This is a genomic window from Rouxiella sp. S1S-2 (assembly GCF_009208105.1).
GTDB lineage: Bacteria > Pseudomonadota > Gammaproteobacteria > Enterobacterales > Enterobacteriaceae > Rouxiella.
Map to the genome: position 1 here is coordinate 114895 of NZ_WFKL01000002.1, position 57415 is coordinate 172309.

General features: G+C 49.3%; 54 protein-coding genes and 2 pseudogenes (1 of these 56 cut by a window edge). 27 read left to right on the forward strand and 29 right to left on the reverse strand.

The window, feature by feature from the left end; translation table 11 throughout:
• Positions 1-8: 8 nt before the first annotated feature.
• From GA565_RS24270 to GA565_RS24305, 8 genes are all read right to left on the reverse strand, one after another.
• A complete protein-coding gene (locus GA565_RS24270) occupies positions 9-614 on the reverse strand; it encodes a TetR/AcrR family transcriptional regulator (RefSeq protein ID WP_152201901.1) in 606 nt (201 codons plus the stop codon).
• Positions 615-684: 70 nt separating this feature from the next.
• Positions 685-945, reverse strand: coding sequence for a DUF1471 domain-containing protein (locus GA565_RS24275; protein ID WP_152201902.1), 261 nt, complete (start codon positions 943-945; stop codon positions 685-687).
• Between the two features lie 144 nt (positions 946-1089).
• Positions 1090-1911 (reverse strand): alpha/beta fold hydrolase, encoded by an 822-nt coding sequence (locus GA565_RS24280; RefSeq protein WP_152201904.1) that lies wholly within the window; start codon positions 1909-1911, stop codon positions 1090-1092.
• Between the two features lie 125 nt (positions 1912-2036).
• Positions 2037-2792: an alpha/beta fold hydrolase gene (locus GA565_RS24285; protein ID WP_152201906.1), complete on the reverse strand. Its 756-nt coding sequence runs from the start codon at positions 2790-2792 to the stop codon at positions 2037-2039.
• 130 nt (positions 2793-2922) lie between these two features.
• The gene (locus GA565_RS24290) at positions 2923-3606 is read right to left on the reverse strand and encodes a type 1 glutamine amidotransferase domain-containing protein (RefSeq protein ID WP_055778346.1); all 684 of its coding nucleotides are present in this window, start codon (positions 3604-3606) and stop codon (positions 2923-2925) included.
• 285 nt (positions 3607-3891) lie between these two features.
• A complete protein-coding gene (locus tag GA565_RS24295) occupies positions 3892-5307 on the reverse strand; it encodes an NAD-dependent succinate-semialdehyde dehydrogenase (protein WP_152201908.1) in 1416 nt (471 codons plus the stop codon).
• Between the two features lie 100 nt (positions 5308-5407).
• Positions 5408-6217: a helix-turn-helix transcriptional regulator gene (locus tag GA565_RS24300; RefSeq protein ID WP_152201909.1), complete on the reverse strand. Its 810-nt coding sequence runs from the start codon at positions 6215-6217 to the stop codon at positions 5408-5410.
• Between the two features lie 405 nt (positions 6218-6622).
• Positions 6623-9079 carry a S8 family serine peptidase gene (locus GA565_RS24305; protein WP_152201911.1) on the reverse strand — a complete coding sequence of 819 codons (2457 nt, stop codon included), beginning with the start codon at positions 9077-9079 and terminating at the stop codon, positions 6623-6625.
• A gap of 653 nt (positions 9080-9732) precedes the next feature.
• Between GA565_RS24305 and GA565_RS24310 the strand changes: the two genes are divergently transcribed.
• The gene (locus tag GA565_RS24310) at positions 9733-10263 is read left to right on the forward strand and encodes a GNAT family N-acetyltransferase (protein WP_152201913.1); all 531 of its coding nucleotides are present in this window, start codon (positions 9733-9735) and stop codon (positions 10261-10263) included.
• A 210-nt stretch (positions 10264-10473) separates the two neighbouring features.
• Here GA565_RS24310 and GA565_RS24315 read toward each other — a convergent pair whose 3' ends face one another.
• From GA565_RS24315 to GA565_RS24325, 3 genes are all read right to left on the reverse strand, one after another.
• A complete protein-coding gene (locus GA565_RS24315) occupies positions 10474-10800 on the reverse strand; it encodes a type II toxin-antitoxin system RelE/ParE family toxin (protein WP_152201914.1) in 327 nt (108 codons plus the stop codon).
• 1 nt (position 10801) lies between these two features.
• A complete protein-coding gene (locus tag GA565_RS24320) occupies positions 10802-11029 on the reverse strand; it encodes a type II toxin-antitoxin system Phd/YefM family antitoxin (RefSeq protein ID WP_152201916.1) in 228 nt (75 codons plus the stop codon).
• 417 nt (positions 11030-11446) lie between these two features.
• Positions 11447-12337 (reverse strand): AraC family transcriptional regulator, encoded by an 891-nt coding sequence (locus GA565_RS24325; RefSeq protein WP_152201917.1) that lies wholly within the window; start codon positions 12335-12337, stop codon positions 11447-11449.
• Between the two features lie 131 nt (positions 12338-12468).
• Here GA565_RS24325 and GA565_RS24330 point away from each other — a divergent pair, with 131 nt between their 5' ends.
• From GA565_RS24330 to GA565_RS24345, 4 genes are all read left to right on the forward strand, one after another.
• Positions 12469-13212, forward strand: a complete 744-nt coding sequence (locus GA565_RS24330) for an SDR family NAD(P)-dependent oxidoreductase (protein ID WP_152201919.1) — start codon at positions 12469-12471, stop codon at positions 13210-13212.
• A gap of 18 nt (positions 13213-13230) precedes the next feature.
• Positions 13231-13629, forward strand: a complete 399-nt coding sequence (locus GA565_RS24335; protein ID WP_152201921.1) for a VOC family protein — start codon at positions 13231-13233, stop codon at positions 13627-13629.
• A 691-nt stretch (positions 13630-14320) separates the two neighbouring features.
• The gene (locus GA565_RS24340; RefSeq protein ID WP_152201922.1) at positions 14321-15670 is read left to right on the forward strand and encodes a type II toxin-antitoxin system HipA family toxin; all 1350 of its coding nucleotides are present in this window, start codon (positions 14321-14323) and stop codon (positions 15668-15670) included.
• Complete coding sequence (locus GA565_RS24345) at positions 15667-16143, forward strand: helix-turn-helix transcriptional regulator (protein ID WP_152201924.1); 477 nt, start codon at positions 15667-15669, stop codon at positions 16141-16143. The genes GA565_RS24340 and GA565_RS24345 overlap by 4 nt, the downstream gene beginning before the upstream one ends.
• 487 nt (positions 16144-16630) lie before the next feature.
• Here the strand turns inward: GA565_RS24345 and GA565_RS24350 are convergent, their stop codons facing one another.
• Positions 16631-17539, reverse strand: a complete 909-nt coding sequence (locus GA565_RS24350; RefSeq protein WP_193312018.1) for a LysR family transcriptional regulator — start codon at positions 17537-17539, stop codon at positions 16631-16633.
• Between the two features lie 100 nt (positions 17540-17639).
• Between GA565_RS24350 and GA565_RS24355 the strand changes: the two genes are divergently transcribed.
• Positions 17640-18767, forward strand: a complete 1128-nt coding sequence (locus GA565_RS24355) for an FAD-dependent monooxygenase (protein WP_226951068.1) — start codon at positions 17640-17642, stop codon at positions 18765-18767.
• Positions 18768-18893: 126 nt separating this feature from the next.
• Here the strand turns inward: GA565_RS24355 and GA565_RS24360 are convergent.
• The 3 genes and pseudogenes from GA565_RS24360 to GA565_RS24370 form a co-directional block, all read right to left on the reverse strand.
• Positions 18894-19497: pseudogene (locus GA565_RS24360) on the reverse strand (tyrosine-type recombinase/integrase).
• Between the two features lie 259 nt (positions 19498-19756).
• Positions 19757-20515 carry a GntR family transcriptional regulator gene (locus tag GA565_RS24365; RefSeq protein WP_226951069.1) on the reverse strand — a complete coding sequence of 253 codons (759 nt, stop codon included), beginning with the start codon at positions 20513-20515 and terminating at the stop codon, positions 19757-19759.
• Between the two features lie 174 nt (positions 20516-20689).
• Positions 20690-21793, reverse strand: a complete 1104-nt coding sequence (locus GA565_RS24370; protein ID WP_084983830.1) for a sugar phosphate isomerase/epimerase family protein — start codon at positions 21791-21793, stop codon at positions 20690-20692.
• A gap of 626 nt (positions 21794-22419) precedes the next feature.
• Here GA565_RS24370 and GA565_RS24375 point away from each other — a divergent pair.
• From GA565_RS24375 to GA565_RS24405, 7 genes are all read left to right on the forward strand, one after another.
• The gene (locus GA565_RS24375; protein ID WP_152201925.1) at positions 22420-23532 is read left to right on the forward strand and encodes an ABC transporter ATP-binding protein; all 1113 of its coding nucleotides are present in this window, start codon (positions 22420-22422) and stop codon (positions 23530-23532) included.
• Positions 23533-23557: 25 nt separating this feature from the next.
• A complete protein-coding gene (locus GA565_RS24380; protein ID WP_152201927.1) occupies positions 23558-24607 on the forward strand; it encodes a PotD/PotF family extracellular solute-binding protein in 1050 nt (349 codons plus the stop codon).
• Between the two features lie 10 nt (positions 24608-24617).
• Positions 24618-25445 carry an ABC transporter permease gene (locus tag GA565_RS24385; RefSeq protein WP_084983833.1) on the forward strand — a complete coding sequence of 276 codons (828 nt, stop codon included), beginning with the start codon at positions 24618-24620 and terminating at the stop codon, positions 25443-25445.
• Positions 25438-26262, forward strand: a complete 825-nt coding sequence (locus GA565_RS24390) for an ABC transporter permease (protein ID WP_084983834.1) — start codon at positions 25438-25440, stop codon at positions 26260-26262. Before GA565_RS24385 ends, GA565_RS24390 begins: the two co-directional genes overlap by 8 nt.
• 46 nt (positions 26263-26308) lie before the next feature.
• Positions 26309-27733: a M24 family metallopeptidase gene (locus GA565_RS24395; RefSeq protein WP_152201928.1), complete on the forward strand. Its 1425-nt coding sequence runs from the start codon at positions 26309-26311 to the stop codon at positions 27731-27733.
• 1 nt (position 27734) lies between these two features.
• The gene (locus GA565_RS24400; RefSeq protein ID WP_152201930.1) at positions 27735-28409 is read left to right on the forward strand and encodes a flavin reductase family protein; all 675 of its coding nucleotides are present in this window, start codon (positions 27735-27737) and stop codon (positions 28407-28409) included.
• Positions 28410-28525: 116 nt separating this feature from the next.
• Positions 28526-29599 carry a porin gene (locus GA565_RS24405; RefSeq protein ID WP_304621439.1) on the forward strand — a complete coding sequence of 358 codons (1074 nt, stop codon included), beginning with the start codon at positions 28526-28528 and terminating at the stop codon, positions 29597-29599.
• 256 nt (positions 29600-29855) lie between these two features.
• Here the strand turns inward: GA565_RS24405 and GA565_RS24870 are convergent.
• Positions 29856-30062: pseudogene (locus tag GA565_RS24870) on the reverse strand (PLP-dependent aminotransferase family protein); the annotation flags it as partial.
• Positions 30063-30086: 24 nt separating this feature from the next.
• Positions 30087-30674: a TetR/AcrR family transcriptional regulator gene (locus tag GA565_RS24415; RefSeq protein ID WP_152201932.1), complete on the reverse strand. Its 588-nt coding sequence runs from the start codon at positions 30672-30674 to the stop codon at positions 30087-30089.
• A 110-nt stretch (positions 30675-30784) separates the two neighbouring features.
• Here GA565_RS24415 and GA565_RS24420 point away from each other — a divergent pair, with 110 nt between their 5' ends.
• From GA565_RS24420 to GA565_RS24455, 8 genes are all read left to right on the forward strand, one after another.
• Complete coding sequence (locus GA565_RS24420) at positions 30785-31534, forward strand: SDR family NAD(P)-dependent oxidoreductase (RefSeq protein WP_152201934.1); 750 nt, start codon at positions 30785-30787, stop codon at positions 31532-31534.
• 33 nt (positions 31535-31567) lie between these two features.
• On the forward strand, positions 31568-33058 hold the full coding sequence (locus tag GA565_RS24425) for an MDR family MFS transporter (protein ID WP_226951070.1): 1491 nt from the start codon (positions 31568-31570) through the stop codon (positions 33056-33058).
• Positions 33059-33460: 402 nt separating this feature from the next.
• Complete coding sequence (locus GA565_RS24430; protein WP_226951071.1) at positions 33461-33835, forward strand: AAA family ATPase; 375 nt, start codon at positions 33461-33463, stop codon at positions 33833-33835.
• A gap of 302 nt (positions 33836-34137) precedes the next feature.
• Positions 34138-34614, forward strand: coding sequence for a glutathione peroxidase (locus GA565_RS24435; RefSeq protein WP_152201935.1), 477 nt, complete (start codon positions 34138-34140; stop codon positions 34612-34614).
• 41 nt (positions 34615-34655) lie between these two features.
• Positions 34656-35549, forward strand: a complete 894-nt coding sequence (locus GA565_RS24440) for a LysR family transcriptional regulator (protein ID WP_152201937.1) — start codon at positions 34656-34658, stop codon at positions 35547-35549.
• Between the two features lie 97 nt (positions 35550-35646).
• Entirely contained in the window at positions 35647-37188 is a 1542-nt protein-coding gene (locus GA565_RS24445; protein ID WP_152201938.1) for an MFS transporter, read from the forward strand.
• 11 nt (positions 37189-37199) lie between these two features.
• Positions 37200-38243, forward strand: coding sequence for an HlyD family secretion protein (locus tag GA565_RS24450; RefSeq protein WP_152201940.1), 1044 nt, complete (start codon positions 37200-37202; stop codon positions 38241-38243).
• On the forward strand, positions 38240-39673 hold the full coding sequence (locus tag GA565_RS24455; protein ID WP_152201942.1) for an efflux transporter outer membrane subunit: 1434 nt from the start codon (positions 38240-38242) through the stop codon (positions 39671-39673). Before GA565_RS24450 ends, GA565_RS24455 begins: the two co-directional genes overlap by 4 nt.
• A 589-nt stretch (positions 39674-40262) precedes the next feature.
• Here the strand turns inward: GA565_RS24455 and GA565_RS24465 are convergent.
• Together GA565_RS24465 and GA565_RS24470 are read right to left on the reverse strand one after the other, a co-directional pair.
• Positions 40263-40691 carry a 3-methyl-2-oxobutanoate hydroxymethyltransferase gene (locus tag GA565_RS24465; protein ID WP_152201944.1) on the reverse strand — a complete coding sequence of 143 codons (429 nt, stop codon included), beginning with the start codon at positions 40689-40691 and terminating at the stop codon, positions 40263-40265.
• Between the two features lie 178 nt (positions 40692-40869).
• Positions 40870-41484: a LysE family translocator gene (locus GA565_RS24470; RefSeq protein WP_152201946.1), complete on the reverse strand. Its 615-nt coding sequence runs from the start codon at positions 41482-41484 to the stop codon at positions 40870-40872.
• A 178-nt stretch (positions 41485-41662) separates the two neighbouring features.
• On the opposite strand from GA565_RS24470, the gene GA565_RS24475 reads away from it, so the two are divergent.
• Entirely contained in the window at positions 41663-42115 is a 453-nt protein-coding gene (locus tag GA565_RS24475) for an Lrp/AsnC family transcriptional regulator (protein ID WP_152201947.1), read from the forward strand.
• Positions 42116-42247: 132 nt separating this feature from the next.
• Here the strand turns inward: GA565_RS24475 and GA565_RS24480 are convergent, their stop codons facing one another.
• Together GA565_RS24480 and GA565_RS24485 are read right to left on the reverse strand one after the other, a co-directional pair.
• Positions 42248-42850, reverse strand: a complete 603-nt coding sequence (locus tag GA565_RS24480; protein ID WP_152201949.1) for a site-specific integrase — start codon at positions 42848-42850, stop codon at positions 42248-42250.
• A 126-nt stretch (positions 42851-42976) separates the two neighbouring features.
• Positions 42977-43888, reverse strand: coding sequence for a LysR family transcriptional regulator (locus GA565_RS24485; protein WP_152201997.1), 912 nt, complete (start codon positions 43886-43888; stop codon positions 42977-42979).
• A gap of 191 nt (positions 43889-44079) precedes the next feature.
• On the opposite strand from GA565_RS24485, the gene GA565_RS24490 reads away from it, so the two are divergent.
• Entirely contained in the window at positions 44080-45111 is a 1032-nt protein-coding gene (locus GA565_RS24490; RefSeq protein ID WP_226951072.1) for an alcohol dehydrogenase catalytic domain-containing protein, read from the forward strand.
• A 218-nt stretch (positions 45112-45329) separates the two neighbouring features.
• On the opposite strand, the gene GA565_RS24495 is transcribed toward GA565_RS24490, so the two are convergent.
• Positions 45330-46532: an MFS transporter gene (locus tag GA565_RS24495; protein WP_152201951.1), complete on the reverse strand. Its 1203-nt coding sequence runs from the start codon at positions 46530-46532 to the stop codon at positions 45330-45332.
• 62 nt (positions 46533-46594) lie between these two features.
• On the opposite strand from GA565_RS24495, the gene GA565_RS24500 reads away from it, so the two are divergent.
• Positions 46595-47617, forward strand: coding sequence for an AraC family transcriptional regulator (locus GA565_RS24500; protein ID WP_152201952.1), 1023 nt, complete (start codon positions 46595-46597; stop codon positions 47615-47617).
• Positions 47618-47766: 149 nt separating this feature from the next.
• Here the strand turns inward: GA565_RS24500 and GA565_RS24505 are convergent, their stop codons facing one another.
• Positions 47767-48735 (reverse strand): LysR family transcriptional regulator, encoded by a 969-nt coding sequence (locus GA565_RS24505; protein WP_152201954.1) that lies wholly within the window; start codon positions 48733-48735, stop codon positions 47767-47769.
• A 148-nt stretch (positions 48736-48883) separates the two neighbouring features.
• Between GA565_RS24505 and GA565_RS24510 the strand changes: the two genes are divergently transcribed.
• Positions 48884-49771 carry an SDR family oxidoreductase gene (locus GA565_RS24510; protein ID WP_152201955.1) on the forward strand — a complete coding sequence of 296 codons (888 nt, stop codon included), beginning with the start codon at positions 48884-48886 and terminating at the stop codon, positions 49769-49771.
• Positions 49772-49851: 80 nt separating this feature from the next.
• Positions 49852-49998: a hypothetical protein gene (locus GA565_RS24715; RefSeq protein WP_193312019.1), complete on the forward strand. Its 147-nt coding sequence runs from the start codon at positions 49852-49854 to the stop codon at positions 49996-49998.
• A gap of 122 nt (positions 49999-50120) precedes the next feature.
• Here the strand turns inward: GA565_RS24715 and GA565_RS24515 are convergent, their stop codons facing one another.
• Positions 50121-51320, reverse strand: coding sequence for an MFS transporter (locus GA565_RS24515; RefSeq protein WP_152201957.1), 1200 nt, complete (start codon positions 51318-51320; stop codon positions 50121-50123).
• A 359-nt stretch (positions 51321-51679) separates the two neighbouring features.
• On the opposite strand from GA565_RS24515, the gene GA565_RS24520 reads away from it, so the two are divergent.
• A complete protein-coding gene (locus tag GA565_RS24520; protein ID WP_152201959.1) occupies positions 51680-52573 on the forward strand; it encodes a LysR family transcriptional regulator in 894 nt (297 codons plus the stop codon).
• A 130-nt stretch (positions 52574-52703) separates the two neighbouring features.
• On the opposite strand, the gene GA565_RS24525 is transcribed toward GA565_RS24520, so the two are convergent.
• From GA565_RS24525 to GA565_RS24545, 5 genes are all read right to left on the reverse strand, one after another.
• Entirely contained in the window at positions 52704-53213 is a 510-nt protein-coding gene (locus GA565_RS24525; RefSeq protein ID WP_152201960.1) for a GNAT family N-acetyltransferase, read from the reverse strand.
• 237 nt (positions 53214-53450) lie between these two features.
• Positions 53451-53996, reverse strand: a complete 546-nt coding sequence (locus tag GA565_RS24530) for a hypothetical protein (protein ID WP_152201962.1) — start codon at positions 53994-53996, stop codon at positions 53451-53453.
• Between the two features lie 574 nt (positions 53997-54570).
• Complete coding sequence (locus tag GA565_RS24535) at positions 54571-55926, reverse strand: GntP family transporter (protein WP_152201964.1); 1356 nt, start codon at positions 55924-55926, stop codon at positions 54571-54573.
• A gap of 139 nt (positions 55927-56065) precedes the next feature.
• A complete protein-coding gene (locus GA565_RS24540; protein WP_152201966.1) occupies positions 56066-56842 on the reverse strand; it encodes an HPr family phosphocarrier protein in 777 nt (258 codons plus the stop codon).
• A gap of 1 nt (position 56843) precedes the next feature.
• A protein-coding gene (locus tag GA565_RS24545; protein WP_152201967.1) for an aldolase crosses the window boundary here: on the reverse strand, positions 56844-57415 show its 3' portion. Its footprint extends 52 nt past the window's final position; 572 of the gene's 624 nt are visible here — the last part of the coding sequence; the start codon falls outside the window, past its right edge; its stop codon occupies positions 56844-56846.

Here is a 57415-nt window from a genome sequence, read left to right on the forward strand (position 1 = left end):
CCCCCCTGTCAGGGGGTGATATGAATAATCGTCTGCGTCATGCTCAGTGCTGAATCAAAGGGTCCGGTGTTTCGAACAATTTTGACCATCACGCTAGCACCTACCCAAAGTTGATAGAGACTTTCTGCCACTTTGCCCGGCTTATCGTCAATGGAAAGAGAACCTTCCGCGACGCCAGATTCTAACGCCTCCGCCAGCCGTGATATTATTCCTGAGGTACCGGCTTCCAGCGTTAAGCGCATATTTTCCGAAAGGTCAGCAACTTCAGCGCCAAGCTTAACGGCAAGGCACTTGCCCTGACATTCGGAGAAGGACTGCGATTCCTTCCAAATCTGCCAGTAATTCATCAGCCGCTGCGACATATTAAGACCTGGCTGGCTAAGCGTTGCATCGAGTTCAGCCAGATAATCATCAAAATAGCGCGCCAGCAAATCAACACCAAAAGCTTCTTTGGAGTCAAAATAATGGTAAAAAGACCCCTTCGGGACGCCTGCGTCCTTGAGTATTTCATTCAAACCGACGGCAGAAAATCCCTTTCCAGCCATGATGCGCTGGCCCGTCGCAAGAATGTGATCGCGGACTTCATTGTTATGTAGTTGAGTTGTAGTATTCATATGTTTAATTTACCAATAACTAGACCAGTCGTCTATAGGTAAGTTAAAAGCTTTTTCGTTTTGCTAAAGCTTATTTGTAGATCTCAGCAGTACCGTACAGATAGTTATCGCCACCGGCTGAAATAATACGGTAAGACGTTGCGCCATGTTCATTCGCTTTCGCCGCCAGTTTGTCCTGCAGGTCGCTCAAATTGCTTCCAACAGCGGAAGCGTTGATCACGCCAATACTTTGCCCCTTCACAGGTACAGCGTTGACTTCGGTCGCGGCAAAAGTGGCAAAAGAAGCCGCAGTGAGTACGATTACGGCAAAGGCTTTAGTGATGTTTTTCATGATTATATCCTAATTAAATTATTTTTAAGCACACGTTAAGCGTGGGCGAGTGGGTCTAATTTTAGGCACTGAATTCATTTTAAAAATTCATTCAATGCCTGGAAAGACGGGTATAAATGGGGACCTTGTATGTCCCTTAACGTATTATTCTTCAATGAATCGCAGCAGGTCTTCATTAATCGTCGCGGCTTGGGTGATCGTCATCCCGTGACCAAATCCTGCATAGACCTTGAGCTGTGCGTCTTTGACCAGTTGCGCGGACAAAACGGCGGAGTCATCCAATGGCACTATCTGGTCGTCATCGCCATGCATAATCAGCGTCGGCACATCGATTTTCTTAAGGTCATCGGTGAAATCAACCTCAGAGAACTGTTTGATACAGTCATATTGACCTTTGATCCCACCCTGCATGCCCTGAAGCCAGAAACTTTCCCTCACTCCCTCAGAAGGTGTCTCCGAAGAGCGGTTGTAATTGAAAAACGGCGTGGTCAAATCCTTATAGAACTGAGAACGGTCTTTTTCGACCGCAGCACGGATGCCATCAAACACTTCCATAGGCAGACCGCCGGGGTTTTTCTCACTTTGCAGCATTACTGGCGGTACTGCGCCGATAAGTACGGCTTTGCTGACGCGGGCTGAACCGTAGGTACCGATATAGCGTGCGACTTCACCGCCACCGGTCGAATGCCCAACCAGAACAACGTCTTTGAGATCTAACTGCTCAATGAGCGATGACAAATCTTCCGCGTAAGTATCCATATCGTTGCCGTCCCACGTCTGGCTCGAGTGGCCATGACTGCGGCGATCGTGGGCGATGACACGGAACCCCTGCTGCCCGAAGAACAACATTTGGGCATCCCACGCATCGCTTGATAGTGGCCAGCCGTGGGAGAAAATAATGGTTTGTCCTTTTCCAAAGTCTTTATAGGCAATTTTTGAGCCGTCTTTTACCTGAATAGTTTTCATGTGTTAATTCTCTTTTCTATTGAACACGCCCACTGGGGAGAGTGTTTGATTTAATGAAATTATTTTACGTAAATATCGCTATAAACAGCGTCGTCATCTCAAGCGCGGCAGACCCCGCGGGAAGGTTACTGAGACAAACTCTGCGCCGCTTTTTCAATCACGGCCGCAATTTTCTCTGGCTGTGAGGCGTAAATGGCATGGTTGCCCTTCAGCTCCGTGACGGTGCTGTGTGCGCGTTTCGCCATGAAGCGCTCGAGTTCAGGATTGATAGCACGATCCTGCGTGGCGACGACTGCCCAGCTTGGTTTCGTTTTCCAGGCAGGGACGCCGGCCGGAGCGGTGAAGGCTGCCTCTGCGGGCATAACCTGAGAGCGCGCCAACAGGTTTGTCTCTTTGACTGGCAAATCTGCTGCAAAATCAGCGTGGAAATTTTCCGGCTTGATGTAAAGGAAATGGTCGGCCGTTTGTGTAATTGAGGTGGCAGCAGGCGGATATTTCTTGGCCAGGCTCAGTAATGACTCCCCTTGTTCCGGCTGAAATGCTGCGATATAAACCAGGCCTGCAACGGAAGGGTCATTACCCGCATCGCTGATAATCATCCCACCGTAGCTGTGACCGACTAACAGCGATTTACCCTTTTGTAATGCCAAAATACGTCGAGTCGCTGCTGCATCATCGGCAAGAGAGGTTTGCGGTTCTTGAACAATCGACACTTTATAACCGGCCTTATCCAGGATGCGAGCCACCGGGTTCCAGCCGGAGCCATCGACAAACGCACCGTGCACCAGAACAATATTTTTTACTGGCTCTGCCATTGAAGACTGAGCATAAACTGACAGAACCAGGCTCAAGGCCAGTGTAGTAAATGATTTTTTAAACATGATTAATTTCTCTCAACGGTTATTTTTGAATAATGTCCCGACACCGCGCAACTCTGCCTCACAGGCAGAAAGTCGAGCGTTCAGATTATTGTGGGACGTCTTATGACGCCCCTTACGTCAGTCACGGTTATTAATTATTTTTAAGCTGTTTAATCAGTTCTTCTGCCGCTTCGGTCGAGGATGTTGGGTTTTGCCCAGTGATCAGCAGGCCGTCAGTAACCACATAGGAACTCCAGTCCGCGCCTTTTGAATAAATCCCGCCTTTCGCAATCAGCTCGTCTTCAACCAGGAAAGGAACGATATGGGTCAGGCCCACCGCTTCCTCTTCGCTGTTGGTAAAGCCGGTAACCTGACGACCTTCAACCAACGGCTTACCTGCCGGTGTTTTAACGTGGCGCAACACGCCTGGAGCATGACAGACAAGCGCAACGTGTTTATTCGCTGCCAGGAATGACTCAATCAAGTCGATTGAGTTTTTATCCTCTGCCAGATCCCAGAGAGGACCATGACCGCCTGGATAAAAGACGGCGTCATAATCGTCTTGTGAAACGCTATCAAGGCGAAGGGTCGAGGCAAGTTGCGCGATGGCGTCTGCATCGGCCTCGAAGCGGTGGGTCTGTTCAGTCTGGAAGTTGGGTTCATTACTTTTTGGGTCTAAAGGTGGGTTACCGCCCTTAGGGGAGACCAGCGTAATTTCTGCACCAGCATCTTTAAATACGTAGTAAGGGGCGGCGAGCTCTTCAAGCCAGAAACCTGTTTGACGGCCGGTATCACCCAGTTTGTCGTGTGAGGTTAAAACCATAAGTATCTTCATCGTAATTCTCCTGCGATAGGGGTAAAATAATTTATTAGACCGGTCGTATATTTATTACTTAAAAAAATAGACCGGTCGTATATTGGTAATGCGTACTTCAGTATGCTGTATTCCCCGCAAGGGGATTTATTAATACGTTCTGTCTGACTCATGTATCGTGTTGTGTTATGCAATCAGAGTGGAAAGCTTTGCTACACCGCTCGACTGCTGTAACCATGAATCTAAACTATCATCGAATAGACCAGTCGTCTATAGTTATTTTATAAACTTTTCTACTTTTTCTACTTAATCAACTTTTTTTGCCCATACTGCCTGGGCATTGGTGAACTCACGTAAGCCAAAATGCGAAAGTTCGCGGCCATAACCACTCTTCTTCACACCGCCAACCGGGATACGGGCGTTAGTGGCTGAAAATCCGTTGATAAATACGCCACCCGTTTCTAACCGGCGTGCAATGCGCTGGGCACGAGAGATATCAGCAGTCCACAGGTTGCCACCCAAGCCGTAATCACTGGTGTTCGCCAGCTCAATAGCATGTTCAATATTATCTGCGAGGGTGATAGCGGCAACGGGTCCGAATGTTTCCTCATCGAATGCAGCCATCCCCGGACTGACCTCTCCCAGAATGGTTGGCTCATAGAAATTACCTCGGCCTTCCACTTTTTTACCCCCAAGAAGGAGCGTAGCGCCTGCTGCAAGGGTGCGTTCTACTTGATTATGTAATTCGTCACGCAAATCTTTTCTCGCCATAGGCCCTACGCTATTTTGTGGGTCCAACGGATCGCCAACCTTCAGGTTTTTTACTGCAGCGATGAACTTCTGTGTGAACTCCTCGGCGATGGGTTTTTCTAAAATAAATCGCTTAGCGGCAAGACATACCTGACCTGCGTTTTGGAACCGTGCTTCAACGCCGGCTTTTACGGCCAAATCAATATTTGCGTCAGCCAGCACGATGAACGCGTCTGAACCACCGAGTTCTAATAGGGTCTTTTTAAGAGCTTTACCCGCAATCGCCGATACTGCTGAACCTGCCCGCATACTTCCCGTCAGTGTTACTGCGGCAACGCGGTCATCTTCAATAACGGTTGCAACGGTTTCGTTATCCGCTAACAGATTAACGAATAATCCTTTAGGGAAGCCCGCGCTCTCATAGGCGTCCTGCAAGGCATAGGCCGACCCCATAACATTGGGCGCATGCTTGAGGATAAAACCGTTACCTGAAAGCATAATGGGTCCTGAGGCACGAATAACCTGCCACAAAGGAAAATTCCAGGGCATGACCGCCAAAATGGAGCCAATCGGTAAATAAGAGACGTGCACCTGGTCGTCATTTTCAGTCGCTACCGGTTCATCGGCGAGGATGGCTGGACCATTACTGGCAATCCAGTCAATGGTGGTTGCACACTTCTCAACTTCTGCACGCGCAGCGGCAAGGGTTTTCCCCATTTCTGCTGTGATGACCGCCGCCAAACTTTCTGAGCGTTCACGCAGAATGGCAGACAAACGACGGTAGGCTTCTACGCGTCCCGACATTGGAGTCGCACGCCACAGACGAAAAGCTGCGTTATTTTCTGACAACAAGCTTTCAACTTCGTCGGGCTTCTGGAATGCATAAGTCTCAAGCAACTGGTCAGTTGCAGGATCACGAGATACCGCAACGTTCAGGACGGGAGTATTTGATGTAAGAGTTTGAGATGACATAGTTATTGCCCCTAATGGTTTGTGAGAAGCACGTTGTGTGCTGCTATGAAATCCAGTTTAGGCAGGTTTAATCATCTCAGGAAGGCGTCTTGTTATCCTATTACTGGGAGTCATAGGCAACGTGTCGTGGAATATACGTCACCAGGGAAAGGTCGGGTCTTCCCTCTGGTGTGAGAGCCACGTAGGTAAATTCAATGTGCCCGGAGGTGGGATGTAATAGGCGCTTGCTTCCCTCCCCCATGCCTTTAACCCCTGTATCCTGCCACCACTCCTTGAATTCAGAACTTTTTTCGGAAAGCTCATCGATCAGTTGGTCGAAAGGCTTTTTGTCCTGAGCATGGGCGCGTGACGCACGAAAAACGGAAATCATCCCACGCGCCATCTGCTCCCAATCAAGGATCTGAGTGCGGTAAGGCCGATAAAGAAACAGAAGGCGCAGCGTATTACGCTCATGAGGTTGCAGCGAACTGTAATCGATAAATAAATCAGCGATGGCATCATTCCAGGTGAGAATATCAAGTCGGGCATTTCTCACATAGGCAGGAATAGGGTCGATAGCCCGAACGAGGCTTTCCAGGCCGACGCTTACTCCATCATCAAGCTGACGAGGTACAGGCTCCTCGCGCGGTGAAAGGGCAAAAAGGTGGGAGGATTCAACGCGATTGAGTTTAAGCACTTTAGCTATGCGTTGGAGTGCGTCTGCCGAGGGTTTGATCTCTCTTCCCTGCTCAAGCCAGGTATACCAACTCACACTGACACCAGCCAATACAGCAACCTCCTCACGACGTAACCCAGGGGTTCGGCGCGCCCCTTTGAGCATACCGAACTCCTGTGGGTCCAGGCGTGCGCGCCGGCTTACGAGGAAGGCACCCAGTTCTCGACGTTGCTCCGGTGAGGTTTTTTTTACCATAAAACATTAATCCCCTGATTTGGACATTCACATGGACTGTATGCGAGCTAATTATCTGAGAGTATTTTATAACAGCAAAATTCTGGTTAAACGAAGGTCATAACGATAGAAATCTGTAAAAAATCACCGAAGCATTCTGGGGTTGGCCACTCCACTTCGCTAGACATTCCACGTAATCAGATATCCTTCTATAAGTATCCCGCTTAACGGGCCGGAACTGATATCACTGGCTCTGACACAATGAGCTGAGGACAATGGTGTAATCGGGGAGGCGACGTGATGTGCGGCCTTTATTCTCCCAGAAGCGTAGCCATTTGAAGATGACATTGTCATGAATTAATCATTCTGGATAGCCCAGTGATGTGCTGTTTAATACATTCCAGACACTCACTGGGCATTCGTCGTTTACTTACATTTATCGTGCATGTTGCTAGCCCCTAAAGGGCGCCAGACTCCCGAGAGACCATCTGAACCCGGTTCAGTTCCCTGTATCCACCATCCATTGAGCCATTCTTTCCCTTGCCAGGAGACTTTTTCACAGGCGACGGTATACTTTTTCGTGCTGCTCCACTCTGGCGCTCCGCCAGTTGGCTTAACCTTTTGTAATATGGTGGTTTCCTGGCTGCTCTGCGCACCGTGTGTATCGGTCACCGTCAGTTTGAAGCGGTAACTGGTTTGATTTTTCACATCCTGCAGACTCACAGAGGCAGTCAGGGTACCAGGATTTTTAAGTATCGCCGCTGGGCCTGCAGTCTGCTGCCAGTGATAGCTCAAAGCATCTTTATCCGGGTCATAGCTTCCTGCACCGGACAGGGTCACTGTTCCAGCACCGGTGAGCTCGGCAGGCGAGGCACTGGCTTTTGCGACGGGTAGAAGATTGTTCGGTGGTACGGGAATATCGCGCTCACCAAGCGTTAATTCAAAATCATCAAAATGAACATCAGAAGTACTCCCGGCTTTCTTCATGGCCTGAACCAGAATTTCTAACACACTGGCTTTAGCAGGTAAAGTTAAGCTTACCTTGTTATCCAGCCATTTTTTTGCTAAGCCCGGTGTATCAATGCTGGCAGTTTTAATCGCATTGCCTTTGTTGTCTCTCGCCAGAAGTTTCACTGTGCCATAATCGCCATCACCCCAGCCGTTGCTCTTAAATCTTAGCGTTGCCGAGGCTTTTCCTGAACTAATCAGATCCTGATCGAGCTTAATTTTTTGACTGATTTGATCGGTAGATTCATGGTCGGCGGCACTATCATTAATATGCCCAGTGAAGAAATAATTTCCTGACGCAGGTTTGATGCCATCCTGTGTTTTTATTACCCGGAACTGGCCTTGAACCCGCCGCCAGCCATTAAGATTGCCCGCTTCTGCGTTGCCATTTTGTAGAGTAGCATTAACAATATCTTCCTCTTCACCGTAATCTTTAAGCAATTTATTGATAGCTTTTCTAAGATCGGGTTGAGTACCGATTTTTGAAGAATCATCATTGATAAGTTGAGTACCTGTTTCGGTTAACAATTGACGCAATGCTTTAGGTGATATTTTGATGCCATTAGCTTTTGCTACACCGGAAAGACTTGCTGCTGCTCCGGCAACGATCGGATTAGCTGAAGAGGTACCTCTAAAACCGTTGGTGTACTCGGCATCAGGTTCATTCCATAAATTACCGCCGTCATGGGTCGTACTCACCACATCCTCTCCCCAACTGGCACTATCAACCCTTGACCCATAGGTACTAAAACCCGCTTTCCCGCCTGATTGTGGCGAAAGCGCCCCCACAATGATAGAGCCGGAATCCCTAATCTTTCGGTCAAATTTACCTTTAAAAGCGGGGTCATCAAGATTCACATTACCATTTCCTGCCGCCTGAATAACATGGATGCCTTTATCTGTAGCTGCTTTGATATCAGCAAAAAAATGATCCTTTACTTCTATAGGTACCAAACAGTTGCTCGCGCAATTGCCAATAGGACCTATGTTGGTCTGCTGCCCAATTTGTACAACATCCCCCGCTTCTAATTTATCGAGGACATCATAAAGTAATGAATTACCGTCCAAATAACCAAACTTGGATTTATTTGCAATCCCCGTAATACCGAAACCATTATCTTTTCCACCCATAATACCCACGGAAGAGGTATCGTGATAATTAATATCTGGACCGGTACCGTTTTTAACAACCTTAAAAGCATAATCATGCAGATCTACATGTTTATTGTTCCAGGCCCCCCCTTCTTGAGAAACAACTGTCAATCCTTCACCTTCACCACCGTAGACACCTTTAGCATAATCGTAATTAATACCACCAATTTTATAACCAACTCCTCGGTCCTCAGGAGCCCTGAGATAATATTGTAGGGAGGTGAAATCTGGAACACTACTTTTCTTAGGTGTTACGTTATAAACAGAACCGCCCTTTATTACATTATATCGAGTAACTACTTTAGAGTCGGGATAAGCTATTTCGATGTTTTTTTCTTTTTCTATCTGTGCAAGGAGTGCATTGATATAGTTAATGTCTTGGGTTTTACTTGCCGGTAAATCAATTTTATAATAAAGATCGAACCCATATTTGTCATCCAGTGCATCCGTCACGCTTTGATTTTTTGAACGTTTATCTTCAGTATTATAAAGTGGAGAAACATCGATAGCACCACTTTCAAGCATCAGTTTGTTTGATTGTATAACAGACTGGTTTAAAACACTTCTTTGCGATACCTTCTCTTTTTTTAATTTTACAATAATTGAACTGTATTCAATACCCTCTACAGCCCAATAATCAATAACACCAGAAGCAGCCGTCGCCAGATTTGCAGAAAAAGCCCCTATAATAAGAGTGGCGCCAACAGATAGTCGAAATTTCATTTATTACTCTTAACATATTTAATATTTTGAATTATTCTATTGGAGTTATAAGGATAGGTATATAAGTACATTGTTCTATTAATGGAGAAACTTCTTTTTGCGAGTGAAATTTTTTAACCCTCGACGATATTTTCGGCAGCCAGCGGGAGAGCTCTGTCGCATTAAGGAGTCCGCTCAGAGTATCATGGAGAAAACTCAGAATGGAATTCGCTATGATAGATATGCAGAGCCAGAAAAAGGAGTAAACAACGCTTCTAAGCGGGTAGAAGTGCCTAAGTTTACCCGCTTATTTCCCAAGCCATTCTGGCTCTTAATGATGCCGCCCGAGTTTTGTTATAATAATAAGCCCTCGCAATGAGATGCCAGACGATATTACGATTTTTTAAAGTGAATGTAAGCACAGGCAAAGCAAAACGAGTCAAGGCACTGATTGATTTATTAATGAAGAAGACCCAAAAATAGCGACTAACATAGCCTGTTAAACGTCCACATCAGTTTGCAGGAGGATCTCTAAAAGTGGATTGAACGATTGTGCGGGATTCATATAGAAGCTTTTCATCATTTATTACTATGTGGTAAAATGTGAAAATTCCTCTTGCAAGCTTAGGAATTAATTATATAACCGTGCTATTGCCATTATTGAGGAATGTCCTGTGGAACTGAGAACTGAACGTCTGCATCTGTGCCCGGTAAGAGAACAAGATCTCGAAGATTTATTCCGGATTTACGGCGATCCAGCGACTAATACCTTCAATCCAGCAGGACCTTATCCTGACATCGGTCACGCTAAAAATGTTCTGATGAGATGGGTACAGCACTGGAGTCAGCATGAATTTGGTTGCTGGGCAATAACTGAAAAGGATGCTCCTGCAAGGGTAATAGGTTTTGGTGGCATCAGCATTCGAAACTTTGGAGAAGTAGTTGTGAATAATCTGGGCTATCGGTTGGCAACAGAAGCCTGGGGAAAGGGATATGCAACAGAGTTTGCCCGGTTTTCAGTGGAACATGGCTTCAATAATCTCGATCTCCAGGAAATATCAGCAACTGTCAGAGCAGATCATCAGGCTTCACAAAATGTCCTCAAAAAATCAGGTCTCCGGTTCATTAGGGAAATTCATGATGTCGAAAATGCCGCTCCAAGTCTGCTTTTTTCTCTCACCAAAAAAGAATGGCTAAAGGCATAATGCAATATGACTTCTCACCAGCGCTCTTGCAAACCCGTTGTAGTTTTAAGTACCTGTATGGATTATCCATTCTGACTCATTAATTGCTACCGCCTTCACAGGGGGCGCTCATCTCATTACCCGTAGTTTTAGCTCCCTCACTTCCGCTATTTATTGATGCAAGGGTAATTTGAACGTTCAGGAAGCGCTTGATGCGTTGGCCCATTATTATTATGTACTGATCAGGCGCTTGAATAATAGCTGCTGAATATCCTGACTATGCGACAAGATAGCATGAGCAGTTATTGTATTCCCTTCGACAGAATACAATATTCTGTAACCTTCACGGGTGTTACATTCCCGATATTTAGCACAGCCAATTTTAAGTAACTCGGGGCAAATTTGACAACCAAGAGGGAAATCCGTTACGCGTGTTTCAAAATCCCCGAGAATTTCAGTGACCACTGTCTTGGGTTCAACATTGATACGCCGCAAATAGTGGGCGATGTCCTCAATACAAATCTTTACCGTATGCGTGTATTCAATCACAACAGGCATATTAGAGGCCTGCTAAAAGCTGGTTTTTGGAATAGACCTTACCGTCCAATTTATCTTTCTCTGAAAGTGTTAGCAGCTTAAGCAGAGCGATAGCATTCTCGCGCTCCTGTTGCGCCTCATAAGATTCTATGACATAGGCGGGGATGCCATTTTGCGTGACCAAGATTGGCTCGGCCAGGTCGAGCGTGGCCGCATTTTTTTTCACATAACTGATTGTTTCATGTTTCATAGTAAATCTCGCTTTGTGACGAGGTTTAAATTTAGTCCTAATTTAGACTCGTTGCAAGATTTGCTACGTTTTACGTCTAACGGCGAATGACTAACCTAAATCTTAGTTATTTGAATCAATTGGTTATGTATTCAGCTACCTTTTTAGACTCCCACCCTGCGAATTGTTCAGCGTTACACGGCGAATCATAGTATTCGCCAGAATTTGCCTAATGAAGTTGCACTTCATTTAGTCGTTGAGGGTGTGAACCGCTCATTATCGATCTTTAGGATATCGAAGGTATCACCCTTAAAAACACGAGCAACGACTCCCGTTATATCTCCCCATGAAGCTAGAATTACTCGTTCCAACATGGGTAAGTCTGTAAGCGTCTTTTGATTCCTTAAACATCCGTGGTGCGGTCAAAGCACGTCTCTTTCACCCATTTATGGCTTTTCGCAACTGCGCCATATCCTTAAGGGGCGGTAGGCCAAAAGCGCGGAAATAGTCCCGGTTAAACTGCGGAACGCTGCGGTAGCCAACCTCTTGTGCCACAAATGTTACGCTCTGCTGTCGGCCCAACAACAGGGTGCGGGCATGCAGCAATCTGACGCGTTTTTGATACTGCAGCGGGCTCATGGCAGTGACTGATTTAAAATGACGATGAAAAGCCGAGACGCTCATCGCCTCTCGCTCGGCCAGAGATTCCACAACAAAATCCTCAGCGAAGTTGTGCCTTAACCAACGTATGGCATCGCCAATTCGGGCCATCATCGTACCGGGCGAAGCGATGTCTCTCAACATCCACCCGTGTGGTCCTTTTAGAACGTGATAGAGAATTTCGCGTTCATAACTGGGAGCCAGAGCGGCAATATCCTCAGGGGTTTTCATTAACCGAAGCATTCTGACCCAGGCATCCAGAAGTTCTGACGTCACGGCGGCAACTGAGAAACCGCCCTCTGGGCGACATAGTGCTGCCGCAGGCGGCAGATCGTGCAACAAGGCTGCAATGCGCTGCGGTTCCAGCGTCAGACTGATGGCGAGGTAAGGCGCCCCTGCCGAACTGGGGTGAACCGCGCCTATGGCGGGTAAATCTACCGACATCACGAAATATGAGGCCGGATCGTAATGGAATACACGCTCTCCCACCGTCATCGATTTACTTCCCGTGAGGATCAGATTGACCATCGGTTCATATACGGCTGCCAGGGCATGGGCGGGAATGTTTCCCTGCACCATGGCAACACGGGGTATGCCTGTTTCAGTTCGCCAATTGCTGGCATGTGCCGCCAGTTTCCGAAGTTCATCCAACTGACGTTGTACCGTCATTACCCCTCCCGGTTGTTAAGATTTAGTGAGCATAAAGCAGAAACAGGCAAGAATCGAGTAGCAATGGAGAAGCCTTGTCGTCACCTTTTCTTTACGCTTATCACACCGAAAATCAAGAAAGAGAGTGCCTCATGAAAATTGTTTTAATCACCGGCGGTAGCAGCGGTATAGGTGCGAGCGCGGCCTTGCAATGTGCGGCACGTGGCATGGGGGTGGTTATTACTTATCTCCATCAGCCCGACGCGGCTAACGATATCGTCAGGCAAGTCGAAGCTAACGGCGGTAAGGCGGTTTCGATCAGACTTGATGTGGCGTGCATCGAGTCGTTTCCAGCGTTTCGTGAAACGCTGGAGGCGTTACTGGCTAAAGTCTGGGATCGTGCCAGCTTCGACGCCCTGGTCAATAACGCCGGGTTTGGGCTGTTTAGCCCGATAGTCAGCGTGACAGAACGTGAATTCGATAGCTTGTTCAACGTACATCTTAAAGGACCTTTCTTTTTGACGCAGTCCCTGCTGCCGCTGCTGGCTGATAGCGGGCAGATCATCAATATCACCAGCGCGACGACGCGCGTGGCGACGGCCGGTGTGGCCCCTTATGCCGCATTCAAAGGCGGACTTGAAGTGCTGACCCGCTATATGGCCAAAGAGTTCGCGCCGCGCCACATTCGTGCAAACTCCGTATCTCCGGGGGCGATCCGTACTCGACTGGGCGGTGGATTGAATGATGAGTTCGAGGCTTTGCTGGCTTCACAAACTGCCCTCGGGCGCGTGGGTGAACCTGATGATGTCGGGCGGGTGATCGCGAGCCTAATTTCCGATGAAAATGGTTGGCTTAACGCCCAGTCAATCGAAGTCGCCGGCGGCTATCACATCTAATTTGTTTTGGGAGAGACTATGCTCGATCATATTTTTATTTCTGTAAGCGATATCGCCCGCTCTGTTGCATTTTATACAGCCGCGCTGTTTCCGTTAGGCATTACGTCGCATGTTGATTATGACGGCAGTGATGGACCTGCAGGTCATCCCGATCTTAAGGGGTTTGGCGCCAATGGCCGCATTTTCTTCTGGCTGCGTGAAGGGGCCGCCGCAGGCAGTGCAACGCATATTGGCTTTGCAGCCACGAGCAAAGCGATGGTTGAGGAAACCTACGCCGCTGCCATGAATGCCGGGGCTTTGGATAACGGCGCACCGGGCGCACGACTGTATTACGACCCACGCTATTATGCCGCCGGAATTATCGATCCTGACGGCTACACCCTGGAATTTGTCTATAAAAGTTGGCAGCACAATTGATGATGAAAACATTGCTTATTTACGGTGCTACTGGCTATACCGGCCGTATGATTGCGAAACAGGCCAAAACTGTCGGCCTTCCCGGAGTCGTTCTGGCCAGCAAGGGCGAGAAGCGGCTATGCATTACCTTGCTAACCAGGTTGTGACGGGGAACGATTACCGGAAGCTGATATGAAGAAGAAAGACTCACAGGAGAAAAAGACGGCAAGCATACTCGAACTTAGCGCCCCTTATGCCGTAGCGGTGAAATGCCGTTGTGTCAGCGATGGAAGCCCGAAGGGGTGAGACAGTTCGCCTGGTTCAATGCGAAAACACGACGTAGCGCCCGGACACTGTGACCCTCCCCCAAAATCCTGCTTCATTCAGAAACAGAATGCCTGCATGACAAACACTCCCCTGAAGGAAGATTGTGTCGGTGAAGAAGTCACAGTCCCAAATATCTAAACTTCTTTCCAATAATGAGTAATTTAATACGCATAAGACTCTAATAAATCACTATTTAGAGAGAAATAAGTTACATTATCTTACTTTTACCTCGCTCTTTAGTGCCATTAGAAAACAAAGCCATTCTATGCTACGAGTAGTAAAGGTAACAATAATAGCCAAAAAAACTAATAAAGAGTAAAGTAGGTTACACAAACGACATGCATGCAAATTAATGAGTAATATATCGCTCATGCAATGAGGTGATATGGATTATCTAACATTACAAGCCTTTATGAATAACTGCTGGGTTGAAGTGGCAAAAATCAGTTTTCCCGGCAGTGATCAAGGTTCATACACAATTACCGAACTCGACTACGAATCTGAATACGCTCTTGACTTTATGGGTCGGGACGACATACATGCCGCCTCTTTAAACCATCCAGTATCACTGTATTTTGAAGAAGAAGGACGTGCGGGATGGATGATATTTCTGGATGATATTATGCCGAGCGGTGCGAGCAGACGTTACTGGGCGGGAGTTCTCGACTTAGACGGACTAACTACCGATCAACAGGATTTTGTCCTGCTTAAGCATGGCACTCTGTCGCCTGTAGGAAATCTTAGAATCAAGGAATCTTTGCCAGAATATTTCCCGCAGGTTGAAGCCATGACGTTCACAGTTGATGACGTCATTAACAGAGCAGGTGACTTCCTGGATTACGCCCAGCTCCGAGGCGCCGCAGCCGGAGGCGCGACAGGTGCCGGCGGTGAGGCACCTAAATTGCTGCTTCGCTGTAGTGATGATCAACGCATATGGATAGACACTTTTCAAAACGATCCCACAAATCGAGATATGCCCTATCTCGTCAAATTCCCTCGTGGACAACGTTCAGCGGTAGATTGCAATATTTTAAGGGCCGAGTTTCATTATTATCATGAACTGAAAGACATGGGATTTGACACTATAGAAACAGAAAATATGCGACTTGAAGAAGGGACACACTACCCTTCTCTGTGGTTGCCAAGATTTGATATTTGCTTTGGTGAAGAAGGAGAAATCAAACGGTACGGGTTGGAGTCTGTTTACTCAATACTCAGGAAGCCACCAGGAACAGGCCTTGATCAAGAGGAAACTATCAGGCGGCTCATTGATATAATTAATCAAACTAATATGGTACGAGAGCAAGGGTTTCGGTTTGACGTTGCTGTATTCGTGATCGAATGGGTAAGACGCGATCTCCTTAATATAATTTTTGGCAATAGCGACAATCACGGCCGCAATACTTCATTTCTAAAAGATGAAAACGTGATAAAACTCGCCCCGATCTATGATTTTGCCCCCATGAAAGCAGACCCTGAAGGCATAGCCAGAATGACTAAGTGGAAATCCCCCTTAGAGAGGGGCGGGGAATATGATTTCAATGCTATTGCGACAGCCCTCTCAGACTTGGTACCAGTAGAAGAATTGATGCAGGCATTGAGACTGACGGCTAACCAATTGACTGGCTTGAAAGAGAGACTGGTTAAAAGAGGCGTGCCTGAACAAATCATTGAGGTGCCAGGGATTGGACTTGATTACATTCCTCAAAAACTTACTCGATGGGGATTATTATGAAAGAAAAAAAAACACCGTCTCATAACGACTTTCACTCTGCGAAAGAAACCATTCAGAGAATTATTAAAAAAAACGAGACGAATAATACTCACCACCCTGCTTCCTTTACTGAAGTCCAGACACCAATGCCAATGGATGTAGCGCTTTCTTCACGTAAGAGAGTATCGCACAAGTCAAAACCAGTGAGCACCCTAGACAGAAAACCTGCGATGAACAGCATCATTAAGGATTTGGTATTTGGTACGTTAACGCAAGGCGCAGCTCTTAAAGCACTCAGAGTTGAAGTGCTCGGGTTAAAACAGGAAGCGTATGCCAATCTTGTATCCGTATCGCGGAAGACATTGTCCGAGATAGAAAATGACAAAGGCAACTATTCATCAGACATCATAAACAAAGTTTTTAAGCCGTTTGGGTTGAAGGTTGGATTGGTTCCTACTTCAAGCAGTTTGATGACCTCACTGTTTAAGGAATAGGTCTCCCCAAAGTGAACGGGCGACCTGTACGCTGGTTAACTGAACGCCCCTCTGTTACTGAAAAGGGAAACAGCTAACGGCAGAGGTGAGGCTGATACCAGAATGAAGTAGAACAACATGGGCGGCATCCTTAGCGGTAACGAAAGTGGCCAATAAGAGCGGCGAGCCAGTGGGCACTTCAAGCGAACTGTTGTATTTCGTGCCCTTGGCGGGCAAAAAGCGCGATCTTAGTCAAAATAGGGTCCGCTAATCGTCTTAGGGGGCCGCTTGGAAAACAAAAAATATTCTACGTCAAGCCCGTTTTTGAGCAGGCATGGCAGTCAGCTTTGTGCGAGGAACGGACGTTATGACGGCACACTTAGATCGAGATATCTTTAACAAAGGGGAGTAAGCCCGCTTAATGCAGCTATACGGAAAAACTTCGCCTTTAAAACATTTCACCGGAATTGCTTTTCACTTCGTCCAAAATACTGGATTGCCTAGTCAATCATGTTCCTTCCTTACTGCGTATATCCAATTGAACAATAGCCTCTTGCAGGTATTCCAGAAACGCCTTCACTTTCACCTGTAGGTATTTTCTGCCGGAATAGAGCGCGTACAGCACCAAATCTTCGGGTTCGCGGTTACAGTTAATTTTAACAAGGGAGCCGTTATTGATTTCTAATTCACAGGCATGGAGAGGCAAAATGGCGAAACCAAGTCCTTTTAGCGCAGCGGCCTTGGCCATCTGTCCACTGTTCACCTTATAGCTGGACTGCACCTGGACGCTTTGGTTTTGTTTAAATCTCCAGGGCATTCCCTGGAGTACCGACATACTCGTAATGCAGGGGGTTTTGGTTAGTTCATCCACCGATTGTGGTGATGGGTGACGTTCCAGAAGTTCCGGTGCGGCTACCACACAGCTCGGCCAACGCAGAATTTCCCTGGCAACCCAGCAAGAATCCTCCAGTGGCCCACGTCCAAAGCGTAATACCAGATCGAATCCATCCAGTAGCCCCTCTGTTGGGTCCAATTGTGTGTCACAACTGAGCTGTATTAGTGGATGCTTGATGCAGAAGTCAGCAAGAATGTCTGCCATGAATGGAAGGTCTGGTGTAATGATCTTCAGGTGGCCTGATAGTGAATCACCAAACAGGGCGACTTCTTGCAGAGCATGATCCAAAGCGTGCGTAAGCGGCGTAATAGATTGATACAGCATTCTACCGGCTGCGGTTGGCATTATCTTACGTGTCGTACGCTCCAGTAGCCGCACATGAAGTTGTTGTTCAAGTAAAGCGACATGTCTACTGACATTGGACGATGGCAACTGAAGCTGCTCTGACGCGAGCTTAAAACTCAGCTTTTCATAAACAACCTGAAAGCTGATCAGCCACTGCAATTCACATTTATCAATCATTAATTATCCCAAAAAATGAGATTAACAAAGTTATAACTCTATATTTATCAATAATCAGGTGATCATTACAATTTTCGTTAAGTTTCTCAACAGGAAAGTAATGATGACCAAGCCTAAGAAAATTGCCATCGTAGGTGCCGGCGTTGCTGGAATGGCACTTGGAATACTCGCGACCAAACAGGGCCATCAAGTCAGCCTGTTTGAGCGTGGCAGCAACGTGTCTTACCTAGGAGCTGGCGTGACTTTATGGCCCAATGCCATGTTCGTCATGCAGAAGATGGGGCTAGACGAAAAGATCAAGCACGTAGGTGGTACACCGTGCATGATGCGCCAGTTTGATCGGAATGGTCACCTTCAGACGCAGTTCGATATTTTAGCAGTGAATTCACTTTGCGGTTTTCCGAGTGTGACAGTGTTACGGCGTGAACTGATGCGCTTACTGGCTGGTAGGTTAGAGAGTCTGGGTAGGGAGATTAAATTCAATTGTCCAATCACTACCGCGGACGTCACGAAATTGAGCCTGGAGTTTGATTTAGTCGTCGGGGCTGACGGGCGTATGAATTCAGTCGTTCGTCAGTCATTGCATGGGGAGCAAGAAACGCCTCGTTATCATGGTTTTGTGAACGTGATAGGAGTGGGAAGGCAACGAGAGGACGCATTGCACAACGCTATTGATGACTTTCGCGGTCAAGGTGAGCGTTTTGGTATCGTCCCGGTGAAGGATGGGCTGTGCTATTGGGCAGGAGCGTGGAACGCTCCTGTTGACAATAAACGTCCTCGGGCACATTGGTACAATGAGTTGCATCAGCGTTTTCGAGACTGGCCGGATCCTGTGCGAAATTTGTTGCTGTCATGTGACAGTGCATCTATTAAAGGCATTTTCGTGCATGACATTGATCCTCTTCCCTTTTGGCATCAAGACAATGTTTTAATCATCGGGGACGCGGCTCATGCTTCCTTGCCGACATCTGGGCAGGGAGCATGTCAGGCGCTGGAAGATGCATGGCACCTTACTTGTTTAATGAAGGAGACAGATGATTTGGAAATTGCTCTGCAGGGCTTTTACCAACAGAGACATATCAAAACTTCAGCAGCGCAGTTGGTTGGAAGACAATTCGCTAAAAAAATTTTTTCTGAACAGCCTGAGCCACTGCTGCCTGCATCCACTATTTCCGCAGCAGAACTCGGTCGGTTCTGGATGCAGGGTTTAAAGCATGTAGCCTTTTGAAACCTGGTTATAACGATGCGGTATGACGGTATGTCAGACGAATACTGAACAGTACGATGTTATTGTTAAACACTGAAATAATAATGTCCGCTTCTGGCACAGGGCTGCTGTTGCAGCCCTCGTGAGTTAAACTTCAATCGATTCAGATATCTCAAGGGCATCATCGACTTCAATGCCAAGGTAACGAACTGTGCTTTCGAGTTTTTTATGACCCAACAGTAGCTGGATTACCCACAGATTTTTTTGTTTTTTTGTAGATTAGATAAGGTTTAGTTCTGCGCATAGAATGCGTGCTGTAAAGCGAATCGTCGAGACCTAGCTTCTCAATCCATTCATGAAAAATACGGTTATATTGCCGGGTTGAGATGTGGCGTTCTGAGCCGACGCGGGACTGGAAAAGATAGTCGCCACTTCGCAGGTGAGCCATTTTGATCCAGGCCGCTACTGACTCTCTGGTTCCTTTTGTCAGTTCAAACTGAACAGGACTCCCCGTTTTTTGCTGCAGCACTGTCGCTCTGCCCGAAACTGAGTGCCCATAGGCTACATCAGAAACCTTCAGCTTCACCAAATCACAGCCGCGAAGTTTACTGTCCAGAGCCATGTTAAACAGAACCAAGTCGCATACTTTTCCTTCCCGCTCGAGTCGGATGCGAATTCCCCAGATATGAGATATCTGAAGAGGTCGTTTCTGGCCAATGATACGGCTTTTGTTCCAGGGGGACATTGTCATGTTCAATCTCCATTGGGTTAGGAGATTTGATTATGGATGTCCCATATGAGCGAAGAGCGGACATTGAGCACTTCGATCCCATGGTTTTAGTCAGTCGGAATAAATAAGTAATTCAGAGTGAATTACTGCATTTCCCTGGAACTTACGAGTTTCGTTTTAACCGTAAGCGGATTAGCTTGTCTGTTGCAGTACCGGCAAGTAACCAATATTTATAATAATTCTTCTAATTACAGAGGATTCTTGCCGGCAAGAATAATGTTTATGAGAAGTTTTCCAGGACCGACAGGAACGAATTTCTGTCTCCATGCCCCTCAGTCAGTCTCACTCGCCCTTCAATATCGGCCAGATGGTGATCCATTAACTCACGGGCTTTTATTAAATCCTTAGCTTTGAGGGCGGTGACAATCATGCGATGGTGGTCAGCACCACAGTCATCCTTTCTTTTTTCCTCGTAAAGTGACATCACGAGAGAGAGTCGCGCCACAATCTTGGCCAGCATTTCAGTCAACACCGGATTACCTGCCAGCTCGGCCAATACAATATGAAACTTGCCAGAAAGCACCGTCTTGGATTTTTCATCGCCATGATGATGGGTTTGCTCTTCTTCGTCAGCCAGAATTTCCAGCGCATTTAGCTGCTCCGGCGTTGCGCGCGCAATGACGAACTCCAATAACAGTGATTCAATCCTTCGACGTGCTTCAAAAAGATTTCTGGCCTGCTCAATGCTCGGCTCTGCAACAAAAGTACCTCGATTGCGCTTTCGCTCCAGAAGATGATCGCTTTCCAAAACCCCCAAGGCGCCGCGCACTACCGTTCTGCTGACACCAAAATGTTCGGCAATCGCTTCTTCCAGTATTTTGGTGCCAGGAGTCAGCGCGCCTTCTCCAATCGCGGCAGCTAATGTCATACGAATACGTTCTGAAACATCATCGTGACTGTCAGCGCTGTTTATCGCCTTATTGGCGGCTGACGTCGCTTTATTGCTCGTGCCGCGCGATTTTTTGATTATCTTTTCCACCACAAACCTCTTAAGCACACATGCAGATAACAACGGGTTTTTTTATTATCTCGATAATAATATTTATACGCAAATGTTGATAGCGGCGGTAAATTTTCACGCAGACTGACGTGAGTACTCGCGCCATTATGCTACAGCTTTAGATTTTGCATCCCATCCATAAGATCCGTTCCATTACGAAAGGCCAATGCCTTGTTTATTACAAATGTGCCGAATATGGCGGGACGATTTATTGATGAAATTTATGGCTTCCTGAAAACCATAAGGTTGATGCTGGTAATCTGGATATCCGTAATTATCCCTTTCGTAGACTTCCCAATCGGCTATCTCGCCGGCGATGACTCTCGTTTCGAACGCATCGACCATTGACAGGTAAGCCTGCTCCTCATCTGTCGATAAATCAGGATGGCCGGCACGCCATAACGGATCGTTGAGCTGAATGCACTGCCTTGGATACGCACGTCGAGGATTATCCGCAGTGGATTGTGCAATCTCCAGAGAGAGATTAAGTTGCGGCTTTACTGCTGCCAAAATATGCAAAATGGCTGTGAAATCAACGATACCCTCCCCACAAGGTCGTGGCTGAAAGTCAAAACCGCCGGCCGCTCTTCCGATATATGCATCCTTGATATGCGTTTGGCGGACGTAAGGGGCAAGACGTTTGGTCGCCCACACAGGATGTTCGGCGCGTTGCAGCATGTTTGCCGTGTCGAGCACGACGCCTGTACAATCTTCACCCACGGCTTCTATCAGGCGTAGAATTTCGAACGAGGTGATTTCATCATGCGTTTCGATATTCATGTGGATCCCGAGTGCACGTGCTGCGGGTGCAAGTTTCTTAAGCACTTTTTCGGTAGCGAGCAGCTGCTCTTCCCACGTGACATCGGTGCGGAATCTATCCACCGCCAATCGTCCCCGATAGGCAGGCTTAAAATTTCCCGGCGATACCCAAAGTTCATGACAGCCAATTGCCGCGCTGGCCTCCATCATTTTGGTGAGGCCTGCAATGATATCGCCCTCGCCAATTGCACGCAGCTCCGGAGACTCTGCGCTGCAATAAGGGTTAATTTTGCCTAGTCCGCTCTCCAGATAAAGTCCCAGCTCGTCGGCTTTACTGCGTATTTCTCGAAGCCGGCCGAGGTCGAGTGTCGGGCTCATATCCAGAACGGTACTAAAGAAAACTCCTCCTAGACCGAGCATCTTTACGTGGTCAAGGCTAGCGAGTGGGCCGCGCTTTTTGACTTCGGGTAATTTCAACCCATCAATGCCTAATCTCATTACTGACTCCAAGTTTTATAAATGTCGAAAAAACCGTGCAATCGGCATGCCACTCTTTACTCTCAAGCAAGAAAGAAAAATATAAAAATTTGATTTTAATGAATAAATTAAACTAATTATATTATTAATAACTTTCGAAAGTATTTACGAAAGATAGTTTATCAACTGCTTCTGCTTCATTTGCCTGGTTAAATGAAAACCTGAATAAATTCAGGAACAGACAAGAAATACTTAACTTATTGAAAATAATAACTTTATCAGAGTGACTCTCGTCTTCTTGCTACCTTTTCCTTTACCTACTCCCCTTAATCGATGAAAGTTTTGGTATTTGCTGCACCAAAATGATGACGAATGCGCACCAAAATAACAATAAAACCAAAACATAAAGATTCGCATATTTATTATTATTCTTTTAAAAACAAATGTTCGGATGTATTTTTAAATTAAAAATGTTTTAAATCAGTTAGATAAAAACTCACTCTCTACGGAAAATCATATTGGCATGTGGTTTGCTATCTGCTTCCTATGACTCATCATGACTCAATCACTTACTACTTGGTCTCACTCATTTCTTAAGTTTATGGGTTAACAACGGTCCTTGGATACGACTTGAATCAGGAAGCTATATGCCAGATATGCAGAACAACTCGCAAAAAAAACGATTAACTGTTCAGGGGCTTACACACAGTTATGGCGGAAAAAATGCCATAAATGATGTGTCATTCCATATTGAGGCAGGCGAAATCGTTGCCTTGCTGGGCCCAAGCGGCTGCGGCAAATCAACCGTACTGCGCGCCATTGCTGGCCTGATCCAGCCAAAGGCCGGGCAGATAGATCTGGGAGGGCAGAACCTTGCGGTCGTCTCTGCCAGAGCGCGTGGTATTGGGATGGTATTTCAAAATTACGCGTTATTCCCGCATCTGACCGTTGCTGAAAATATTGCCTATCCTCTGGCCTGCCAGCAGATTTCACGCGCCGAACGCAAACAACGCGTAGAAGAGATGCTGGCGCTGGTCAGACTGAATGACTTTGGCAATCGACTGCCCCGCGAGCTGTCGGGCGGACAGCAGCAGCGCGTCGCCGTAGCTCGCGCCATCGCCGGTCGCCCTTCACTGTTGCTTCTTGATGAACCCTTTGGTGCATTGGATCGTGCGCTGCGCTTTGATCTACAGGTTGAACTGCTGCATCTGCAAAAAACGCTGGGCATCACCACGCTTATCGTTACCCACGATCAGGAGGAAGCCCAAAGCCTGGCTAATCGTCTGGTGCTGATGAATAAAGGTCAGGTTGAGCAGATTGATACCCCGATGGCCGTCTACGACAAGCCGAAGACCTTGTTCGTTAACACATTTATTGGTCAAACCAACATGCTGCACGGCACGGTAGGCCAGCTAGAAGATGACAGCACGCTGATTACCCTGACCGATAATAAAACCCTTCGCTTGCCTCGACGTTTGAATTTCACACAGGGTTCCAGGGTCACTGTGACCTTCCGACCGGAGGAGGTTCGCCTTATTCCCCAGCATGGTGAAAACACGCAGCCCGTTCGTATGACCGTGTCCGTCCCGCTTGGCCCTTCTCTTGTGCACGATCTGGCGCTTGAAGATGGTACCAGCCTGCGCGCATCGGAACTTCGCGGGCCTTCCACCTTTATACCCGCGCCGGGAACTCAACTTTTCGCAGAAATTGACACCACTCGGTGCCACGTTTTTCCGGCTGAACCGGAATTTACCCGCTAATAACAGACTCTCAGAGGTAGGCATAATGAAGGACTTTGAAATCAGTCGTCGTAGGTTCGGTTATTTGGTTGCAGGCGTTGCGGCGTCAACCATGCTGCCGTTTTCCCTGCGCGCCGCTGCTGCGGCTCAAAGCAGTGCGATTGCCGCAGCATTTCCAGGCAACTGGGAAGATGCGTATCGCAACATCCTGACCCCGATGCTGCAGAAAGAAGGCTTTGGCCTGACCATCGCCCCGGTGATGGCGCAGGATCAGTTAGCCAAAACGATGGCCAGCCCGGGCCACCCACCCTATGACACGCTGCTAATGTCGCCGGGGCAAACCACCGTAGCGATACAAAACAACCTGATCCAGAAAATTGATCCCAGCCGGCTCAAGAATTGGTCATTACTGGATCGCTCTTTTCAGGGTGAATATGGCCCAACGGTCACGGTTGAAGTAAACGGTATCGCCTACAACCCGGATCTAGTTCCGCGGCCTAAAGGCTACCGCGATTTGTTTGAAAATCCGGCCTATAAAGGGTTGGTTTCCTGGACGGGCTTTGAGTCAAACACGGCGGTCATGGCCTATACGGAAATGGCCAAAATCTTTGGTACCGGCCCGGACGATATGCAGGCGGTGTTTGATTTGTTTAAAAAACACCCCGACCAACTCAAGGGTATCGTTGACAGCACCAATCACCAGATGACGCTGTTCCAGCAGGGCGAAATTGCCGTCTTCATGTGCAGCACCAACAACGTTGCCCGCCTGAAAAGCCTGGGGATGAATGCCGAATTTGTTCATCCACAAACCGGCTCACCGGCCGCGCCTGTCAATATCCATTTAACCAAGGGATCGACTAACCTCGATGCCGCTTATGCCTATATGGATGCAGCCATTTCGCAAAGCGTGCAGCAGCAGCTAATGCTGCCGCCGACCGACATGTTCCCGACCAATCAAACGGTGGCACTCTCCCCTGCGATTGCCGCCTATGTCACCCGTGAGCAGATTAAGACGCTGGTTTACCCCGACTGGGCGTCGATTAACAAAAATCGCGATAGCTGGATCCGCCAGTTCGACACGCTGGTTGCCGGTTGAGGAAATAAAGATGAAGCAGAGCGGTTTTCCTTATGTCATTCCGATGCTGGTACTTTCCATCGTGTTTTTTGTCACCCCTCTGGCAGTGCTGGTTGGCTACAGCTTTGCCGGTCCGAGTGGCGCAACCCTCGGCCACTATGGGCAATTTTTTGGCGACGATTTTAACTTTCGCGTCCTGATCAATACCGCCCGTCTTGGCATAGAAACGGTGATCGGTACCACCGTGCTCGGCGTACCGATTGCTCTGCTGTACTGGCACAGTGGTAAAAATGTGCGTCAGGTTTTAGTTTTCCTGACCCTCATTCCGATGCTGACCAGCAACGTGGTTCGCACCTTTGCCTGGATAGTGATCCTCGGTCGTCAGGGTCCCATTAGCGAGGCGTTATTCTCACTGGGTATTACTGGGACGCCTACCAGCCTGATGTTTACCGAACTCGGACTGGTGATGGCCATGTGCCAGATTGATCTGCCGCTAATCATCCTGCCGCTGATTGCCGTGCTTTCGCGCACGCCTTTTCAACTCACGGAGGCCGCTCAGGTCTCCGGGGCGGGATCGTGGCGAATCCTGACTACCGTGCTGCTGCCGCTGATGCTGCCGGGCCTGCTGGCCGGCTGGATCCTGGTGTTTGCCAGCACCAGCAGTTCGTTTGTCACCCAGGCGGTGATTGGCGGAGCGCGTAACGTCTACGTGCCGCAGCTGATTTATCGCGAAGTCGGCACGCTGTTTGACTGGCCGCTAGCCTCCGCTATTGCCGTGGTGTTGTTGCTGACTACCGGCTGTTTACTGGTCGCACTGACCATGATCTCACGCCACAGGAGACTGGTCGGCCATGCCTAATCATCGTGATAACCCTATTCCGGCCGTGCTTTACAAGATCTTTGTTTACGGCTTTGGCACGCTGTGCGTCATCTATCTGGTTGCGCCGATCGTTATTGCATTGATGATGTCGTTCACCTCGGGGCAAACCTTGAAGTATCCGCCGCAGGGATTTTCTCTGCGCTGGTATGAAGCGCTGCTCGACCCTGTCAGGTCAGGCACCGAGCATATCGCGGCTTGGAACTCGCTGAAAATTGCCGGATGGGCGGTATTCGGCTCGCTGCTGTTTGCGGTGCCCGCCACCATCGGCATGACCCGCATGAAGCGCCGCAGCGTCAACGCCATTGAGCCGTTGCTTCTGGCACCGCTGGTGCTGCCGAGCCTGGTCTATGGTCTGGCCGCGCTGATCGTCGCCAACTTTATCGGCTTTCAGCCTTCGCTTGGGTTAACGGTGATCGGCCATGTTGTGGTGTTTGGTCCGCTGATGTATCGCGCCGTTTCGGTGGTGGCTCAGGGCATGAATCCTTCTTTGGCGGAGGCCTCTACCACCATGGGCGCCAGCTGGTTTATGACGCTGCGTCGCGTAACGCTGCCGCTGCTGACGCCGGGGATCCTCGCCGGGGCCTTCCTGGTATTTATTCAGTCGCTGGACAACGTCACGGTCTCGCTGTTCCTTGCTGATGCCCGCACCACGGTGCTGCCGCTGCGCATGTTTGCGCTGATTGAAGAGTCGCTCGACCCTCGCGTGGCGGCGATTGCCGGAATATTAATCGCCGTGACGCTGCTTGGACTGCTGGTTGCGCGACGCGTGCTGTCGCCCGCGCGACAACAGCCATAAAAGTTAACTTAAAACCTCTTATTATCCGATTTAAAAGGAACAATCCATGAATACTCACGCGACCCCCGCCGCAGGCTATCGCATCGGCTCGCTGCTGTCCGATTTTCAGCCAGATTTCGAATTCTCGGCCCCTTTGCCGCTGCCGCTGGAGGAGTTCGAGGAGCGCCTGCGCCGCATCAGACGCCAGGCCGTCGAAGCAGGACACGACGCGATGATTGTGCATGCGGGCAGCGTCGGCTGGTTCCACGTCTCTAATGCCTACCTGCGCTATATTTGCGACTGGATGCGTGAAGGCGTGCTGATCGTGCCGACCGACTCAGATAAGCCTCTGACTCTGCTTTCATTTTTTACCCAGTCCGTTCTGCTGCCGCCGGGTGGCGAGCCGCTGTTAGTTGACGAAATCTGGCAGATTGGTCCTATTGGCCGTGAATATGCCGACCGCCCGGGCGATTCGGTGATTAAAACGGCTGAGAAGTGTGCTGAAATTTTGGCGCGTTCAGGATTAGCCAATGCGCAGATTGCTCAAATTGGCGATAGAACTTCTCTGACCTTCTGGGCTGCGCTGAATGCACTGGCACCGAAGTGCAAATTCGTTGCTGACAACGGCATTCTCGATCGGCTGCAAAAAGTCCGCTCAGCGCGAGAAATCGCGATGCATCGCGCCGCCGCACAGCTGATTAGCATTGGCACTCAGGCGGCCTATCACGTTGCCAAACCGGGCGTGACCGACCACGAAATCTTTGCCGCCTTTACCGCCGCACAAATGGCCTTCGGTGGCGAAACCGGTGACGGCTACCAGATCGGGATTAACGAATTTGGTACCCACTGCGGCAAGCCCTATGGCCACGTTGTCAGGCCGGGTGACCTGATTAACCTGTATATCTCCAACGTCACCTGGCGCGGCTATACCGCACAGACTGCCCGCATGATTGCCATCGGGGAAATCACCTCGCATCAGGAAAAGGTGCTGGCCGCCTGTACCGAGGGCGTGAAGCGGGCCGAAAAATTGATTAAGCCGGGTGCGTTGATGCGCGACATTAATAACGCCGCCTTTGAGCCGATGATCGCACGCGGCATGCTGAACTCGCCCGAGGCCCGCACCATGCCTTATAACTGGGCACCAGAGGACGACGGTTCGGCACGGCTTATTCCGCGCCAGTATGTCAAAGACATTGACTGGGAAGCCCAGGGCAGAAAACTGATGCACGTTTATCCGGCAACTCATGGCCCGCACAACCCGAATCTTGGCCATTCTGTCGGTATGGCGGGCGGGCAAAACAGCTTTAACATTTCTTCCCATAACTACGATCGTCTGGAAGAAGGCATGGTTTTTGTGCTGCACACCCAATGGCTGGAGCCGCTTGCGGCCGGATGCAACATCGGCGACTGCTATGTGGTAACCGCCGACGGATTCGAGAACCTCAGCCGCCACACGCCGCTTGAAACACACCGTATTCGCACCGGAGCCTGATATGACTAAGCCAACCGCACATACCTATTTTGATTTTGCGTCCTTAACCGAGCGCGAGCGCTATAAAATTCTGATTGGCACGGTGATCCCTCGCCCAATCGCGTTGGTCACCACGCTCAGCAAAGAAGGTTTACCCAATGCCGGTCCTTTTAGTTTTTTTAATGTTCTGACCCACGATCCGGCAATAGTCGCGATTGGGGTAGAAAATTACTCTGATATGCGCTTCAAGGACACGGCACGTAACATCCGTGAGACCGGCGAATTTACCGTTCATATCGTGGATGACGCCCTCGTCAATCAGATGGAAATCTGCGCCATCAAGTTTGGTCCAGAAGTCGATGAGCTGAAGGAAGCCGGCCTGGAAACCGTGCCCGGCGAAAAGGTGCGCAGCCCACGTATTCTTGCCGCGCCCGCTGCCCTGGAATGCCGCCGTCACACCATTCTTCAGGTAGGGGCCGCCCGCGAAATTATTCTCGGTGAAGTTATCGGCGTCTATGTTCGCAGCGATGCTGTCAATCCCGAAAATCTGCACATCGATCAGCAATTAATGGATGCCGTTGGACGTATGGGAGGTAATACCTACTGTCGAACGCGGGATCAGTTTGATGTTAAAACAATGACCAAAGCACAATGGGAAGCCCGCGAAATGACACAAAGAAATAAGGAAACCGATTAATGGCTAAATAAGTAAAACGCTGAGGAATTTATTTGTAAAGTCAAAATCGTTGCGTTAATTGTGGAAAAGTATAACCCCGCAAAGGGGATAATAATATTTACTGACAGGGTAAAAAAATGATGAAGCGTTCAGTCGTGGCGATAGCAATATCACTACTGCTCGGCATGTGCTCCGCACAAGCTGTCGAGATTTATAATAATGACGGTAATAAACTCGATTTAAATGACAGAATAAAAGTTTCCCATGTTATATCTGATAATAGTGAGAATAGCGGCGATGCCTCATCAAATATTCAGGGGGGTTTTATCGGTGAAACGAAAATCACCAATAAACTGACGGGTTACGGAACCTGGTCTTATCAATTCAGTTTACGTGACTCAGAGGGGAGCGATGCACAGAATGGCAATGCCACCCGCCTTGGCTTTGCAGGCCTAAAATATGATACGTGGGGTTCCGTTGACTATGGACGTAATTTTGGCCTGATTTACGACGTGATGGCCAATACGGACATGTTACCCTACTTTGGTAGCGACTCTGACTATAACGATGTCTTTCTGGCTGGCCGTTCTTCCGGTTTACTGACCTGGCGTAATAATGGATTTTTCAATCTGGTCAAGGGGTTGAATATTGCCGCTCAGTATGAGGGCAAAAATGACCGCAGCGGCAGCGACAATGGCGTTACGCGTTCGAACGGCGACGGATTTGCCTTATCGGCCTCTTATACCTTCGATTCCGGGATAAGTTTTGGCGGTGCCTATGCCAGTCTAGACCGGACCGAAGCGCAAAATTCATTCGTCCGCGGAAAGGGCAATAATGCTCAAAACTGGGCAACCACCGTGAAATATGATGCTAACCAGATTTATCTGGCGGCTGTATATGGTGAAACGCTAAATGCAACACCGATCAGTGGCGGATTTGCCAATAAAGCCAACGTTTTTGAAGCGGTTGCGCAATATCAATTTATTAATGGATGGCGCCCCTCTCTGGCCTATATCTCCTCCAGAGGAAAAGACATTGAGAATATTGGTGATGCCGATATTCTAAAATATGCCGCCCTCGGCACGTATTATTATTTTAATAAAAACATGTCCCTTTTTGCAGAATATCGTCTTAATCTGCTAAAAGACAATAATCCTCTCAATGTTGCTACCGACAACATACTTGCTGCAGGTCTCGCGTATCAATTCTAGTCAGTTGGCAAAGAATTTTCGATATTACGCAATGCGCTTTACCTCGATAGGTCACCCCCTATGGCGTATGTCATAGGGGGTTCAAACCTGCGCGGACCAAGCTCCAATACTGATGGATCATCACGAAGAAGTCGCCTAGCTTGGTTTACTGATATTCATTTTATATTAGAATTTTCGCTTTTTGAACATGGCAGCCGAAGCAATACTCGGGGCTACTTTGAGCGAACAACGGACATGCCATTAAATGAATAACTGGTTAAAGATACTGTTCGTCCTCCACAGCTTCTCGGACTTTAAGCAACGCTTTTTGTAAGCTCTCAATTGTGACAGACCCAAGAGCAATCCTGAGATCCTGTGGAACGACCAGTGACGTGCTAAAGGGTTCTGCAGTTGAAACGGAAATATTGCAGCCCATCAAATCCCTTGCGACCCGGTCCGCTCTTGCTTCATCTGGTAAAGTTAACCCATCCTTTGGGAAACGGCGGGGTTAGCGTGCCTCTACACATGCATTAATAGCCAATGCTGCAATTTGTTTTGCTTCCTTACAAGAAAGCGCCTTTGATGCCAGCCTATGACGCATCGTCGCCAGTCCAATGACATAGGAAGCGATCAACGCTGCGCGAGCTTCAGTATCCTTTCCTGACAAAAGTTTGGATAAGGGACTGATAAACTCTGCGTGAAAAGAATCAGCGATTAGCATGGCAATCTTAGGATTTACTGTTTGGTGAAGTAGCATTCCCAGAGCATCAAATGGATGTTGCTCTTCATCATCCTCTATGTCGTCTTTCAGTATCTGGTCGACAAGATAGGCGCCTAAGTTGTCAAGCTCTGGCGGCAAATGCGCTGCCACATCAAATCCGCCTTTGATAGCAGCGGCAAAAAGTTTTTCTTTACTGCCAAAGTACCGATTGATTAATGCAGCGTCGACCCCGGCATCTGCTGCAATGTCACGGGTACCCACACTGTCATAGCCGCATAAGGAGAAGCGGGTTTGTGCAGCAGCAAGGATGCGTTTCTGTGTCTGAGCTGCGTCCCGTACGCTTACCCCTCTCTTTTTATTGCTAATCTCATTCATCTTGGCCTCCTGACTTTGATATTTTCTACATTATGTCATCACGCGTTGACATTAACTATCTTTGGGTTGAATATGCTTGTCATCAACTGATGACAAGAGTGGGTATAGCAATGAACGAGAAAAAAATGATGGGTAAGGTTGTTGTTGTTACAGGAGGAAGTAGCGGTATTGGTCTGGCGGCAAGTTCCTTGTTTATTAAGGAAGGTGCAACGGTGGTAATTGCGGCTCGAAGCAGCGAGGGGCTTAGAAAGGCAAAAGAAAAGCTAGGAGAAAATGCTAAGACCTTCCCTGTTGATGTAGCTGAACCTGAAGAAATCTGTGCCTTGATGGAGCATGTTGGCACCACTTTCGGACATATCGATGTGCTGTTCGCTAATGCAGGGATATCTGAATGTCCTGATATTTTGCAAACTAATGAGACCTTCTTTGATGATCTTATGAACACCAACGTCAAGGGTGTTTTTTATGCTTTCACATATGCGCTGCCTTGGATGTCAGTTGGCGCCTCAGCTGTTTTCACCAGTTCAGTGATCCAACAACGTGGTAAACCAGGTGATGCGCTTTATGCCGCAAGTAAAGCTGCCGTGCGTAGCTTCGCTCGGACATTCGCCGTCGACTCGCATGTTATCCAAAAGAAAGTCCGCGTCAATGTGGTAAGCCCTGGAGCGATCAAGACCCCTTTGACAGTTCAGGCTACTGATAACCCAGAAATATCGGCCTGGGTCAGCGACCAGGTTCCTCTGGGACGCTGGGGAGAGGCGGATGAGGTAGCTCGCGCCGTATTGTTCCTTGCTTCCACTGATGCATCCTATCTGACCGGAAGCGAGATTGCCGTTGACGGCGGTCTTGGTCAAGTTTAGTCCCTTAAGGCTCTTAAAGGAGCATAAATAATTATGCAGGGTTCCTCTATTTCCCCTTCGGGTACAACGCAGATTGGCAAGGTCATGCTGCCTTTACTGCTCGTGTTGTTTATCAGCACGCTAGATCAAACGATTGTTGCTACGGCCTTGGGGCCAATTAGCCTTGTTTTGGGAAACCAATCGCTGGCACCCTGGGTTGCCACCGCCTATCTGTTGACCAGTGCGGTAACGACACTACTTTTCGGTAAACTAAGCGATATTACTGGGCGAAAATTAATGCTTCAGGTCAGTATTGTTATTTTTGTTGTGGGGTCCTTGCTTTGTGCCTTCGCGCCGACCATGTTGTGGTTGATCGTTTTCCGTGCCCTACAGGGAATTGGCGGCGGCGGATTAAACTCACTGGTCATGACGGTCGTTGGTGAGTTGATTGCTGCTCGCGAACGAGCACGTTACCAGGCTATTTTGGGGATGGTGCCTGCATTGGCAGTCATCGCAGGGCCGGTAATGGGCGGCTTTATCGTCGCACATTGGGATTGGATGTGGATTTTCATGATAAATATTCCAGTTGGTGTGCTGGCATTTATGTTATTGGCCGCTCGTTTGCACCTCCCTCACCTCCGCGTGCCGCGTAAGCTCGATATCAGTGGTGGTTTGCTTGTAACGATCTTCACGACAGCTATTCTGCTTTTGGCTACAAAGGATGGTAAAGGTATATGGTCCTCCTGGATTTTAGGTCTTATTGCTGGCTTTTGTTTTTTCGCCTATTTGTTCGTCGAGTCACGTGCTGTTGAACCTATAACTCCGTTGCATTTGTTTAAAAACCGTATTTTTTCTATCGCATCCATTTTATTTTTCCTCTCCACTGCAGTGCTTTTTATATGCATGATCTTTGTTCCTCTTATGCTCCAACAAGTGTTTGGGTTGGGGAGTTTGGGAGCTGGCGGCAGCATTGTCCCTTTGTTACTTGGCCTAATTTTTGGAACCATAGTCAGTGGCGGCGTGATTACTAAAACGGGTTGCTATAAAATATTCCCGGTTCTCGGCGCAATATTCTCCGCTTTGGGGCTTTATGCCATGAGCCTTATCAAACTTCATACTTCGTTGACTATGATAATGCTGTCGTTGGGATTGGTCGGTATCGGCCTGGGTTTTTTCATTCAGGTCACTACTCTGGCCGGGCAAAACGCAGTATCACACCGTGAACTCGGGGTAGCTACCGGGGCGCTCAACTTCTTCAAGACGTTAGGCGGAGCCGTTGGCACGGCGGTTTTTGGTGCCATCCAGACTTCAGCCATGCAGAGTCTGTCGGGAGTAAAGCCTGAACAAATGATTTCTTCTTTCCACGCGGTGTATTTTTGGGCATTGCCGCTTATGGTAATAGCATTAATCCTGGCATTGTTGATGCCGGAGAAACCTCTCTCAGAAAAGGTGTTAGAAATTGCAGAGGGAAATTCGATGTGCCTGAATATTGAGAAAAAGCAACACAAAATGGCCGCATGGAGCAGGAAGACGATATCAGCATAGGTCAGTCTCGGCCTGAGAAACCGGAGACTGATTTTTACAGCAAACCCATTTCTTGGCGGCTTCAATTACCATTATTGTGCGCCGCATTGCGCATTACCTGAGCACAGGGGTTGAAATAGAGAAAGCTAGTTGATTCCGGCCTATTAACTAAACCCTGAATAGCCGACTGTTCAACGATACTCCCTCAAACGGCTAATGTCCGCACTTGGCACTTAGCTGCCTGTATTAGAACCAAAGGCAGCTTTGAGCGAAGAGCAGACGTTGCTAACATTTTATCTGCATTAACCAGTGGGGAGCAGATCAATAACCTGTTCAAATATTCCTTAACCTCAGAGTAAACTAGATGAACAATCTGTTTCACTTGCAAATCGGCAACCAATAGCCAGCGCTAGAGGAGTGTTCATGTTCAGTCAGGTTGAGATTGACAGTTTTGGCAGTTTTACAGGCCGTAGTTGGAGAAAGAGCCTTAAGGATGCAGGCAACACCGTCCAGAATTTCAAGAGTCTCAACATCCTCTACGGACGAAATTACTCTGGTAAAACTACACTCTCGCGGATTTTCCGTGCTTTGGAAACAGGGCGTATTCCACACAGCTATATGGACCCAAAAGTCACTATTTGCAGTGATAAGGGTGATGTTACACAGGCAGGCCTTGCCGGTCATAGCTACGATGTTTGGGTCTACAATCGGGACTTTTTGAGCGATAACCTAAGCTTTCTGGTCAATCAAACCGAAGGAGAGATCAAGACGTTTGCTATCGTTGGTGAAAAAGAATAAAGAGATCGAAGATGCCATTATCGCAATCCAAACTAAGCTAGGCAGTGTTGAAACGAAGGTGGGCCTCCGACATGAACTTGAAGCTGAAAAGAAAGAACGGGATCGAACGAAAGGCAATTATAAAACGGCGTCTGATGCTCTAAAGGGCAAACTTCGTTCTCATGCCAACAGTAAGATTAAGCAGAACTGTAACTAATAGCGTATCGAAAAAAGCAGAGTTCATATCGATAGTAGAGGTAATAAGAAACGTCTTTCCACCCCCGATATGCAAGCTATGCTTCGTTCGGTCCGAGGATCCAAACATGAGTCCCTTTCATCAACTTAATGCCGTTAGCCTGCGTGGCCAGCTCATCTCTATGACCGATTACGCTGGCAAGCTGGTTCTGGTAGTGAATACCGCCAGCCATTGTGGATTTACACCACAGTACGCAGGCCTTGAGGCGCTCTACAAGAAGTACGCCGCCCAGGGCCTGATGATACTGGGTTTCCCCTGCAATCAGTTCGGTAAGCAGGAGCCCGGCGGTGCCGACGAAATCGCGCAAACCTGTCACATCAACTATGGTGTGAGTTTCCCGATGTTCGAGAAAGTCGACGTTAACGGCGCCGCTACGCACCCGCTGTTTCATTACCTGAAGGATGAATTGCCTGGCGTGCTGGGCAGGCGGATCAAGTGGAACTTCACTAAGTTTCTGATCGGGCGCGACGGCAAACCGCTCAAGCGTTTTGCACCAATTTCCACCCCGCAGAAAATGGAAGCCGCAATTCTTGCAGCACTATAAGTGTTATCTATCCAACAACCTGGTCGATATGATTTAAAACAATGAAACTTCCTGATCTAAACTTGATCATAGCGCTCGACGCTTTGCTGGATGAAGGCTCGGTCATCGGCGCTGCAAGACGAATGAACCTCAGCCCACCCGCGATGAGCCGCACCCTAACGCGCATCCGCGAGCAGTTGGGTGATCCGATACTGGTCAAAGCCGGCCGTAACATGGTGCCTACGCCACGTGCACTGGCGCTGCGAGAGGATGTACATCAGGCGATGGAAAACGCCATTCGCCTGTTACAGCCGGGATCGGAGGTTGACCTGCCGTCGCTTGAAAGAACGTTTTCCCTGCAAGCCAACGACGTATTTATCAGCGCCTATGGTGGCGTGTTGCTCAATCGCCTGCGTCAGGAAGCGCCAAACGTCAGGCTGCGTTTTATGCCGGAAAGCACGGGTGATGAAGATAGTCTGCGCGATGGTAAAGTTGATCTCTATATCAATGCCCAGCGGCCGCTCGGCGATGATATTCACGTCCAATCCCTTTTCTCTACGCATTTTATGGGGCTGGCACGCGAAGACCATCCCATCTTCGGCCAGGAAATTACCGCCGAACGTTTTGCCTCATACGAACATATCAGCGTCTCGCGTCGCGGGCGGGCCAGGGGGCCAATCGACACTTATCTGGCCCAGATGGGACTGGCCAGGACCATCTCGCTGGTAGTCCCGACCTTTCACTCTGGCGTGTTTTCATTGGGCAACTCAGATCTGATCTTACCGCTGCCGGAACACGTGGTATCGGCAGTACAATCAATGGGGATTAAAACGCGCGCTTTTACGTTACCCGTCACGCTTGAGACCATCTCCATTATTCAGGCCTGGCATCCGCGTTTTCACCACGATGCCGCCCACTGCTGGTTCCGCCGAATTATTCATGGCCTGTGTCGATAAGTGCGTCTGACACACTCCTCTACTGCATTCTTGTCAATTCCGCAATTTCTCTCAACTTTCTAGACTTGTCCTCCCAACTATCATGTGAGGACAAATCATGCACACCCTTGCGCAACCCAAAGTCAAACCGCCTGCCGGTGCTTTTGATCTGCGCATCATGACCGGCCTGATTGGCATCTTGCTCGCCTCTTTAGTCGCTGGATTAAACGAGCATGTAACCGATATAGCCATGAGCGACATTCGCGGTGCGATGGCGATCAGCCACGACGAAGGCAGCTGGCTCACTACGCTGTACGAAGCGGCACAGGTTGCGGCCATGGCTTTTGCCCCCTGGTTTGCGGCAACGCTTTCATTGCGACGCTTTACCCTTGGCGCGACCAGCGCTTTTATGCTGTTTGGCGTACTTTGCTCTCTGGCACCCAACCTGCAAGCGTTGTATCTATTACGCACTTTGCAGGGTCTCTTCGGGGGTTGTTTACCGCCGATGCTAATGAGCGCCGCTCTGCGTTTTTTGCCTCCCGGCATCAAGCTTTACGGTCTAGGGGCCTATGCACTTACCGCGACATTTGGGCCCAATCTGGGGACGCCGTTAGCGGCATTTTGGACGGAATTTGTGGGATGGCGTTTGGTATTCTGGCAAATCGTGCCGATCTGTCTGCTGGCGATGCTCACCATTGCATGGGGCATTCCACAGGATCCTTTGAAACTTGAACGTTTTGCACAGTTTAACTGGCGAGGGATATTGCTCGGCTTTCCGGCGATAACCTCTCTGGTGATCGTTCTGGAACAGGGGGCGCGTTTAGGTTGGTTAGATTCTCTTTTTATTTTGCGGATGCTGCTGTTGGGAACGGTGAGTCTGACGCTTTTTATGGTCAATGAGTGGTTCCATCCTTTGCCCTTTTTCAAAGTTCAGCAGTTAGCGCGCAGAAATTTGACCTTTTCACTGATTGTTCTGGGCGGTGTACTGGTGATCCTGGTTGCTGTGCCGGGGATCCCGGCGAACTATCTTGCTGAGGTTCAGGGCTATCGACCGCTGCAAACGGTGCCGCTGGCGCTGTACGTTGCATTAGGACAGTTGGCTGCGCTGCCGCTGGTTTCCGCCCTGTGCAATATTAAACGGGTTGACTGTCGGTGGGTGTTGGCCTGCGGGTTGGGGCTGATTGCCGCCACCTGTTATCTCGGCAGCGCCATGACCTCAGAATGGATCCGCAGCAACTTCTACGGGCTGCAAATGTTGCAAATTTTGGCCCAGCCAATGGCTGTCATACCCCTGTTAATGCTGGCGACCAACGGACTGTCGCCAATAGAGGGGCCGTTTGCATCGGCTTGGTTTAATACCGTGAAAGGCATGGCCGCGGTGGTCGGTACAGGCGTGCTAGAAGGGGTTACCCAGGCACGTGAGCACTTTCATTCGAATGTGCTGGTCGATCAACTTGGTTATCACCCAGGCTCATATTCCATTCTTACCATCGGTCGCGAAAGCCTGGCCTTGCTAGCAGAGCAAATTCACCTGCAGTCGTTAGTGCTAGCGTCTGCCGACGTTTACCGGCTCATGGCGCTATTGACCGCTGCCCTGATCATTTTCACCCCCCTCATGGCTACGCGCGTTTATCCGCCACGAGCTGTCTCAAATTCTTAAGGCCCCAAAATATGTTAAATCGAAAAGTTACCTCGTGGATTGCAGGCTTAGTGCTGTTGCTGGCCGTTGCCTGGCTCTGCTGTTGGCTGCAATCATCTGGTGCGGACCAAACCACCAACGACGCCTTTGTCAGTGCCGATTACACGCTCATTGCACCGCGGATCACCGGCCAGATTGTTAACGTCAGCGTTGAGGATAACCAGTTTGTGCATCAAGGGCAGACTCTGGTGGAAATTGATGACCACGACCTGCGTGCGGCCTTGAATGCCGAGCAAGCCAATCTGCTGGTGCAGCAGGCCGCTGTGGATAACGCGGCTGCCAGCCTGACCCAGCAGCAATCTATAATCGGCCAGGCCGCCGCCACGCTAGACGCCAGTCAGGCAAATTATGTGTTCGCCAAGGCGGATTTGGAGCGCTATATCGATTTGGCTGCGCAAGGGGCGGGCAGTAGGCAAAATGCCCAGCTTGCGCGATCGCGTATCGATACTTCACAGGCAAACGTGGCTCGAGACCGGGCATCCCTCATGGCTGCCAAAGAAAAAATCGCTATTCTACTGGCCGAACGCGAGCGCGCGGCGGGGGAACTGCAACGGGCCAAGGCAATGCTTGACACGGCCAAGCTAAATTTGTCTTACACCAAAATTGTCGCGCCCATTGCTGGCTGGGTCGGGCAACGTGTGGCGCGACAGGGGGCGTATGTTACAGCAGGGAGTCCTCTGCTAGCGCTGGTGCCGCTAAAACAGGCCTATGTGATTGGCAATTTTCAGGAGACGCAGCTTGAGCACGTTCGCAGAGGGCAGCCGGTGGATATTCACGTCGACAGTTTTGGCGGTGCCACGCTGCACGGCATTGTTGATAGCTTTGCTCCGGCCACCGGCTTAACCTTTGCGCCCTTCGCCCCAGACAACGCGACCGGCAATTTTACCAAGGTGGTACAGCGAATACCGATCAAAATTGTGCTTGATGCCAGGCAGCCGCGAGTGGATCGTTTATTGGTTGGAATGGCAGTCGAAGCGACGATTCATACCCGACCTGTGGCAGGAGATAGGCCATGAGAAGCGTTTATTTAGCGCTTGGCGCTACCTTGCTGAGTGGCTGCATGTTAGGGCCTAATTTTGTCGCTTCCGACGTGAAAGCACCCAAGAGTTGGCGGCAAAGTCAGGCAACGAGCCGTACCGTCAACCAAAGCATCAACCCTGAGTGGTGGAACATTTTCCACGACCCAACCCTGACAGAGTTAATCAGCCGCGCATCGGCTGCAAATTTTGACCTACGTGTTGCAAGCACTCGCGTGGCGCAGGCACGGGCCGAGCGGCAGATTATTGGCGGCGACAGTTTACCTGCGGTCAACGGCTCTGCGTCTTACCAGCGAGCGCGTAACAGCGCTAAGGGGTTGCAGGATAGCTCAGGATTTGACGGCGAAAAGGCCTTTAGCGTTTGGCAGGCTGATTCGGATGTGTCCTGGGAATGGGACCTGTGGGGGAGAGTACGACGAGAGCTTGAGTCGGCCGATGCCAACGTTGACGCTCATACCGATCTGCTGCGTGGCGTACTGTTAAGCGTGCAGGCTGAGACTGCGGGTGACTATATACAGCTGCGTGCTGTGCAGGCACAGCGGGCTACCGCCGAGCAAAATCTTGCCGTCGCTGAACATAGCCTGAAACTGACCTCAGTCCGCATGAACGACGGCGTTGCCACAAAGTTGGAGGTCGCCGAGGCACTGGCGCAGGTCGCCTCGGTTCAGGCGCGATTACCGATTCTGCAACAGCAGCAGTCGCACCTGATTAATGCCCTGGGTTTTCTGCTTGCCCAGCAGCCAGGCACACTGAACGCCGAGCTGGAAAAGCCACAGTCTCTGCCTATAACCCCGGCACAGGTGCCGGTCGGTCTGCCGTCGGAACTGGCCCGCCGGCGGCCAGATATCCGGGCCGCAGAGGCGCGGCTGCATGCGGCTACCGCCGAGATTGGGGTGGCGAAGGCGGATTTTTATCCCAGTATTACCTTGTCGGGCAATATCGGTCTGCAGGCAATGCAGTTTAGTCAGTTGGGGAGCTGGGGTTCACATCTCTACAATTTTGGTCCCAGCCTGAACCTACCCATTTTTGAAGGAGGGCGACTAAAAGGCCAGTTGGCACTGAAAGAGGCTCAGCAGCAGCAAGTCGCCATTCAATTCCAGCAAACTGTGCTGAAAGCCTGGCATGAAGTCGATGATGCGATGGTGGATTACGAGACCTATCAGCAACAAAGAGAAAGGCTAAAGGTGGCTGTAGATAACTCGCAGGTGGCCCTGGATAACGCACAGCGACAGTACGTGGCGGGCGCGACCGACTTCCTTAACGTACTGACGGTACAAAGAACATTGCTGGACGCTCAACAGGCGTCAGTGATAAGCGATGAAAACGTTTCACTTTCACTGGTGCAACTCTATAAGGCGTTGGGCGGCGGATGGCAACAGGCTTATCCACTGGCTAAAACAGAACGTTAGGCGAAAAACCAGCCCTAAGCAGAGGGCTGGAACTGCCCATGAATGGCATCGGTGATTCGACAGAGATCTTATTTCCGGCTGACGGATCATCGCGCAGAATACCCTGGTGGAGTGGGACGTCGTTACTGGGTTACTGAACCGAACTGATCCTGCATTAAATCTGGATATGGCTTTGATCGTATTTGCCAGAAAGGAGGAAGGTACCAGTCGTGTCACACTGAGCACTCTTCACAGTGCCAAAGGCCGCGAATTTGATGTGGCCATTATGTTTGGCGTCAACCCTTATGATAGCACTGGTTTTACAAGCGCAACAAGTTGCGGCCTGAAAGCCTGAAACTGGATTTGCGCTTCCTGCGGCATGCCAATTTCGGAGCGCGCTTGCTCGAACCCGAGGCGCTGTCGTGCAATTCCAAAATTCGTCAATGGTTATCACCCTGCGCCGACACTTTTGGATGGAACAGAAAAATGCAGCTGGAGTAGCGAGTAAGGTAAAGCACACTCATTTATTTTCACAAATGCCAGGAAACTTCGAATGAAGAGGCCCTATTCTCCTGGACGGTTACGAGTCAGATTTGGAGTAACCAGAGGTTTAATAGGGGTCATGTCCGCTCTTGACACACACAGGTATGCCGTTGCGCGTCAGTTGATGCACCGTGTCACACAACCACTCCCCGCCCTCGATCTTGACCATCTGCGCACCCGCCTGCATCAGCTGCGCCGAGCTGTGCAGGGCTTGCTCTGGCGAGGAGCAGGTCATGAAAGAAAGGTCAGCGATGATGAAGCCACCGTTGTTTCCGCGCTTTACGCAGGTCGTGTGATAAACCATATCTTCCAGTTTGACCGGCAGGGTGCTGTCATTGCCCTGCAAAATCATCCCTAACGTATCGCCGATGAGGAGCATCTCAACACCCGCCGTGCTCAGCTCGTGGGCAAACGTGGCGTCGTAGCAGGTGAGCATGGTGATCTTCTCACTGCGCTGCTTGAGGTTTTTCAGGTATGTCAGAGTGATTGATGGCATGGTGTTCTCTGCTAACTCGTTGCGTTATTAAATGTTGTTGCGGGTACGATAGTACCGACTTTCACAACGCTTAATTGTATTTCTCGAGCCGCCAGTCGCCTTCGAGCCTCGGCATGCCGTAGCACATATAGGGTATCTGCTGCATGATATGTTGTTAATTATCCTGTATGTCCGTGCGTCAGAGAAACTGTTCTGCCAACAGCAGGGCCGCAATAATAATCATCAGGCCTCCCGAAATCCGGCTGACATTCTGCGCCGCGCGCGGGCGCGTCCGAAGCACCGTGCCGAAGCCATAGCCCACAAGCAGATAGACCACGCCGCAACTGATCACATGTACTAGCCCCAGCGCTATCATCTGCAGCGAAAGCGGCCAGGCGGCGTGGACGTCGGTGAACTGTGGCAGCAGAGCCAGAAACAGCAGAAAGACCTTTGGATTAAGCCCGCTGATGCAAAAGCCCTTGAGCGCCCACTTTAGTCGCGAACCGGCATCGTCACTCTGCCCCGCCGCCGGTGCGGACGGGTGGCGTAACATGCCTATGCCGAGCCAGAGCAGATAGCCAGCCCCGGCCACGGTCAGAACGGACAGTACGCCCGGCGCTCCCGCAATGACCGAGCCGACTCCCGCTGCCACTATAAGTGTTGCAACAAGATGGCCGCTCAGCATACCGGCAACTGCTGGTACAACACGGCGTCCCTTGATGCCGGCTGAAATGGCGTAAGCCCAGTCAGCACCGGGCGTGATAACAAAAAGCGCGGAAACAGCCCAGAACGCGGCGAACATACTCAGTGACATGCGCCGTTATCCTTATTGACCCGATCTCTGACCGACCCTTTATAAACGTCTGAAACCTGCATATAGAGAAACCTTTACCTGCATATTTGTTTAAAAGTTAAGAAAGAATATCGCTTTTTATGCGGGATGTGCTTTCATAATAAACTTAAAAACGTTAAATATCGGGAGGTTTTAAGTAATGGATAAGATTGATTGCAATATTCTTGCTGAGCTTCAGCAGGACGGTAGACTTTCGCTTACTGACTTGGCAGAACGGGTTGGGATCAGCCTGTCATCCTGTCAGCGTCGTGTCAGAGCGCTTGAACAGGAAGGCGTGATCAGCGGCTACCGGGCGTATCTCGATCCGTCCAGAGTCGGACTGAACTTTTCAGCCTTAGTCTTCGTTACTCTGCGCGAGGGAGACCGACAGGCGGTCAGTGCCTTCGAGGCGGCAGTAAAAGAGATACCGCAAATTATCCAGGCGCAGCGACTGTTTGGCGATCCGGATTATCTGCTTCATGTTATCACCCTGGACCTGCAGGCTTTTCAGCAGTTGTATGATGACAAACTCTCCGGTATGTCAGGCGTGCAGCGACTTATCTCAACGCTGGTTATGAAAACGGTCGTGAAAGATCGCGCGCTGCCTCTCTGACGCCTGTGCAGGGCGTCAGATTCGATATTTTTTAAGAAGTTTTTTTGCGCGGAGAAAACGTTGTGTTTAGGATCTGTATAAAAGTCGAACTTCCGCTTCTGGCACAGGGCTGCTATTGCAGCCCTGACAACCTTAGACTTCAATCGATTCAGAGATCTCTAATGCATCATCGACTTCAATGCCCAGATAACGGACTGTGCTTTCCAGTTTCCTATGGCCCAACAGAAGTTGGATCACCCTGAGATTCTTAGTTTTCTTGTAGATAAGGTAAGGTTTTGTTCTTCTCATGGAATGTGTGCTGTAAAGCGAATCGTCGAGACCAAGCTTTGCTACCCACCCATGAAAAATCCGGTTGTATTGCCGGGTTGATATGTGCTGGTTAGTACCGACCCGGGATCGAAACAAGAAGTCATTACTATGTAAATTACCAAGTTTTATCAATGCAGTAACAGCTTCTCTTGTCCCTTTGGTTATCTCAAATTGGACAGGGCTACCGGTTTTCTGCTGCAACACCGTTGCCCTGCTTGAAACAGAACTACCATATGCAACATCAGATACTTTAAGTTTTACCAGATCGCAGCCTCGTAGCTTACTGTCCAGGGCCATATTGAACAGAGCCAAATCGCGCGTCTTACCTTCCAGTTCAAGCCTGATTCGGATCCCCCAGATATGAGATATCTGAAGTGGTCTTTTTTGGCCTACGATACGGCCTTTGTTCCACGATGAAGTGTTCATACTCAAATCTCCTGCAATGTGGGAGATTTGAGTATGGTTGTCCCTTATGAGCGAAAAGCTGCCCTAATATTGTTGTACTTGTTGTGATTGAAGGACAGGTACACGCGCAGATTAGGCACTATGAGTTTATATCTTGCCAGTGAGAGTATTGATTAGCGCTCGCAGGGCAGATGAGACATGCCGATGGCCCGAATAGTAAAGACACAGTCCTGGATATTCCGGACACCAGTCTTCAAGACATCGTTCGAGGCGACCATCGTTCAGCGCCTCTGCCGCAAGATGATCAGGCACGAAAGCGATTCCTATACCATCAATTGCAGCTTCTACCATCAACGGCTGATCGCTCAATGTTAGGGAACCGGTGACGTTAATTCTTTCGACAACTCCATGCCGTTCAAATTCCCAACGATATATCGCGCCACTTTCAAATCTGAAGCGGATACAATTGTGATCATTAAGATCTTGAGGCTCGACAGGCTGTCCTCGCTGTTTGAAGTAGTCCGGGGACGCAATGGCTGCGAACCGCACTTGCCCCATGACCGGTACTGCAACCATATCTTTAGGTACACTCTCTGCCAATCGGATTCCAGCATCGAAGCCGTCTGCAACGATGTCGCTGAGCCTACCATCACTGACTATGTCGAGATGAACTAGTGGAAATTGGCGAAGAAAGCTCGCAAGAACGGGTTTTAGAACTAAACGAATAGCTCCTTCACTTGCATTAATCCGCACCATACCCCTGGGATCCTGACTACTACCATCAAGTTCTCTGATAGCTTCTTCTAGTGAGTCCATCGCCGGACGCAATTTCGTAGCGAGGCGTTCTCCTGCCTCAGTAAGAGACACACTGCGAGTTGTTCGATTAAAGAGCCGAACGCTTAACCGCTCCTCGAGAACCTTAATCGAATGACTGATCGCCGAGGGTGTCATGTTGAGCTGAATTGCGGCGCTGCGGAAGCTTCGATGGGTCGCCACCGCCAGAAATGCGGCGAACCCCGACAGATCGTTGCCTTTTAATTGGTGAATTGCTTTCATCATATCATCAATCATTAAGCGGATTGTTTTAATAGTCAACCCTCCATAAGCTGAGTCTTCAGTGTAAAAATCTGAAACTACAGCTCACCATTGAGTCCCTTCCTGACTGGTAATTGTCTTAAGGACATTTCATTACGCCAGTTTCCTCGGTGCATGAGTCACTCCAACACTCCAAATGAAACAAGGTGAAAGTAATGAAAATGAAAGCAATAGTGATGACGGGGGCCAATCGCCCTTGGGAAGTTCAAGAAGTGCCTATTCCTAAGACGGAACCGGGTCAGGTACTTGTGAAAATTCACGCCTCGGGAATGTGTTACACCGACGTATGGGCAACCCAAGGATATGGTGGTGATATCTATCCTCAAACGCCGGGGCATGAAGTTGTTGGTGAAATTGTCGAGGTTGGCGCTGGAGTGCGTACTCGTAGGGTAGGAGACCGGGTAGGAACGACCTGGGTTCAATCCGCGTGCGGTCGTTGCCCATACTGCAGAGAAAACCGTCCTTTGACCGGTCAGACTGCGATGAATTGTAACGACCCTGGCACCACGGGATTTGCGTTACAAGGAGGCCATGCAGAGTACATCGCTATCGCCGCCGAAGGGACAGTATTGTTGCCCGAAGGACTGGGTTACGTTGATGCCGCCCCGATGATGTGTGCGGGGTATACCACTTGGAGCGGTCTGCGCGACGCTGTGCCACAGCCACGCGATAAAATCGCTGTTGTGGGTATTGGCGGCTTGGGGCACATAGCTTTGCAGTTATCCAAGGCATGTGGGTTCGAAACCATTGCTATTACACATTCACCGGACAAGAGAGAACTGGCTACCCAGTTAGGGGCTGACCAAGTTGTTGCCAACGGCAATGAACTTCGAGATATTGGAGGCGCGGACATCCTGCTTGTGACCACAAACGATTTCAGTGCGGCCGGGGCAGCGATCACCGGACTGAAAACGGACGGCCGGGTGGTCCTCTGCGGGCTCGACTTCACAAAGCCATTCTCGATCTCATCTGATGGTGTGCCATTCCACATGATGCGGCAAAGAGTGATTGGCTCAACACATGGTGGGCAACACTACCTCAGCGAGGTGCTTGACCTTGCAGCAAAAGGTAAAGTTAAGCCGATTGTCGAGACCTTCTCTCTTGATCAGGCACCCGAAGCATATAATCGCCTTGTCTCCGGTAAAATGCGCTTTCGTGGCGTGTTTACTCCTTCGCAAGGTAGCTGACAAACGGCGCGGATTTTTTAGGCTTGCCTCTCTCTATAATGTCCTTGACTAGAGTCAGCTTTTGGCACACAGCAGACAAACACTTGACGCTCAAGGCCTGCTGACAACGACTAGCGGACAACAAATAGAGCGGAAAGGGAGGAGGAAATCTCGCTGTTTTTCAGGCCAGCCACCTGGTTCAACTGGCCTTCATTGAAACGTTGTTACAGGGGAAGGGGTCAGGTCAGCACGACCCTCACCTTTAGTCCAATAACGAGCGTGGCAAAAAACATTATGCAACCAGCGGTGATGAAAACACCTGTTACGCCGCTGATACCAAAGAGTAATCCTCCCAACGCAGCACCCGCCGCAATTGAGGACTGAACTGCTGCGACTACCATGCCGCCAGCGGTTTCAGCCTGATCGGGAACGGAACGCGCTACCCAGTTTGACCACGCAACGGGTACGCCACCAAATGCCATCCCCCATAACGCGACGAACAACATCAATCCTTTTTCCTCTAGTGGCAGCAAAATCATGCTTAATGCCGCAAAACCGACAAGCGCTGGCATGAGTATCAGTGTGAGACGCAGGCTTCTCTCCATCAGCCACCCGGTTAGCAGCGTACCGATAAAATTAGCGATGCCAAATCCAAGCAGTATCAAAGACAAACGATCCACATCAAGTTGGGCAATATTTTCAAGAGCCGGACGAATATAGGTAAACAGCGCATACTGCCCAGTATGCGCAATCACACACCCCGTCATTCCCATCGCAATGCCTGGGCGACGGAGTAAATCCATGACAGATGCTGTTGTCATCATTCTACGCGGAGCCATTCCAGGAAGGGTAAACAGCTGAAAAATCAGTGTCAGCACCCCTACTGCGGTTGCAGCGATAAAAGCACTACGCCAACCATAAAGCCCACCCAAATAGCTCCCCAGCGGGATCGAAACTACGGTACCGACAGCAATACCGCTAAAAATAATGGAGAGAGCCCGCGGGACGCTTTTAGCAGGGACCAGCCGCATAGCGACGGCCGCAGCCATACTCCAGAAGCCTCCCAGCGCGATGCCCAACAAAATGCGCATGACTAACAGAACAGCCAGACTGGATGAAAGTGCGACCAGCAGGTTGGAGGCAATCATCAGCACGGTAAAACCAAGCAAAACATTTCGGCGATCATAATTACGCGTCAGGCGGGGAACCATCAGACCAGCAAACAGGGCCACCACAGCCGTTACCGTCACAGCCTGACCAGCAAGAGCTTCGGTCACACCGAGATCGGCAGCCATGGGGGTCAACAGGCTGGCAGGAAGATATTCTGCAGTCAGCAAGCCAAACACACCCATAGTCAGTGAAATAACGGCCATCCATGCGGATTCTTTGGGTTCCGAACTATTCAAACTCGCGGATACAGCTTCAGTTGCTTCATTTCTCATAACACACTCTACTTGGAGAAAAATTATAACGCTTAGTCTAGAGTTGAGTCGCGGGACGATCTATGATGCCACATCCTGATTTTTTACCCGAAACTCCGATTATGCATGTTAATAAACATTTTGCCCTTTCATCCGAGCTCATCAGTGAATTGCTGCTGGAAATGCGTCTGCGTGGCGTGCAGTATCGCCGTTTACAGACTGGCTCTGAGTTTGGCGTCGGTTTTAGCAACAGACCGGGACATGCCTATTTTCATTACATCGCTGTAGGTACTGCTCTGCTTCGCACACACGATGGTACATTGCACGAACTGAAAGCCGGCAGCATGGTATTCATGCCGCAGGGTGAGGATCATCAGCTTGTATCGGATGTCAGCTGTTCATTTCAACATATCGACACGTTAGGCTCTGCTCCTTTAGGCGAGGCCGTCAGCGGAATCAATACTTGCCCGAGTTCGCATCCGACACCCAGCACGGTTCTGTTTTATGGCTGTATGGAGTTCGATCTCGGTGGAATGCAGGGTCTTGGTAAACTGATGCCGCAAGCCATAGTGGTTGAGGCAAATGAACAGATCTATCCGGGGCTGGTTCCCATTCTGGGCGCGATGAAATTTGAAATCTGTTCCGGACGCGCTGGCTTCGCGGGCATTCTGGCCCGCCTCGCAGAAGTGGCGGCTGCCATGATTGTGCGTGGATGGATCGAAAACGGCAGCGAGAACGCAGCTGGCCTGATCGCTGCGTTACGTGATCCACGACTCGCCCGTGCAATTCTGGCCATTCATCGCGATACGGGTCGGGAGTGGTCTGTTGCTGAACTTGCTGCACAGTCACATGTGTCACGTTCTGTTTTTGCTGAACGCTTCAAATCAATCATCGGCATACCTCCCCTGCGCTATGCAAGGGAGGTGCGAATGCGCATCGCAGGTCACTGGATTATTCACGATAAGATCTCAATTGACACCGTTGCTCTTCGCCTCGGCTATGCCTCACAGGCAGCGTTTAGCAGAGCTTTTAAGCGCATCAATGGATATCCGCCGGGCGCTATGCGTCAGCGACCAGCAAGAGGCGTTAATACAGTAAATGAGTGAATGTTCCTTTAGCATTTGCTGGATTCACTGTAGGAGACCGCTCTCAACATTAAAAACTGAGCGGAAACGGCTTTTCACCACTCAAGGTATCGCAATTTCTTTTATGTCCGCTATTGGCACGAAGCAGTCCAAAAGGATTTAGTGGCCCACTATTCCAACGTTGGGCCGCTGAAGCTCTTTGAAAGCGATGAGTCGTTTAATTTATGCCCTGAGGGTGTCAAATTTTCAGCCAGCATTTCCAGTAATTTTCTGACCTTAGGTAACGCTTGACGGCTCTTCAGCCATGCCAGATTAATGGCAAGTCCGTCGGTTGCAAGATTGGGTAGCACTTGGACTAGGCTTCCTTCCTCAAGCTGACTTTTTATCAACCACATTGGTAATTGGGTGATGCCATGACCTGCTAGAGCGGCGATCAGCTGTCCTTCCCCGTCGCCCACGGCGATCCGTCCGGGAAGTACTCTTCTTTCAGTTTCATTGGGATTTTCTCCCACAAAATGCCAGGCGGTTAATCTACCGTTGCCTTCGCCGTAAACAATACAATGATGGTCCTCTAAATCTTCCTTCGTCTTAGGCTCACCGTATTTTGTGATATATGCCGGTGAGGCGCAGAATACCACGCGCTGCGCGCCCAAATAGCGATGCCCTAGCGCATTCGACCATATGTTGGAACCGCCAATTCTGACAATGATGTCAATGCCCTCTACTATCGGGTCTACAAACCTGTCCGAGAAAGAGATATGCGGTGTAATCAACGGATAGTTTTCAATAAACTTGAGGATCACTGGCAACACGTGTAGACGACCATAGGCCGCTGGAAGATCGATACAAATCCTTCCTCTCGGCTCAGTATCTTCAGCCTGCATAGACAATTGTGCTTCTTCCAGATCCGTCAGCACCGCCATACAGGTGCGATAGAAAGCAATGCCTTTATCCGTCAGTGACAGGGTGCGAGTGGTTCTCTGAAAAAGCTTTACCTTAAGCCGACTTTCGAGCCGCGCGATCCCCTTACTGATTGCTGAACTTGTTAGATTCATTTTTTTACCCGCGGCGGTAAAACTGCCTGCGTCAGCGACACAGACGAACAAATCAATCCCTTTTAAATTTTCAGACGAAAACATGGCACGCTCTTATTGATGAATTAAATTCACTAAACAAAGTTATTTATAGCGTAAATAGGAAGATTATTTTCAAGTAAACTTATTTTTAAAGAAAATAATTTTTCATTAACTGATTAGGTTAATGGTTTTAAATAGATGAGGCGTTTATATGAGTGATAGAAAACCAACCATCTTGATTACCGGTGCTACAGGTCAAATTGGTGGTAGTACCCTTCGTAGCCTACTTAAAGAAAACGCAGTCATCGTGGTTGCCGCCGTACGTTCAGCGGAAAAAGCCAAAATCTTTGAAGAACAAGGCATACGCACCGTTATTCTCGATTTTGATAAAACCGCAACACTTTTACCGGCGCTGGAAGGAATTGACCGTGTTTTTCTGGCAACGGGATACACCGTAGACATGCTACGTCAAAGCAAAGTATTTTTGGATAATGCTAAGGGAGCCGGTGTTAAGCACGTAGTGCATTTGGGCGCTTGTGGTGGAGATGATGCAACTATAGCTCACTGGGTTTGGCATCAGTTGGTTGAGCGCTATATAGAGTGGTCTGGCTTCTCGTTCACGCATCTGCGGCCCGAAGCCTTTATGCAGAATCTGCTGAACTATGATGGCACCAAAGCTGTTAAAAATGGCGTAATCCAGCAGTATACCGGCGATGCCCCCTTCAGCTGGGTTGACGGCGAAGACGTTGCGACGGTGGCCGCTCAAGCGCTGCTAAATCCGGAGAAACATAGTGGTAAAACTTATCGCTTAGGTTATGACGCAAAGTCCTACGATGAAATTGCGGCGATCATGACCGAGGTGGTGGGAAAGCCTTTCAGCTACGAGTCTTTGGACCCCAAAATCTTCCTGGAAAATATGCGTGAAGCCGGTGCGGAAATGGCCTATATGACCTGCGTATACGACAATTTCAGACGTATTGCCGAAAGAGATATTCCAGGTGTTGATGACACTTTTGATAACTTCCCCGAAATTGCTGGTAAAGAACCGGTGCGTTGGAAAGAGTTTGTTGAAAAACATAAAGACTCATTCCTTTACTAATAGCCCCGTATAGCCATGAATGGACTAAGGTTCCGTGGCCACTTTTTTGCCTCATCATGGAGACCAAATGTGAAGTGTTTATGTCAGTCAAAATAGGGCCACTTGGAAAACGAAAATACCCTACGCAAAGCCTGCTAAAAGGGCGTGAAGCGGACATTGTCGATTCGATGACCTCTTCAGGAACGGGTGCTTCTTACTGGCCTCGTCTTGATACAGATACTGTTTAAAGGACTGGGCGCATTCCAGTGCTAATAAAATTTAACTATATAATAAGGGGCGTTTTCTGACTCCCCTTATTTCATGACTGCCGGTTAAAGCAGTTTTTAGAATTCGGTCCTAACCCTTCAGTTCAGATTATCCTCGGGACTTTTAGCATTAAGACAAGTGTCATGCTGCACAGAAAGACGCTCGCGGCCAGTAAGGCCATGCCCTGAAAACCTATTATGGCTAACATCTGGCCTCCGGCAAGCGCACCGGTACCAATCGCTGCATTGAAAATTGCAACGTAAATAGCTGATGCCGGTTGTGCAGCGTCTCCAGCGCTACGAAGCAGCCATGTCTGCAAGCCAACGAATACAATTGAGATACCCGCGCCCCAAATTGTGAGCAGCATGCCTGTGAACCAGAAAGGAAGCGGTGCTGCGCTCCCCATGCCAAGCATGCCAAGCATGCCTAGCGCGCCCGCACTCAGGAGCAGTGAAATGGAAATGAGCCCTTTGATATGACGATCAATTAGCTTACCGGCAATGATATTTCCTACCAGCCCAGAGAGTCCTGACATCAGCAACAGACCTGAAATGGAAGCTGCCGGTACTCCCTGACTCTTCGTCAACAAGGGTTCCAGATAAGTGAATGCCGCAAAATGCGCCGAAATAATACAGGCAGTTGCACCATAGAGAGAAAGGAGCAGCGGATTTTTGAATATCCCGCAATAAACACTCAGTCTCAGTGGTTTTGGCGCCGCGAGTGTAGGGAGCGTCCAGAATAAAACACAGGCTGTAGCCAGTGCCAGCAGGGAAATCGCTGTAAACGCACTGCGCCATCCGGTCATGCCTGTAATTAAACTGGACAGCGGTACACCCAAAACGCTGGCAGCCGAAACGCCGCCAAAAATGACTGACGTGGCCAGCCCAAGCTTTTCAGCCGGAACAAGCTGTGCGGCCACGGTGCCAATCAATGCCCAGAAAGCGCCGTGTGCCAATGCACCCGCCATGCGGGCGCTCATAAATCCGCTCATTGAATGCGCCCGGGTTGCCACAATGCAGGAAAGGCCAAGCATAAGCATCAGGCCAACAAGCAGAGCCTTTCGCGAAATTCGCGCTGGCATCGCTCCGGAAAGAAGAGCTGCAAGTGCGGCAATCCAGCCGTATGCGGTCACGACAAGACCGGCACCAGATTCAGTCTGATTTAGATCCTTCGCTAACGTGCTGAGCATGCCAACCGGCGCAAGCTCGCTAGTCACAATTGAAAATGCACTTATGCCAAGCGCTGTTACTGCTAGCCAGGTGCGTGCAGGCACCGGACTTACGTTTAAAATGGTTTCGTTCATGTAATCATTACTCTTAAAAGATATTGGGCGAAGTTTACGGAGGAGATTTTTTGCCGGTTGCAGGCAAATACGCCTTTCATTCCTTTTGCCGTGTCACGTTCTCAGGCAATAGGAATGGCGGATACGGCGTTATGCAGCCGCTTCAGCTCAGCGAAACTGTCATTGAGTTGTCGTCGTCACGCGGCCCATTCAATTCACCCTACCCATACAGCTCAGGCCGATTGCGAATACGTTGAGAGATGACGTCAGTGTACGTTTTTGCATGTTTATCTCCTTGTGAGGACTGCAGTATCATCCTGCTGAAAGTGATAAAACAGACCTGAAAACGGAGAGCCGTTTTCCATAATTGGAAAAAAGATATGAAAACAGGTTTTAACTGGGATGATACTCGGATTTTCCTGGCAATCGTTCGTGCGGGTACGCTGAGTGGTGCAGCAGAAGCGATGGAAATGGGCATTGCAACGATTTCAAGAAGGCTGGACCGGCTTGAACAGTCGTTGGCAGTACCACTTTTCAGCAGGCATCAGAGCGGATACCGGCTGACAGATGATGGCGAAGCTCTGCTGGAACGGGCTGAGGCACTCGAATATGCGGGTCTCGCTTTCGGTGAAACAGCGAAACTGCAGGGTAATGTTGCTGGGCTTGTCCGGCTGGCAACATCAGACAATCTGGCCACGCATTTTATCCTGCCTTCGCTGAAAGGGCTTCTGGAAAAGCATCCTGAGCTGCGGGTGGAAGTGCTGAGCGGTGTTCAGTCAGTCAATCTGCATCGGAGAGACGCCGATATAGCAATAAGGATGGTCAAGCCTGACAGCGGGAATCTGACGTTAAAGCGTCTCGGAACCATAGGGTTTGGATTATATGGTGATGATGCATATCTAAAAATACTGGCTGATGAACCCGCTGGTTTATCTTTGAATAACGCTAATTATGTGGGCTGGTCGGAATCACACCAACACCTTCCTGCTGCACGATGGATATCGCGGATGCTTCGCGGCAGGCCGTGCAGAGTGGAAGCAAACACACTCGTGGCACAGGTATCCGCAGTTTCAGCTGGCCTAGGTTTAGGGGTTTTGCCACATTTTATGGCCAGGAAAAACGGTCTGCATTGTGTTAACCCTGATATCGGTTTGGATCAGGCATTATGGCTGGTGATGCATTCAGACTTAGCGGGTTCACGGCGAGTCAGAGCAATCGCAGACCATTTAATTGCAGTATTGGATGGATATAAAGATCAACTGACAATGCCATAAACATTTTATTCTTACTTCCAGATATTTGTCTGAATGCTGGATAAGGTTGGCATTGGTGATGTCCGCGCTTGGCACGAAGCAGACATGCTGATGTGAATGGTCAGTTTTGAGCGAAGAGCGGACCTGAGTCCTAAAAGATAACCCACATTGCTATACGTCGCGCCGGAATGAAACCTATAGAGATCTCTTCAGCGATTAGGCTTACCAGATGCGGAGGTCGTGCGTGGCCTTCCACAATATTAAATCCTAATGTACCGTAAAATTTGGCATTAAAAGCGACCATTTTGTCTGTTGTCAGCGTGGCCCCAGCCAGACCGCGTTGTTGCCCAGTATGGAGAATTCTCTGCATAAGCAGTCTGCCTATCCCATGGCGTTGCCATTGCGGATGCACATCAATTTCAGCAATGTGCAGCCATGTGTCTTCAACCTTTCCTGCTACAAATCCTACAGGAACTGAATCAGGTGTATAGGCCGTTAGCAACAGGCCGTTACGACTGAAATTGCTCAATTCCTCAAGGCTGCATGCGCCCGCCTCGCCTGTAACCGCACCTGCATTACGCAATGTTTCAAAAGCAGCCAGTTCAATCGCGCGAAGTTTGTCAAAGTGCTCAGGATGAGTGGGACTGATAGTGAAATCCATGACTTGGTTCTCCATGAATGATGTCATAATTTTTAGGGTCTTTAGTTCTCTATGAGCTGGAAACAGGAATGAACCCTTCTCACTGAATAAATCTTAACATGATGAATGCCACGTCCGTTTCTGGCACATAAACGCCCTTAACAGTGACCGCGGCGGCTTTGAGCGAAAAGCGGACGTCGGCTCTTACTCGTCATTTTGATGTAATATGACTGAGCATGTGTCTAACTGGCGGCTATTTTATAAACAGCCATTGTCAGGTATTGGATATATCAACTCTATCTCTGGAGCGTCAGTTAAATGCCTACCTGATCGAGCCATCAAGTACCCAGCAATCTCTTTAACACTGAGATCAACTTGTAACATCTCAGGATTCTGGAACCAACTATCTGGCCAAAAAATAAGATCAGATGGATTACCGTTAAAATTCCTCTCAAGTAATGAAAGAGCAAAGTTTTGTTCAGATTCTTTGCCCTCGGAGTCACATATAAATTTGATTGTTTGAATCAATTCGCTCCAGGTATAGTCTGGGTAAAACCTCTCCAGATTAAAGGCCATCCTGGTAAATTCCCTGGCACTGGTCCAAGAGGAAAAATCTCTGAAATCAGAAAAAGTATAGGGACATACAACCTGGTTGTTCCATTCGCCCATCATGGTTACTAATATGGGATCTTCTTGATCAGAACCTCCATCAATTTTAGAAAGTATCATTTCAGCACTTTTTGAAAGTTCATTAATTTTGTTACTACTGACTTTGCTTGGTCTCATTCTTTCCGGCAGTGGCATTATTTTAATCCTTGAGAAGTTAACTCATCAAACCGATTGATTTTAAACAATACTCTTTATGTAAATAAGGTACTACCTTAGTCCGCTTTTGGCACTTAGCTGCCAGTAGTGGTCAACAATAACTGGCCACGGCTTTAGATATTTACAAAACAATCGTTCTGATTCATTCGGCGTCAGGTCATAAGTTAAAAAAAACAACACTTACTAGCAGAACCTATCAATATGTAAAAGAACCTAAATATCAAGGCAGTCCCAAATTTTAACCTGCTGAATTTTTTTCCAAATGCGGCACCACGTTGAGATAGCAAAATTGCTTCGCATGTTTCTAACACCAAATTTGCTTGCATCCGTTATCACCCTCTTTTCAAGCTCTCTCGGATCCCCTGGATTGCGAAGCGAACCTGAAATGTACCGTGGGTATGGAGCGTCTCATGAATATATTGCGCGGTATGTCACTTATCTTGCTGGCCCTGACTCTTATTATGTGCCCGGACAATCAGTGCTATCGACCGCGGAATGGTCTTCAATTAATAAAAAAGCCTGTATGTCGGGAGTGGCATACAGGCTGCTCTATTTACATCACCGCCGACAATCCCCAGACGATGATAAAACCGGTCAGGCCCATCGCGGTGGTCAGAACGGTCCAGGTTTTAAGCCCGTCGGCCACCGAGAGCCCCAGATAACGCGTCACTACCCAGAAACCGGCATCATTGACGTGAGACAAACCGAGTCCACCAAAGCAGGCTGACAGAGTCACTAATACCAGCTGCGTATCGCTTAACCCCGTCACCGCCTGAGTTAATAATCCGCTGGTAGTTAAAATAGCCACCGTGGCGGACCCTTGAGAGGCACGCAAAGCCAGTGAAAGAATAAACGCCGCGGGAATTAATGGCAGATGAATGGTTTCAAGTGACATCGCCAGTGCCTTACCCACGCCAGACTCTACCAACACCTTACCAAACGCGCCCCCTGCTCCGGCCACCAGGATCACTCCGGCAGAGCTTGGGATAGCACGGTCAAGAATTTCGCTCAACCGCTCTCTGCTGGTTCCCCGACGCAGGACCAGCAACCATGCAGACAATGCCAGAGCAATCAGTAAAGCAATCGCGGGCGTACCTATTAGCGTCAGTAGCTGGCGCAGCAGGTTGGTTGCAGGCAACGCGGTATGTGCCACGGTGCCCACGACGATCAAAATAATAGGGATCACAATCAGCGTCGAAATCAACCAGGCGCTCGGCGGCTCATCCTGGGTCATGCGTGGGCTGCTTTCTGGTTTTGCCAGCTGCAACTGCTCAAGCACAGTGACTGACAGCTGATAATGTTTTTTATTCATCGAACGGGCGACAAAATACCCAACGATACCGACCGGGATTGAGATGACTATGCCCAGCAGCATCAACCAGCCCATATCGGCCCCCAACAGACCGGCGGCGGCGGCAGGACCGGGATGCGTTGGCAGTGCTACGTGCACCGTCAGCATCACACCGGCCATTGGCAGACCGTATTTGATGGGGGAAACTTTAGCGACTTTGGCAAAACCGTAGATCAGCGGAATGACGATAATAAAACCAACTTCAAAAAATACCGGAATACCGAGAATAAATGCCGCCATGGTCAGTGCCGCCACGGTGCGTTTTATTCCCAGAGTATGGGTAAATTTTTGTGCCAGAGACTCTGCACCGCCCGAGGATTCAATAATGGCGCCAAGCATCGCGCCCAATACGATAATAATTGTAATGGAACCCAGCAATCCTCCCATACCGGAGACAATGACTTTCATAATGTCATCGGCAGGGATCCCCGTACTTATCGCCACGATTAAGCTGACTACCAGCAAGGCGACAAAGGGATGAATTTTTACTTTAATCACCAGCAGCAGCAAAATAAGTACGCTCGCTACGGCAAGGGTTAATAATAGGGCGGTAGACATAATTTCAGCCTCGTAGGGTTTTATTATAGGTGCTTTAACACACTGTTTTATAGAAGTTATTCCCTGGCTCCACTGATTTTAAGGCAGCAGAAACCTGTCACCCAGCGCCTGAACGAAGGGTGTTGATGCATAATGACGCTTATTTGTAGGGGGTAAACCAGCCGAGGCCTTCCTGCGTGGTGGTACGCGGAATATATTCGCAACCGATCCATCCCTGATATCCGCTGCAGTCTATTAGCTCGAATAACCACGGATAATTCAGTTCGCCCTCATCGGGTTCGTGGCGGTCAGGCGCAGAAGCAATCTGAATATGCTTGTATTGACCTGAATATTCGCGGATCAGATGGCTTAAATTGCCGTCCACTAACTGAGCGTGAAATAGATCCAGCTGAGTAAATACGCCCGGACGATCGATACGCTTAACCATTTCCAGCGTCTGATATTGGCTGGAATAAAGGTAACCCGGTTTGGTTTTTGGATTTAACGCTTCCAGCAGAATGCTGATACCGTGTGGGGCAAAACGCTCGGCAGCATAACGCAGGTTGTCGATAAAGGTGCGGCAATAGGCTTCACGGTCGGCCTCAGCAGGCACCGTCGCGGCCATAATGTGGATTTGCGCGCAGCCCAGCGCCAGCGCATATTCCAGAGCGCGATCGATATCGGCGCGCGCTTCGGCTTCGCGCCCCGGAATAGCCGAAACGCCCCACTCCCCCGCCTGTGTATTACCCGGCGCAGTATTGAACAGCACCATCTGCAAATTATTACGGGTTAGCGCCTGTTTCAGGACGTCAATCTCGTACTCATAGGGAAATAAAAACTCCACGCCCTTGAAACCCGCTGCGGCGGCGGCGTCAAAGCGTTCTAAAAATGGATATTCGTTGAACATGGTCGAGATATTGGCAGCAAACTTAGGCATATCAGTTCCTTAATTCTGCAACTTCAGCATCGTTCAAATAACGGATCGGACGGTCGCCCAGCGTAAAGATCAATCGGGCAGTTTCTTCCAGCTCTTCTGTGTTATCAGCGGCTTCTTTCAAGGATTTACCTACCACCACCGGACCATGATTAGCTAACAGGAAAGCCTTGTAATGTGGGGCCAGCTTTGCCAGATCCTCCGCCAGACGTGCATCGCCCGGACGGTAATAGGGCACCAGCGGCACGTCGCCCACACGCATCACCACATAGGGCGTAAAGGGGCGAATGCAGTTATTCTTGTTTAATCCTTCAAGGCAAGAAAGCGCGGTCAGATAAAGCGAATGCAAATGCACAATCGCACCGCAGGCTGGATTGTTCAGATAAATAGCCCGATGAAAGCTGATTTCTTTCGATGGTTTGTCGCCGCTTAGCCACTCCCCTTCTGGAGTTACCACGGAAAGGCGGCTGGCATCCAACTCTCCCAGGCAAGAGCCGGTTGGCGTCGCCAGTAAATTGCCATCATCCAGTCGCACCGATAAATTACCCGCCGATCCGGTGGCATATCCGCGCTGGA

Excerpts from the sequence above, each read along its gene's own strand:
- GA565_RS24270 (WP_152201901.1), bottom strand. The coding sequence starts at position 614 with ATGAATACTACAACTCAACTACATAACAATGAAGTCCGCGATCACATT.
- GA565_RS24275 (WP_152201902.1), bottom strand. The coding sequence starts at position 945 with ATGAAAAACATCACTAAAGCCTTTGCCGTAATCGTACTCACTGCGGCT.
- GA565_RS24280 (WP_152201904.1), bottom strand. The coding sequence starts at position 1,911 with ATGAAAACTATTCAGGTAAAAGACGGCTCAAAAATTGCCTATAAAGAC.
- GA565_RS24285 (WP_152201906.1), bottom strand. The coding sequence starts at position 2,792 with ATGTTTAAAAAATCATTTACTACACTGGCCTTGAGCCTGGTTCTGTCA.
- GA565_RS24290 (WP_055778346.1), bottom strand. The coding sequence starts at position 3,606 with ATGAAGATACTTATGGTTTTAACCTCACACGACAAACTGGGTGATACC.
- GA565_RS24295 (WP_152201908.1), bottom strand. The coding sequence starts at position 5,307 with ATGTCATCTCAAACTCTTACATCAAATACTCCCGTCCTGAACGTTGCG.
- GA565_RS24300 (WP_152201909.1), bottom strand. The coding sequence starts at position 6,217 with ATGGTAAAAAAAACCTCACCGGAGCAACGTCGAGAACTGGGTGCCTTC.
- GA565_RS24305 (WP_152201911.1), bottom strand. The coding sequence starts at position 9,079 with ATGAAATTTCGACTATCTGTTGGCGCCACTCTTATTATAGGGGCTTTT.
- GA565_RS24315 (WP_152201914.1), bottom strand. The coding sequence starts at position 10,800 with ATGCCTGTTGTGATTGAATACACGCATACGGTAAAGATTTGTATTGAG.
- GA565_RS24320 (WP_152201916.1), bottom strand. The coding sequence starts at position 11,029 with ATGAAACATGAAACAATCAGTTATGTGAAAAAAAATGCGGCCACGCTC.
- GA565_RS24325 (WP_152201917.1), bottom strand. The coding sequence starts at position 12,337 with ATGACGGTACAACGTCAGTTGGATGAACTTCGGAAACTGGCGGCACAT.
- GA565_RS24330 (WP_152201919.1), top strand. The coding sequence starts at position 12,469 with ATGAAAATTGTTTTAATCACCGGCGGTAGCAGCGGTATAGGTGCGAGC.
- GA565_RS24335 (WP_152201921.1), top strand. The coding sequence starts at position 13,231 with ATGCTCGATCATATTTTTATTTCTGTAAGCGATATCGCCCGCTCTGTT.
- GA565_RS24340 (WP_152201922.1), top strand. The coding sequence starts at position 14,321 with ATGGATTATCTAACATTACAAGCCTTTATGAATAACTGCTGGGTTGAA.
- GA565_RS24345 (WP_152201924.1), top strand. The coding sequence starts at position 15,667 with ATGAAAGAAAAAAAAACACCGTCTCATAACGACTTTCACTCTGCGAAA.
- GA565_RS24350 (WP_193312018.1), bottom strand. The coding sequence starts at position 17,539 with ATGATTGATAAATGTGAATTGCAGTGGCTGATCAGCTTTCAGGTTGTT.
- GA565_RS24355 (WP_226951068.1), top strand. The coding sequence starts at position 17,640 with ATGATGACCAAGCCTAAGAAAATTGCCATCGTAGGTGCCGGCGTTGCT.
- GA565_RS24370 (WP_084983830.1), bottom strand. The coding sequence starts at position 21,793 with ATGAGATTAGGCATTGATGGGTTGAAATTACCCGAAGTCAAAAAGCGC.
- GA565_RS24375 (WP_152201925.1), top strand. The coding sequence starts at position 22,420 with ATGCCAGATATGCAGAACAACTCGCAAAAAAAACGATTAACTGTTCAG.
- GA565_RS24380 (WP_152201927.1), top strand. The coding sequence starts at position 23,558 with ATGAAGGACTTTGAAATCAGTCGTCGTAGGTTCGGTTATTTGGTTGCA.
- GA565_RS24385 (WP_084983833.1), top strand. The coding sequence starts at position 24,618 with ATGAAGCAGAGCGGTTTTCCTTATGTCATTCCGATGCTGGTACTTTCC.
- GA565_RS24390 (WP_084983834.1), top strand. The coding sequence starts at position 25,438 with ATGCCTAATCATCGTGATAACCCTATTCCGGCCGTGCTTTACAAGATC.
- GA565_RS24395 (WP_152201928.1), top strand. The coding sequence starts at position 26,309 with ATGAATACTCACGCGACCCCCGCCGCAGGCTATCGCATCGGCTCGCTG.
- GA565_RS24400 (WP_152201930.1), top strand. The coding sequence starts at position 27,735 with ATGACTAAGCCAACCGCACATACCTATTTTGATTTTGCGTCCTTAACC.
- GA565_RS24405 (WP_304621439.1), top strand. The coding sequence starts at position 28,526 with ATGATGAAGCGTTCAGTCGTGGCGATAGCAATATCACTACTGCTCGGC.
- GA565_RS24415 (WP_152201932.1), bottom strand. The coding sequence starts at position 30,674 with ATGAATGAGATTAGCAATAAAAAGAGAGGGGTAAGCGTACGGGACGCA.
- GA565_RS24420 (WP_152201934.1), top strand. The coding sequence starts at position 30,785 with ATGAACGAGAAAAAAATGATGGGTAAGGTTGTTGTTGTTACAGGAGGA.
- GA565_RS24425 (WP_226951070.1), top strand. The coding sequence starts at position 31,568 with ATGCAGGGTTCCTCTATTTCCCCTTCGGGTACAACGCAGATTGGCAAG.
- GA565_RS24430 (WP_226951071.1), top strand. The coding sequence starts at position 33,461 with ATGTTCAGTCAGGTTGAGATTGACAGTTTTGGCAGTTTTACAGGCCGT.
- GA565_RS24435 (WP_152201935.1), top strand. The coding sequence starts at position 34,138 with ATGAGTCCCTTTCATCAACTTAATGCCGTTAGCCTGCGTGGCCAGCTC.
- GA565_RS24440 (WP_152201937.1), top strand. The coding sequence starts at position 34,656 with ATGAAACTTCCTGATCTAAACTTGATCATAGCGCTCGACGCTTTGCTG.
- GA565_RS24445 (WP_152201938.1), top strand. The coding sequence starts at position 35,647 with ATGCACACCCTTGCGCAACCCAAAGTCAAACCGCCTGCCGGTGCTTTT.
- GA565_RS24450 (WP_152201940.1), top strand. The coding sequence starts at position 37,200 with ATGTTAAATCGAAAAGTTACCTCGTGGATTGCAGGCTTAGTGCTGTTG.
- GA565_RS24455 (WP_152201942.1), top strand. The coding sequence starts at position 38,240 with ATGAGAAGCGTTTATTTAGCGCTTGGCGCTACCTTGCTGAGTGGCTGC.
- GA565_RS24465 (WP_152201944.1), bottom strand. The coding sequence starts at position 40,691 with ATGCCATCAATCACTCTGACATACCTGAAAAACCTCAAGCAGCGCAGT.
- GA565_RS24470 (WP_152201946.1), bottom strand. The coding sequence starts at position 41,484 with ATGTCACTGAGTATGTTCGCCGCGTTCTGGGCTGTTTCCGCGCTTTTT.
- GA565_RS24475 (WP_152201947.1), top strand. The coding sequence starts at position 41,663 with ATGGATAAGATTGATTGCAATATTCTTGCTGAGCTTCAGCAGGACGGT.
- GA565_RS24480 (WP_152201949.1), bottom strand. The coding sequence starts at position 42,850 with ATGAACACTTCATCGTGGAACAAAGGCCGTATCGTAGGCCAAAAAAGA.
- GA565_RS24485 (WP_152201997.1), bottom strand. The coding sequence starts at position 43,888 with ATGATGAAAGCAATTCACCAATTAAAAGGCAACGATCTGTCGGGGTTC.
- GA565_RS24490 (WP_226951072.1), top strand. The coding sequence starts at position 44,080 with ATGAAAATGAAAGCAATAGTGATGACGGGGGCCAATCGCCCTTGGGAA.
- GA565_RS24495 (WP_152201951.1), bottom strand. The coding sequence starts at position 46,532 with ATGAGAAATGAAGCAACTGAAGCTGTATCCGCGAGTTTGAATAGTTCG.
- GA565_RS24500 (WP_152201952.1), top strand. The coding sequence starts at position 46,595 with ATGATGCCACATCCTGATTTTTTACCCGAAACTCCGATTATGCATGTT.
- GA565_RS24505 (WP_152201954.1), bottom strand. The coding sequence starts at position 48,735 with ATGTTTTCGTCTGAAAATTTAAAAGGGATTGATTTGTTCGTCTGTGTC.
- GA565_RS24510 (WP_152201955.1), top strand. The coding sequence starts at position 48,884 with ATGAGTGATAGAAAACCAACCATCTTGATTACCGGTGCTACAGGTCAA.
- GA565_RS24715 (WP_193312019.1), top strand. The coding sequence starts at position 49,852 with ATGTCAGTCAAAATAGGGCCACTTGGAAAACGAAAATACCCTACGCAA.
- GA565_RS24515 (WP_152201957.1), bottom strand. The coding sequence starts at position 51,320 with ATGAACGAAACCATTTTAAACGTAAGTCCGGTGCCTGCACGCACCTGG.
- GA565_RS24520 (WP_152201959.1), top strand. The coding sequence starts at position 51,680 with ATGAAAACAGGTTTTAACTGGGATGATACTCGGATTTTCCTGGCAATC.
- GA565_RS24525 (WP_152201960.1), bottom strand. The coding sequence starts at position 53,213 with ATGGATTTCACTATCAGTCCCACTCATCCTGAGCACTTTGACAAACTT.
- GA565_RS24530 (WP_152201962.1), bottom strand. The coding sequence starts at position 53,996 with ATGCCACTGCCGGAAAGAATGAGACCAAGCAAAGTCAGTAGTAACAAA.
- GA565_RS24535 (WP_152201964.1), bottom strand. The coding sequence starts at position 55,926 with ATGTCTACCGCCCTATTATTAACCCTTGCCGTAGCGAGCGTACTTATT.
- GA565_RS24540 (WP_152201966.1), bottom strand. The coding sequence starts at position 56,842 with ATGCCTAAGTTTGCTGCCAATATCTCGACCATGTTCAACGAATATCCA.